This is a genomic window from Corynebacterium hiratae, assembly GCF_009708045.1.
GTDB classification, from domain to species: Bacteria; Actinomycetota; Actinomycetes; order Mycobacteriales; family Mycobacteriaceae; genus Corynebacterium; species Corynebacterium hiratae.
The window spans coordinates 113106-167650 of sequence record NZ_VIOG01000004.1 but is presented as its reverse complement, the minus strand read 5'-3'; the positions used below and the strand labels follow the sequence as shown (position 1 = coordinate 167650).

Below are 54545 nucleotides of genomic sequence, written 5' to 3'. Positions count from 1 at the left end.
AACCTCAACGAGTTGGTCTCGGTGGCCCGCGAGTTCAGCTCTGAGGCTGCTAATGAGATGGCTTTCTTGGGCGCAGACGCGGGGGAGGCTCCGGAGCTCTCGGAGGGCGAAGCCGCGCCGGGCTCGCTTCAGGCGTTCCTTGAGAAGGTCTCGCTCGTGGCGGATGCGGACCAGATTCCGGACCACGAATCCGGGGTGGTCACGCTGATGACGCTGCACACTGCGAAGGGCCTTGAATTCCCCGTCGTCTTCCTCACCGGCTGGGAGGATGGACAGTTCCCGCACATGCGCTCGCTGGGGGACCCGAAGGAGCTGAGCGAAGAACGCCGCCTAGCCTACGTGGGTATCACGCGTGCTAGGGAACAGCTCTACCTCACGCGCGCGATTCTTCGTTCGTCCTGGGGCAACCCGGTGACGAACCCGGCCAGTCGCTTCCTCGCCGAGGTCCCAGAGAACCTCATCGACTGGCGCCGTGAAGAACCAGACAGCTCGCTGTCTGGCGCGTGGGGCGGAGATGATTCCTACCAATACGGGCGAACCTTTGGCTCGGATAGCGGGTTCTTCCGTGGAGGCGGCTATGGCTCGCGGAGCGCTGCGTCTTCCCCTTCGCAGCGCTCGCGCAAGCCGGCCTCGGCAACGTCGATGCCGAAGAATAACCATCTCAATTTAGTTGTGGGGGACCGCGTCAACCACGCGAAATACGGGCTGGGCACGGTCATCGAGGCCTCCGGGACCGGCGCGCGGGCGACGGTCACCGTGGACTTCGGTTCAGCGGGCAAGGTTCGCCTCATGCTCATCGGCGGAGTGCCGATGGAAAAGCTCTGATGCTTTAGATGAGGATGCCGCGCTCGCTGAACCAGTCCACCGGATCGACGGCTGCGCCGCCGCCCGGGTGAACCTCGAAGTGCAGGTGCGGGCCGGTGGAGTGGCCCTCGTTGCCGATGACGGAGATTTGGTCGCCGGCCTCGACGCGATCGCCGACGTCGACCAGCAGCTGGTCGCTGGGCATGTGGCCGTAGACGGTGATGGTGCCATCGTCGTGCTGGATGCGGATCCAGTTGCCAAAGCCCTGGGCAGCGCCGGAGGAAATGACCTCGCCGTCCATGACGGCGTAGATGGGGGTACCAATGGGGTTTGCCACATCGATGCCGTTGTGGAAGGAACCCCACCGCGGGCCGAAGCCAGAGGTGAAAGTTCCGGAGGTCGGAAAGACCACGGTGTTACCGTCCGCGTCCTGGCCGCGAGTAGGGGTGAGGCCGGAGTGATCGCCCTGCGGGGCGAAGGCCTCGGCGAGACCAGGAATGCTGGAGGGATCGAGGACGATCTCGAAGCCGTCCTGCGTGGTGTTGACCTCTGGGACGGATGCCCCGTTGAGGGCACCGGCTGTCGAGATGAGCAGCCCCGAGACGGCTTTGAAGAGGTCGGCTTTGGATTCTTCCTTGACTTCGACGTCGGCAGCGGACGGGTCCTTGGAGGACCCGTCGGAGACGTCCACGCTTGCTGCCGGTTCGGCGGCGAACGCTGGGGTCGTCACGGTGGCGGTGCTAACCGCCACGGCGGCGAGTGCGCTGAGCGTGCGCTTCATAACTTCACGTCCTTAAGTCCTGCTGTGGCCCGCTGGGTATGCGGCGGAAGCCTGTGAGCAATAGGGGAGCGGCCGTATCAGCCGCAGTGCGCCTTGCAGCCCGCGACACGCCGGTGCGGTTGCAACCGAGTGCTGAGGCTGTGTGGCAACGAGATACAAACTATCCCGCGGGACCACCCTGCGCAACGCTTAAAAATGCAGGTAAATCCAGGAATTGTTCGAAAAACTATCGAACAGCCCAGCGTGTTGCGCGTGTGAAAGGAGTGAAAATTGTTACAGGGGTAAAGTAGAGGTTTAAAGAATGGGGGTGAGATTTGGGGGGTGAAAGTGCAGCGCTCCCGGCCAATCTTTCAGCCGAGAGCGCTGGGGTTGTGGGCGCTGCTACTTGGTCAGCGCTGTTAAGTCAGGGAACGTGATTCGCTGCGATCCCGCGCGGTGAGTGGGGCCGTCTTGTCGCTGCGGTTGATCGCAGCCGCGAGGGCGGCAGCCAACAGCGGCACGACGAGCACAGCGAGGAATTGCCACCAATCCGGGGTGAAGTAGTCCTGCGGGCGCAAGCCATGGAGCGGCGTCGAGAAAACGTATCCTGAGCTATCGGCAAAGAAGTACGTGCCGAGATGTCCGGCAACCACACCAAAGAGCATGCTTACGGTGGCCAGCATCCACGTCTGCCATGCTGCCACCTTGGACATCAGCGAAGGGTGGGCGCCGATGGATTGCAGCACGGTGCTTTCCTGGCGCATGCTGCTCGCTGCGTTGGCAATGATGAGCGCCAGCACGATAAGGCAGACGAACCCCATTCCGAGGCCCAGGTAGTAGCGGAAGCTCCCGGGAGTAGAGACTGCGAAGTTTAGCGAGTATTGCGACTGCGAGGCGCTCGCTGTCAGGTCTTGCAGCTCCTCGCGCTCGGACTCACTCGGTGCTTCGTCGAAAGCAAGGGCCTGGCCCACGTAGAAGGGCTCCATGTTCAGCTTTTCTGCTGCCTTCTGGCTGATCAAGACCACATCGCGGGCCGCAGTGGGCAGTGCCTCCACAACCGGCAGATCCGCGTCCTGTGTCCCGCTCGGTTCTTGGCTGTCAATGCGGTTATAGGATTTTACGGTCACCGTGCCATGAGTCTTATCGCCGACGTGGCTGCTGTGGGGAAGCACGATGCCGCCGGCATCCAGCGTTTGTGCCGCTGCGCGTCGATCTTCTTCTGAGTCGAACTGCCACAGCTCGAGCTGGGAAGAATCCGTTTGAACCATCCTGCTTTGATAGATCAGCGGGTTATAGGGGAACGATGTCATCAACTCGTGGGCGCACTCCTGGCGAGCCTCTTCGGACTCATCGGTGCGCCGCCCCTGATTATCCACGAACACTGCCCTCTCAACCGGCTTGCTGAGATCGACCTGCTCGCACTGGTAATCAAACTCGGTGGTGAGCTCGTAAAAAGTGCCATCCTCTGGAAGGCTGTAGGACGTCGTCCACGAGGGGAAAGCAGAGAAGGGATACGTACGGGCGGTGGTGGTCCGCAAGATGGCCTCTACCGCGGCGCGTTCTTCCGGTGTGGACACCTGCGTTGGTTGCTCAAACGTCGTCTCCTCAATCAGCGCAGAAGTAGGCGGCATGACGAGCTCTTCTTCGGCGGTGGTCTTTGCGCTATCCGTCATGATGCCCACGCCAAACAGGGAGGCTACGAAGGCAACTGAAACGAGAGCGATGGACGTCGGCAAGGCATGCATGCTGCGCCGGGTCAGGCCGCGTCCAGCCAGCCGCAACGCGAGTGGGCCGCGGCGAGATAACAGGGAGCACAGGAAGACCAAGGCCGGGGCAGACGCGGCAACCGCGATGACTCCGAAGAGAGCCAGCACCGTAGGGATGTACTTTCCCCAGGGGGTGAAGCTGAACAACACGAGCAGAAGCAGGAACGCTGGGCCGATGGCCATCCACCGCCGGAAGCGCAAAAGGCGGTCGGGAGCAGCGCCCTGGATTGCAGTGGAGAGGGCACCACGTTGCGCCAACCACGCGGGAACGATGGAGACAATGACACAGCCTGCCACCGCCACGATCCATGCAAGGCCAATAGCTAGGAAGGGCGGGTGGGCAGCAAAGTCCGGGTAGCGGGCTGCCCACCACACCCACGAAGCCGTGAGTCCAACAACCACGCCGATGGTGGCGCCGATAAGCCCCATCAGCAAGCCATAAGCCATCACCGCGAACATGATGTGGCGTGGTAGTGCGCCCTGGCTCGACATCAGTGCGTACAGGCGTGTATTGCGTCCGGTAGCCAGCGTGAAGACGGGCGCGAGAAGGAAAAGGATGAGCAATCCGGCGATGGCATAGAGGCCGACGAAGAAGAGTACGAAAAGAATGCTGCTCAGGGTTCCGCCAAAGGAATCCGGCTCAGAATCGGGGCGGTCCGTATCTCGCAGCTCCGCTGCCCAGATTTCCAGCCCAGCTTCACGGGCGCGGTCGGCATCCTCCTCGGTCAGCGGTGTATCACCCACGATGGCCCAGGTGGTGCGTGTTGTAAAAGAAGGGTCGCTGAGGGCCTCATCGAGGGTGGGGGAGGTGACAAAATCATAGTTTTCGGGAGCAATGGCCGCGACTGTGGCTTGGTGGTCACCGCTGAGGGCGTTGGTGCGCACGGTGATAACGTCCCCCACGGAGGCGTCGATCTTGCGCGCGGTCGAACGCGATAGAACTGCCTGGTTGGGGCCAAGATTGAACTTGTCGACGGCCTCCTGCGCCGGCTCTGGCGGATTCTCTGCGTCGAACTGATCTACCCAGGAGTTGGTTGACTTCCCATTATGGATTAGTGACGTGCTAGAAAAAGTGGCGACCGGGCTGACGCTGAGGCCCTCAGGAAGCACCTCGGCAGCCAAGCGTGGTACGTCTTCGTTGCTAATGTCCGAGCGCTCGGCGCTGATCTGCCGCTCGGGTGAGCTCAAGGCCGCGGAGAGCCGACCGGAGGAATTATCAAAGAGTGCCATTCCAATCACGAGTGCCACTGGCAGCGCGATGAGCAAAACGGCGGCTAGCGTGCGCCACGGGTGGCGCCACAGGTCGCGCCTCGTCGGGCGGGTGGCGGCATTAATGCCGGACATACTAACGCACCTCCTCGCCGGTTAGGCGCCCGTCGCGAACCATGACGACGCGGTCGGCCCAGCCCGCGAAACGCGGCTCGTGGGTGACCAGAATGCCGGAGGCGCCGGCGTCGATACGCGCACGCAGGACCTTCATGATCTCTTCGCCCGTCGAGGTATCCAAGGCGCCGGTAGGCTCATCCGCAAGCAGCACCTTGCGTGGCCCGATGAGCGCGCGGGCAATGGCCACGCGCTGGGCCTGGCCGCCGGAGATTTCTTCCGGGAAGCGGTCGATGGTGCCGTCGAGGCCGACCTCACTGAGAGCTTCCTCGGCGGCCTCGCGGCACTGCGCAGGCGAAAGTCCGTCCAGTTCGAGGGGCAGGGACACGTTCTCTCCCACGGTGAGGGAGGAGACCAAGTTGAAGTGCTGAAACACCAGTCCCAAGTGGCGGCGGCGGGCGATGGCCGCTTTAGCTTTGGAGAGCTGGGAGGCGTCGGCGCCGTCGAGAAGCACGCGCCCCGACGTCGGTGGCTGCAGCAGGCCCGCAACGTTGAGCAGCGTGGACTTGCCGGAACCGGAGGGGCCCATGACGGCTACCAGTTCGCCCGGCTGCAGCTGCAGGTTCACGGAATCCAAGGCGGTGACCTGGCGGGCACCGCTGCCGAAGACGCAGGTAATGTTTTCGAGCTCGAGAGGAAACGGCATGTGCTGGGTCGTGGGCGCGGAGTTGGGGGTCATCGCGGGTCCTCCTCGGTGGTGGTTGGGTTGGTTAGGGATTCCACGCGGTCGAGCCAGCGTGAGAGAGATTCCAGGTCGAAGATTTGGCGCTCAACGGCCAAACGCTGGGCGCTGCGCTCTGCGGGCAGTTCCGAGGCTTGGCGGTTGAGCTCACGCAGCTGGCGGACGGTGGCAAAGCGCTGGGCGTCGAGCACGGCAATGACGTCGACGTCGGAGCGTCGTGCAGCAAGCGACACTTTGAGCACGAGCTCATCGCGCTCTATGGCGTCGTTGTGCAAGGTGGACATCCACCACTGTGAGAGTTCTTCGCGGCCAGCGGGGGTGATGGCATAGCTGGTGGCGCGCCGCCCGGTCGGGCCGGTGAGCTCACCGTCGGTGGCGATGAGGCCATCGCGCTCCAAGCGGCTCAAAGTTTGGGCGACTTGGCCCATGTTGAGCGGCCAGAGGTTGTCGAAGGTCTCAGCAAAGCGGTTTTTGATGTGGCTGGCAGTAGCGGGCTCTTCACTCAGCAGTGCAAGCACGGAATGTTTGACGGACATGGTCACCTCCTTGGCGGAGGGCAAGGGAGGAAATCTTTCGGTACATACCCAGTAAGTTACTGGGTAACCTCATGTCCGGTCAACGGTTGTGATAGGCGGGGGTGGAAGGCGGGGGAATGCACTAAGGCGGTACAGGGCAACAGTGCCCTATACCGCCTTAGTACTGGAGGAAGGATTGAAACAGCGTGGCTTAGCCGATGTTGATGCCGCGCTCTGCGAGCCACGGAATCGGGTCCACGGCGCCCTCACCGGTGGGGTGAATTTCGAAGTGCAGGTGAGAACCGGTGGAAAAGCCCAGGGAGCCCATGCCGGCGATCTTCTGGCCAGCGTGGACGCGCTCGCCCACGGCGACGTCGAGAGTCTGCATGTGGCCGTAGACGCTCATGGAGCCGTCATCGTGCTTGATGCGGATCCACTGGCCGTAGCCGGATGCCGGGCCGGAGTCGATGACGGTGCCGCCCATAACGGCGAGGATGGGGGTGCCCACGGCATTTGCGATGTCAATGCCGGAGTGGAAGGAGCCCCAGCGGGGGCCGAAGCCGGAGGTGAAAGTGCCCTCTGCCGGGCGGGCGATGGTCGGCGCGCGGTTCGCTTCATCGGCGGCGGCGCGGGCATCGGCGGCCTGGATGGCCTTATCGAGCTGCGTAGCTAGGTCGGCGACCGGCTTGGACTCGGCGATGGCGAGGATCTGCGGGGCTGCGTCTTCGACAGCAGCCTGCGCGTTCTTCAGCGGATCGGTATCTGCCTGCAGGGTGTAGTCGACGGACTGTGCCTTGGTTTCCCCGGCGCCAGCGGATTGGATAGTACCTGCTGCTGCGCCGCCAACGCCTGCGGTGGATACAGCGCCTGCCGCAACAGTCATCACTGCCAGACGTCCCTTCGCGGTCTGTGCGGTGGTGATTTTGCGGTGGCGTCCTACGCTTCGCTGAGTCTTGCTTCGCATGAACTCTTCTTCCGTCCTCAATTCACTATCGCCCGCCCAGAGCAAACGTTACGTTTCAATCTGGGTGGTTATCCGATTGTGACCTTCCTGTTACCAACGAGATGTAACAGTAGCGTCTCGGCGAATGCAGAGCAACCCAGATTGCGGTTTTTCTTCTGGATATCTGGGAAGAGCCGCACATAATGAAACGACAGCTGATTCCTGTGAATGAAGTGAATCGATCTCCGTGGAGTCGCCGGGGCTTTCCGTGGTCGGCATGAGTAGTGCGCACTCGTGAAGTTTTCCTTCGGGGGTCTACCGCACCATTTAGCGCTTACCTCGCCGCGCCACCCCCGGTGGGGGAGGGGGCCGTGGCAAAGTGGACGCCGATGAATAAGAACACGAGTCCCCAGTCCAGGTCGTCAGCTCGCCCACGCGCGCACGTGCGTGGGCGCGGTGATAGTGCTGAGCACTCTGAGCGCGGGCACCGCAGAGATCGTCGAGATCCAGCGCAGCGCATCAAAGGGGTCGAGTCCGACAAGGCTCGCGCCCGCCGCGCGCAGGCCCCGACCACACTCCGCGGGCGTATTCGCCGCATGCTCATCGTCGTCGGCGTTCCGAACCTCGTCGTCGTGCTGGGCATTCTCGTGGTCGCTATCGCGGCACTGCTTCTGACAAGTTCCCCGTCGGCGTGGCTGCCCACCATCGTCGGGGAAGCATGGATGGTCTTTAACCTTGCGCCTATTCGCGCGGGCGGTATTGACGTGGGCTTTATCCCGGTTCTGCCTGCGCTGCTCCTAGCCTGGCTGGTGGGGCGGCGCGTGCGGGCGGCGGTTAAGGATAAGGCGAGCATTAACGACCTCATCGTTTTGAGCGTGTGCGTGTTGCTGGTTCCCTTAGCCCTTACTGTCATCGCATGGCTGATGCTGTGGGACGCTGGCAAGGTCTACGATGTTTCCCCTCCGGAGCTGTACCGTGTGCTTCCCCGTATGTTGTTATTGCATGCGGTCGCCCTCATTGGTGGAATGGGCCCACGCCTGTGGAAGGCCCTGGCCAAGCGCAGCGGGGTCCCCCGGGTGTTCGTCGATGCCGCCCAGATAGGCTTGAGCTACCTCGGATACCTTTTTGCCGCTGGTTTCATTCTCGTGGTGGTCTTGTGGGGAGTCGGCTGGTCGCGCCAATCAGAGATGCTCGCCGAGTATCCAGTCCTTAATGCACTGGGAACCGCCGGTCTTTTCCTGCTGAGCGTTCTCTATCTCCCGAACGCTGCCGTTGCTGCGGGAGCGGTGCTGAGCGGTTCGGAGCTGCACATCGGGGAAGGCACCAGCGTGAGCCTCTTTAGCGGCCACGTGGTTCCGCTTCCACCGCTGCCGTTGGCTGCCGCCGTTCCGCCCTCGATTAGTTCCTGGGCTGCTGTCCTGCTCATTGTTCCCGCCGTTGCGGCGGTGGTGGCGTTTTACCGTCGCCGCGCCCTGGTCTCCTTCCAGGTTGCGCTCGTGGCCACCGTTACTGCCGCGGTAGCCGCTCTCGTGGCTGTGTACGGCGTGTCCGGCACGCTGGGGGTGTACGGCTACACCGGTCCCGAGGTATGGACCGCGGTGGGCCTGAGCTGTCTGTGGTGCCTAGTCGTGGGGTGTGCATTCGCAACGGCACAGGCAGTGTCGTCGTGGCGTGGGCGCCGCGCGGCTGCCACGGAGGCTGCCCCTGAAGCGCCCACAGAGACTGAGGAGGCCGTGCACACACCCGTCAACGCGGCGAACGCTGTGCCGGTTTCTGCCTTGCTTGACGACGCCCCCGACGCCGCCGTTGCCGCAGAGCCCACGACCGAGACCGAGACTGAACCCGAGGCTGACGTGGACGAGGACAGCGAGCCGGAGCCCGAGCCCGAGCCTGAGGTCGGCAGCGATGCGGATGCTGAGGTGATTGACGCGGAGGTCGTCGAATCGGACGAGACCGAGGGGGACGACGAGCAGCCAGTCGAGGAGGCAATCGAGGAGACAGAACCAGAGGAAGAAGACGTGTCTGAGGAAGAGGACGAGGCCCCCTCTAAGGAGTAAAATTCCCCGGTTCAGGGCGGCAGCGGCTAGGCTGTAGCGCGTGACTACACCGCACCAGCCCGCTGCTTCTGCCCGCCTTAACGTCGTGGTTCTTGTTTCTGGAACCGGCTCCTTGCTCCAGGCCATCCTCGATGGCCAGGATGAGCGCTATGGCGTCGTGAAGGTCGTCGCGGACGTGCCCTGTCAGGGCATCGAGCGCGCGCAGGCGGCGGGAATCGCCACCGAGGTCGTAGAGATGGGTGCTGACCGCGCGGAATGGAATAAGCGTCTGGTTGCCGCAGTGGATTCTGCGCAACCAGACGTTGTTGTTTCTGCAGGTTTTATGAAGATCCTGGGGAAGGATTTTCTGGCTCGCTTCGAAGGTCGCACCATCAATACCCACCCCGCGCTCTTGCCCGCCTTCAAAGGCGCGCACGGCGTGCGCGATGCGCTGGCCTACGGCGCCAAGGTCACAGGCTCGACCGTCCACTTCGTAGATGCCGGCGTCGATACCGGCGCCATCATTGCCCAAGAGCCCGTGCGGGTCTTGCCGGGGGATGATGAGGCCAGCTTGCACGAGCGCATCAAAGTGGTCGAAAGAGAACTCATCGTTGCCGTCCTTCGCGCCACGCGCGTGAAGGGCGAGGAACTCAGTATTCAGCTCTAACTACCTCTCATTACCGCAAGGAAGGCTTAAGTCCCCGTACCATGAGCGAAGATCGTAAGAACATCAAGCGCGCACTCATCAGCGTGTACGACAAGACCGGTTTGGAGGACCTTGCCCGGTCCCTGGATAAGGCCGGCGTGGAGATCGTTTCCACCGGTTCCACCGCGAAGAAGATCGCGGACTTGGGCATTGAAGTCACGCCCGTCGAGAAGCTCACCGGCTTCCCGGAGTGCCTCGAGGGCCGAGTCAAGACCTTGCACCCGCGCGTGCACGCGGGGATCCTGGCGGATACCCGCAAGGAGGACCACCTGAAGCAGCTGGAGGAGCTGGAGGTGGATCCGTTCCAGCTCGTCGTGGTGAACCTGTACCCCTTCCGTGAGACGGTGGCTTCTGGCGCAGACTTTGATGGCTGCGTGGAACAGATCGATATCGGCGGCCCGTCCATGGTGCGCGCGGCTGCCAAGAACCACCCGTCTGTTGCTGTGGTCGTGGATCCGGCTCGCTACGGCGAGGTGGCTGACGCGGTGGCCAACGGCGGCTTTACCCTAGAGCAGCGCCGCGGTCTGGCCCGCGATGCCTTCCTGCACACCGCTGATTACGACGCCGCGGTGTCCGCATGGTTCGTCGATCAGCTCAGCGACGGTGACGTGACCACGCCGCTGCGCTACGGCGAGAACTCTCACCAGAAGGCAACCGTGACCCGCACCGGTACCACTGGTTTGGCCAACGCGAAGCAGTTCAACGGCAAAGAGATGAGCTACAACAACTACCAGGATGCCGACGCCGCCTGGCGCGCCGCCTGGGATCACGAGCGCCCGTGCGTGGCCATCATCAAGCACGCCAACCCGTGCGGCATCGCGGTGTCTGAGGAGTCCATCGCGGCTGCTCACCGCGCGGCTCACGCCTGCGACCCGATGTCTGCCTTTGGCGGAGTCATCGCTGTGAACCGCGAGGTCACCGTGGAGATGGCTGAGCAAGTCAAGGAGATTTTCACCGAGGTTATTGTGGCTCCGTCCTACGAGGAAGGCGCCATCGAGGTTCTCAAGGCCAAGAAGAACCTACGCGTACTGCAGGCGGAGCATGAAGCACCGGAGAAAGAAGTTAAGTTCATCTCCGGTGGCGTGCTCACCCAGGAGCCGGATACCTACCAGGCAGAGGGCGATAACCCGGCCAACTGGACCCTGGCTGCTGGTGAGGCTCTGAATGAGTCCGACCTGGCGCAGCTGGAGTTCGCCTGGCGTTCCGTTCGAGCGGTGAAGTCCAACGCCATCTTGCTGGCCAAGGACAACGCCACCGTGGGCGTGGGCATGGGCCAGGTCAACCGCGTCGATTCTGCAAAGCTGGCAGTCGAGCGCGCTAACACGCTGGCCGACGGCGCCAACCGCACCGAAGGCTCCTTCGCTGCTTCCGATGCCTTCTTCCCATTTGCCGATGGCCTCGAGGTTCTCCTCGAAGCCGGCGTGAAGGCCGTCGTGCAGCCGGGTGGTTCCATCCGTGATGAAGAGGTCATCGAGGCCGCCAAGAAGGCCGGGGTGACCATGTACTTCACCGGCACTCGCCACTTCTTCCACTAAGCCTGGCAAAGGCGCTGCCATGGGCAGCACACAGCCGCTTCCTTTATTCCTGCGCACCACTGCGCGGGAAGGGGAGGCGGCTTTCGCATGCACGGGAGATTTCCCCCGAGGACAACAACTGCCCTAAACGACGAAGTTATGCGCCGCCACCGCGGCGAGCCTATAACTTTGGCAACAAGGGCAGCTTCGGCGCCACGGCGTGATAGCCCGGCGGTGCGCGCTACTGCGCGTGGAGGGAAGCCACCGCGAAGCCAGTGTTGTCCGCGGGATTGCCGCTGGCGTCCTTATAGGTAAAAGTAAAGCGCAGTTCCTGGTGGTCTGCGATGTTGATGGGCATTTCGAGAGCTTCCTCTGCTGGAACCTCGAAGGAGGCCAGTTCAGCACCGTCAGCGCCGTTGACGGTAACGGTGGCACTGGCAACGTTCGTATTTGCGCGGTCATCGCTAAATCCAAAGACAGCGATAAGTTGGCTGTGTCCTTCGCTCAGCTGCACGTCAGCGATGTTGGTGCTGCCGGACTGCGAGACATAGGAATCCGGGAAGAACGTGCGGGCAATGACTACGCCGCCTGCTTCCAAGTCGGTGTCGATGCGCGCGGACGTGGCGATTGGTGTTCCCGAAAGCGTGGCTGTCGCTGTCGGTTCAGGGGAGGTACCGGTCTGCGCATCGTCGGAGGACTCGCGGCCCCAGATAAACCACGCGCCCACACCGAGGACTACGGCCAGCACTATGAATAGGGAAATCAGCGCCGCAATAGTGCCGCTGAAGCGCCCCTTGCCTTGTGGAGGAGCAGGCGCGGAGTACTGGGACGGCTGGGGTTGGGGCGGTGGCGTGGGCGCGCCACCACCGAAGGAGGCCGGCGCGGGGGCGTTTGTGGGCTGCCCACCAAACGGCGGTGTGTTGCCGAACCCACCGCCGAAGCCGCCCGGGCGAGCCTGTGGCTGGCCGGGTGGAACGGGAGAACCGCCGGGGCGGCCAAACCCGGGGGAACCGAAGCCGGAAGGGCCGGAGTTATGCGGCGGCGTGCCCGAAGGGCCGGTAGGAAAAGTCATGGCGGGAGAATAACAGCCTTTTCGTGCGCAGGAAGGTGGAGTATAAGAGGTACCTCTAACAATCTAAACTCTGTGACACCGTCTGTGTGGTGTGAGGGACACTCCCGTGGGAGTACTCCCCGCCACGTTCGAACGCCACCGTCACCAGTGCGGCTGTGTAAAGATAGTAAAGATAGAAACGTGCCCACAGGGCGCACTCGACATGTCTAGATCTACGGAGGCCTCGGTGACTGATTCAGATCGCAACCACGGATTCGGCTCCCAGCACCCGCAAGGAAATGGTGGCCAGCCACAGCCTTCCCGCAAGGAAACTCACCCGGACACTGTGGATTTTGAGGCCCCGCCCACCCAGGAACGCCCCGTGCACCCTCGGGCCTTCCCGCAGGAAGGTGAGCGCAACTACTCCAACCCCTTCGCCCAATCCGGAGCGCAAGGCAACTACGCCCAGCAGCAGTTTCCCACCCAGCAATTCCCGCCCCAGCCAGCACCGCAGGGCGGCGGCCAGTACGAACAACAGCCGTTTGTTTATTCCACTGCTTATTCGGAGAGCGCGCCGGCACACCGTGGTTCCGGCAACGGCGGAAAGTATGTGCTCATTGCCGTGCTGATCTTGGCGGTGCTGCTCGTCATTGCCGCGCTGGCCTACCTTATCTTCTTTAAAAATAGCGGCACGGGAACTCAGGCTGATGCACCCCTGACCACCGCGGCGCAGCTCACCGAGGACAACGCCGACACCCAGGAGACGGCTTCCGCGGCGGATGAGGCGGAAAAGACCACGGAGGAAACTACGACGAGCTCCGCCTCACAGAAACGCCCGGAGCACCCCGACTTGCCTGCGGGGGCGATACCGGCGAACGACGCCGCGCGGAAAAATGAGCCCGGCGGCAACTTCAACAGCGTCTACCGCGGCACTGAGGTGACGTCGGAGCCATTCGCCAACGCTGTGCGCGACGAGTACGTCAAGCACTGGGTGGATACCCATGAGTATGACGCCACGATTGAGGCCTACAGCCCAACCACCAAGCAGAACTACACAATGGATTGCTCCGATAACGGTGAATTTGTCACCTGCAAAGGTGGCAACAATGCGGTTGTGTACATCCTCTAATACGCAGGCGGTCAACGATGAAACAAGCAGCAGCACGAGTGGTGATCGCGGGGATTGCGGTGGCGTCGCTAAGCGCCTGCACCATCGGCGATGTCTCCGCGCCGGAGCAATCCACGGCAGCGAGCAGCCCCCAGCCCACCCTGCCTGAGTCCACCCCCGAAAAGGAGCCACCCGTGATTGAGGCCTCCGACATCCACGAAGCCCTCGAAGCCATCGCTGCCGACAACCCGGGGACCGGAATCGCGGTGGCCGGCGCAGATACCGTCGCCGCAGCAGGCATCACAGACCCGCAGTCCGCTTGGTCCACGGCGAAGGTGCCGCTGGCCATTGCCGCCGAGCGCGCCGGCGTGGCCGATCCGGAGACGGTGTCGCGGGCGATTACCTTTTCCGATAATGCCGCGGCCGATTCCCTCTGGGAGGCACTCGGCGGGGGAGAGCACGCCGCGCAGGCAACCCAGGAGATCATCGGCACGGCTACTGTCCCCGCCACGCCACCGCGCCCCGGCTTTAGTGCATTTGGCCAAACGCAGTGGCCGGTAGCCGAGCAAGCAGAGTTTGTCGCCGCCCTGGGATGTCAGCAGGGCACTGACCCCGTTCTGGCAGCCATGGGACAGCCCGATCCCGCACAGCAGTATGGGCTGGGCACCCTCGAAGGATCAGTCATGAAGGGCGGCTGGGGTCCAGCCGAGGACGGGGCCTATGAAGCCCGCCAGATGGGGCTTGTCTCACTGGGCGGGCACACGGTGGCGGTGGCCATCTATGCCAAGGCCGAATCCGGGGACTACGGAGAAGCCCAACAGATGCTCACGCGCCTAGTCAAGCAACTCGCCGCCGCCGAGGTGGAATGGCCCGATGCAGGCTGTCAGCAAGGCGCGGTCTAAGGACCCCTAGCGCGGCCAGTAATCCTCGAAGGCCCCGGCCTCGCCATCGATGTCATAGTCCGTGCCGCGGATGGTGAGTACGGAACCGGTGTCCTCACCGCTGGTGGGGTCGAGGATGGAGGCGGTATAGGAGCTGCCTTCACCCCGGGCCGGTCCGAAGGCGGCACCGCTAGACCACACGCCGCGGTAGAAGAGCGAGTCCTGCTTTTCGCAGATAACGATGTGCGAAACCGGATCGGAACCTGCGGCGGCGAAGACCATGTCCTCGCCCTGCTGGCAACGCGCCTCCGGGTAGTCGGACCAGCCGGCCGCGGTTAGGCCCTCTGGGACGTCAGCAGCTCCAGGGCTGGCTGAGGTCTCTGGTGCTTCCTCGCTCGGCGCGCCTTCCGCGTCCTCTTCTTGGTCGTCTTCTGGTGCGGTTTCTTCCACGGAGGCTGGCGTTTGCTCCGAGGATTCGGCGGTACTGGGGGTTTCCTGGCCGGTGGAGCGGACGTGATTCCAGATCACGGCACCGGAAATCAGGAGTGCGATAAGGATGGCGATCGCGCAGATGATCGGAACGAGGTTGCGCTGGTCGGGCTGGGTCTGCTGAGGCCCGCCGTGCACAGGGCTCGTGTGCTCGTAGGGGTTAGTGCCAAATCCTGGGGTGGTCATAGGGTCCTTGGAAAACTATAGAGAACAACAGGTAGCATAACTGGCTCCCGCATGCCTGACTGAACCACGGTGAAGTCCCCTCCATTTGGGGGCGATGGGACATGGCACCCTCATGCTTGGTTGTGCATATGGTGCAATGGGGCGGTGACTAATTCCTACTTCGTGCAATGGCTGACCCAGCAGAAGCGGTACACCAACGTGTACCTGCTGGGTGAAGGCGGCATGGGGCAGGTCTTCCATGCCACCGATCCGGATCTTTCTCGTGAGCTTGCCGTCAAGGTGCTGCTGGATGATGTCCGCGATGAAGCCTCCCGCGCCCGCTTCAACAACGAAATGAAGGCGCTGACCAAGATTGGCAGTCACCCGGGAGTGGTCCAGTTCTATTCCAAGGAGTCCACGCCGCGCGGTGACGACGTCATGATGATGGCGTTCATCGACGGCGGAACCCTGGCGCACGCCATCCGGGAACGCGCGCAGGAAGGCCGGGGGTTTAGCGTGGCTGAGGTGGTCTACTACCTCACGCCGATTGCCTCGGCGCTGGACTACATGCATCACGAGCTACACCCCGGGTGGGTACACCGCGATATCAAGCCCGCAAATATCCTGTTGCGCAAGAACCCGGGCAGTTTGCCGCCTGCCGTGCTCAGCGATTTCGGGATCAGCATCGAAGAGGGGCAATCCCGTCTGACGAAGGTTGGCCACATCGTGGGCACTGAAAAGTACCTGGCCCCGGAAAATAACGGTCATGCCTACGGCGATGACGATATGTCGGCGCGCGCGGATGACTACTCGCTAGCGCTTATTGCATTCGAGATGCTCACGCTGCATCACCTCAAGGACACGATGCCGCGCAGTGAGTGGGAAGGGCAGCGGCGCATCCCGGACTTGTCCAGTGATGCTTTCACGACGTTCCTGGCGAAAGACACCGCACGGGTGGTGGCACAGGTGCAGACTGTCCTGAACAAGGCGCTGGATAGCGTGCCCATGCAGCGTTATGCGCGCGCCCAGGATTTCATTGCCGCGCTTGACGACGTCTCCCGTTCCCAGCCCACCACCAACCAGGCGACGGAACCTGCGCAACCACGGCAGGCAAAGACCCCTGGGCAGCCGACGCAACACTGGCCGCGACCTGCCGGTTCCTTTGGGTCTGTCGAGCAGGCTATGCCGACCGGTTTTGTGGCTCCCGCTAACCCGGTCGCCTCACCCGGGACGGTGTCTCCCTCCACGCCGGTGACTCCTGCTGTACCGGGGGCTACCGTTCACAAGCGTGCCGCGGCAGAGCCTAGAGCTGCCAAGTCAGCCGCAAAGGATAATCAGAACGCTCTGATCATCACAGTCACCGTTGTTGTCATCATCCTCATTTTCGTGGTGACATGGGCCATCGTGTCATAGTCCCCAACAGGCTGGGGGCAAGCGGCTTGTCCCCGCAGTACTGTGGTGAGAGTCGCTACACTGTAGGGCATTGTTGAGGCATATCGCCGAGTCGAAAGGCGATGTGCGCGAATTGTCCAGCCGCCTACGGAGGTGTCCATGAGCCAGCAACAGCCACTCCCATCGCACGACGCGCCCGGGGGCCCAGGTTGCGCATCGATGACCTGATCGGCGGCGTGCTGGTCATGGCACCAGGCGAGGAAGTAGTCGTCGGTCGCGCTGGTGACTTCCGGATCGGCGAGGGGGACCTCACCCTGCACCGTCAGCTTTTCCAACTGTGGTACGGCGGTCAAGGCTGGATGATCTGCAACGTAGGCAGCCACATTCCGCTGCGCATCGAGCTGCGCGGGGTTAAGGGATTCTCCCGCATCGATCTCGGCCCGCGCTCGGTGGCGGCCGTGCCGCCGGGCCCGTCACGAATTACGTTTGAAACCCCGGAATGCCCCTACGAGCTCTACATCGATGTCGAAAACAAGAACTACTCGCGTCGGACTAAGCGCGAGCAGGACCTCGATGAGGAGCGCACCCGCACCCGCCATGTGCCCAACGATGAGCAGGAGGAGCTGCTTTGCCAGCTAGCCAGCTACCTCAAGAAGCCGGGTTCAACTGATGCCGATATTCCCTCGGTGCGCGAGATTGCTGAGGCTCTGGACTGGACCGAAAAGAAAACCAACCACAAGATGGATCGCCTCGTGGACAGTCTTCGGGCGGACGGCGAAAAGGCCTATAAACCGTATAAGACCTTCTTGGCTCATTACGCCATCCGGCACGGTCGCTAACGCGTCGTCTTCTTACGGTCGGCCGCGGCAGCGGCGGCTGCCGAGATGGAGTCGTTGCGGTTCTTCAGCAGCTCCAAGGTAGTGGCTTCGGCGTTGTCGGGAGGGGTGGTGCCGAGGACGGCTAGGGCGGCGTCGGCAAGCATGGCGGATTGCTCCGGCACGCGCTGCGAAGCGTCGAAAGGCGCGGTGCCATCGTTGGGGCGCATCTCAATGACGGAAAGCGCGATGTGGAAAGGAAGCTCCACGCGCGGGTCATCATCACCAACAATGCCAGCGGCGGCAGTACGGAAGTGATCCTTGAGGCGGTCACGCTGCTCGTGGTACTCGCCGAACTCCGGGGAGTTAGCCACCGGAAGCTGGTACAGACGGCCCACGTTCCACGCCGACGTCAAGAGCAGGCGGGACTCCGCGGCCACCAGGGACCACAGGCGCTGCGCCGGCGCTGCATCCGAGGCCGCGAGCTCCTCCGCCAGCTCGAGTGAAGGCTCGATGGTGGAATTCAGCAGCGTGAGGAAGATATCCGTCTTGGAAGGGAAGTGATAGTACAGCGATGCCTGCCGGATGCCGACGGCATCGGCGATCTGGTGCGTCGAGGTTGTCGCAAAGCCCTGGGTGGTAAAGAGCTCGGATGAGGCATCCAGGATTTCCTCGCGCGCGGTGTTTCCCCGGCGGCGTGGGCTATTCTTCCTTGGCCTGCCAACGCTACCTGCCATGAGGCGGACTCCCTTCGATAAAACTCATGTAATAACTGACAGCAAGTCAGTAATCGTACACCCCGCCGCGAACGGCGTTCGTCAAAGCGTAGCTTTGACTTCAGCTAACCACATTACCGTGCCGGATCATTATGGATTCGACGGCAGCGGAGACTGTGCGGCACGCCGAGCCGTAGGCGGTGCGGTCCAATGGCGGAAGGTCTTCGAGAATAACGCTGTGCTTGTCGACGCCCTCGTACCACCGCCCCAACTCCAGCGCGATGCCCGTGCCCCACGCCAGGCTCAGGCCTTCTGCCTCGGCTGCGGTGAGCAATTCGCGCTCCACGCCAATAGCAAGGCGGTCAGGGGTGGGCCGAGGTGCCGGCGCTGCCCAGCGGGCGATGGCCGAAACGGGGGCGAGTAGGGAACGGCGAATGGACACCTCGGCGGAGCGGTCCGGCAGCCCATCCACGAGTTTGAGGGGCGCTGGGCGCTGCGAAACAGCCTCGGCATAGAGTTCCTCCTCGCCGCCGGCGCCCAGCGGCAGGCCGGCATCAGCGCGGGTTGAGGCGCATTCCTCCACCGCGCCGCAGGGCAATCCGGCCTCGATGATGACTTGCTCCAGCTGCTCGTCGGCGCCCAGCCAGGTGATGGGAAGTGAGGGGAGAAGATCCCCGCGGGCGGCAGCGCCTGTCAGCCGCACAGGGCTAGCCAGACCCGGGGAGCGAACAATATCGGTGACCACGCGGGAAAACCACGCCGCAAGCTCGACCCCGTCGGTCCGGTGGGCGGTGGCATTGCGCAGAAGGTCCTGGGCTTCTTCCAATAGTCCACGCGCGTGGGCGGGGGAGTGGCAGTGGGCGGCCAGTTCGCTGAGATCGGTGAGGGATTCGTGCAGCGGCATTAGGTGTTAGTTGCCTTTCCGTCAGGGGCTTTCTAGCTCTTCAATGTAGCACTGGGAATTTGTGGGACGGCAGAGCAACCGCCCTAGCCGCGAAAACGACGACCGCCGCCTGCCTGCCCCGAGATGGGGAAGGAGGCGGCGGCCTGAAAGCTCTTTTGTCCTGTCCTAGTGAGTCACGAGTACAGCGGCAAAAGTGCGCTGTTGAAACCAGCTAGTGTTTAGCGGGACGTGAACGGCAGGAGAGCCATTTCGCGTGCGTTCTTGACGGCAGTAGCAACCTGACGCTGCTGCTGCGGGGTCAGACCGGTGACGCGACGGGAGCGGATCTTGCCGCGGTCGGAGATGAACAGACGCAGGGTCTTGATCTCCTTGTAGTCAACCTTCTCAATGCCCTCGGCCTTGAGCGGGTTCTTCTTCGGGCGGCGGGTCTGCTCCATACGGAACTTCTTGTGGTTATTACGCTTGACAGCCATTGTATGGGTACCCCTTTACCAGCTGGACTTGCGAACGCCCGGCAGCTCACCACGGTGAGCCATGCCGCGCATACGGACACGGGACAGACCGAACTTGCGGAGGTAACCGCGCGGACGTCCATCAGCGGAGTCGCGGTTACGGACGCGGACGCGGGCGGCGTCGCGCGGCTGACGGTTCAGCTCGAACTGCGCCTCGAGGCGCTCTTCGTCCGGGGTGTTCGGGTTCTTGATGATTGCCTTGAGCTCAGCGCGACGCTCCGCGTAGCGGGCGACGATTTCCTTGCGCTGCTCGTTCTTGGCGATCTTTGACTTCTTAGCCATAAATTATCGCTCCTCGCGGAATTCGACGTGCTTGCGGACGATCGGATCGAACTTCTTCAAGGTGATGCGATCCGGGTTGTTGCGCTTGTTCTTACGGGTCACGTAGGTGTAACCGGTGCCCGCAGTGGACTTCAGTTTGATGATTGGACGGATGTCATTACGTGCCATCTTTAGATCTTCTCCCCACGTGCGCGAATCTTAGCCACGACGGACTCGATGCCATCGCGGTCGATGATCTTCATGCCCTTGGTGGAAACGGTCAGGGTGATGGTACGGCCCTCAGAGGGCAGGTAGTACCGACGACGCTGCACGTTGGGGTTCCAACGGCGCGAGGTGCGGCGGTGCGAGTGCGAGACCTGCTTGCCGAATTCCGGCTTGCGGCCCGTTACCTGGCAAATAGCCGACATGGGTCTTCTTTCTCCTAGCCGCCCACATCGAAAGCGACTAACGGAGTGCCTATTTCCGCGGTGAGGCGCGGCGCTCGAAAAAGTGAGGTTGAGCAGGAGGCTTAATCCGTTGAACACCAGTTGATGAGGGCGTAAAACGATTACTTTGACAACAGCAAGGGGAAATCTTACATGCCACAGCCTGCAGAACCTAATCACCGCCGGCATGCGGGCCGGTGTGGATACCTCTGATCTATACATGATCTATGGCGTGTTCCTGCCGAAGGGGCAGGTGAGGGGTGTGGTTGTGGATTTTGTCCGGCGGAGCGCGGCGGTGGCGGCCGGAGCGATTTCGGTTTTAATGCTGGTGGCCTGTAGGATATGTCAAGTTGTCGGCACGAGCCGCACAGTTTGTAAGTAATAGAGACCCAACTCGGGCACGATCCTTTCACACTTCCTTCCACGCCGGAGAAGTGTTGCGGAAGGAACCGACCCGTAGTTCAACCCTGAGGGAATCGACATATGAAGAAAGATATCCACCCGGATTACCACCCGGTGGTCTTCAAGGATGCCGGTACCGGCCACTCCTTCCTGACCAAGTCCACCGCTACCTCCGATCGCACCGTTGAGTGGGAAGACGGCAACGAGTACCCGCTCATCGTCGTTGACGTCACCGCTGAGTCCCACCCGTTCTGGACCGGTGCCCAGCGCGTTATGGATACCGCTGGCCGCGTTGAGAAGTTCAATCAGCGCTTCGGTGCAATGGCTCGCCGCAAGAAGAAGAACGCGTAAGGAGGATAGGAAAAGATGGCAACTCCTAAGTTTAAGAAGTCCCGCGCGAACACCCACTCTCGCCGTTCCCAGTGGAAGGCTGACAACGTAGCCCTCCAGGAAGTCACCATCGACGGCCAGACCGTGCGCATCCCGCGCCGTCTGGTGAAGGCCGCCAAGCTCGGCCTGGTCGACGTGGAGCAGTTCTAAGGCTTTCTAAGCCTCAAGGCTGCGAATTCTGCCCCGAGGGATTCACCCTTTCTGAGTGAATCCCTCGGGGCATTTGTGTTGGCCTAGTTGCCCGCTGCAGTGACTCATTCTCGAGGCTGCAGTGCTTGGCTGCGGTGCCTTTCTTGTCTGGGCGTTCGCTGATGCCACGGGTAGTGGGGTGAATAAAATCTTAAGGGGTGATTTAAGGGGGCGAAAGAACTAGGCCCACTTCGTGAATGCGCCTTAGATAGGACATAATTGGAAACATGAAGATTCTTGTCGTGGATGACGAGCAGGCCGTACGCGAATCGCTTCGCCGCTCTTTGAAGTTTAATGGCTACGACGTAATGTTGGCCGCCGATGGCGTAGAGGCCGTCGAGATGGTCCACAGGGAGAACCCAGGACTGCTCATCCTCGATGTGATGATGCCGAATATGGACGGCTTGGAAGTCTGCCGAACCTTGCGCAGTGAGGGGTGGGACCGTCCAATCCTCGTGCTCACGGCTCGTGATGGCGTGTCCGACCGCGTTGCAGGCCTCGATGCGGGTGCCGACGATTACCTACCCAAGCCTTTCGCTCTTGAAGAGCTTTTGGCTCGTGTTCGTTCCCTAGTCCGTCGTGCTGCTGCGGAGTCGATCAGCAAGCAGCAGCCCGTTGAAACCCAGCTGAGCTTTGAGGACCTCAAGCTCGATGCCGATACGCGCGAAGTCACCCGTGGTGACCGTCAGATTTCCCTGACACGCACCGAATTCGCCTTGTTGCGCCTGCTCATGGAGAACCCGCGCAAGGTGCTCTCCCGCAACACCATCCTGGAAGAAGTATGGGGCTATGATTTCCCTACCTCAGGCAACGCTCTCGAGGTGTACATCGGCTACCTGCGTAAGAAGACCGAAGAAGATGGCGAGCCGCGTCTTATCCACACCGTGCGTGGCGTCGGCTATGTCATGAGGGAGGCTATCGCGTGATTTTGCGGAGGCCCGCGCCCGACGCGGTGCCTTCTGAAGACCTAGATTCCACGGCGTGGTTGGGCCTGTCAGGTCGTCGCGGCTGGGCTTCGCGGGCGCCGCTTCGGTGGCGCCTTTCTTTGGTTACTGGTGTCGTTGTCGCTGTCTCGGTGGCAGTGATGACGTTGGTGACCTACTGGTTGGTTGCGGCGTCGATGACGGCGAGCGTCGACAAGCAAATCATGCAGCAAGCGGACGTGCTGATGGAGCAGGCACAGGATCCGCGCTTCGTGGAGAATATCGATCAGGAGATCGCTTCTTTTAAGCTCTACAACCCCTCGACTAGGGTCTCTATCTCTCCGCCAGCAGCCACCTTTTCCTATGGTGATGCTTTGCCGGTGGGTGGGGACTTTAAACCAGACGGGGACACCATGGAAAGCTCCATCCGCACCCTGGGTGGTGAGCGCGTGCTGGCCAAGTCCCAGGAGGGTGGCGCCACGGTAGTCCTGGCCAAGGACCTTGGTCCCACCGAGGAGATTGTGTCCGCGGTGGGCTCCGCGCTGCTGATCATCGTGGCCTTTGGCGTGCTGCTTTCCGTCTTCGCGGGAATGGTGGTGTCCAAGACCGGCATGGAGCCGATCGCTCGCCTCAAGCGGGCTGCTGATTACGTGACGCAAACCAATGACCTGCGGCCAATTGCCGTGGAGAGCAACGATGAAATGGCACAACTTACTGTGTCCTTTAACCGAATGCTTTCCGCCCTGCAGCACGCGCGCGTGCAGCAATCACAGTTTGTGGCTGATGCCGGCCACGAGCTTAAGACCCCGCTGACGTCCATGCGGACGAACATTGAGCTTCTCATGATGCTCAATAAGTCCGGTGGCGGGTTTGGCATCAGTGAGGAAGACCGGCGCGACCTCGAAGATGACGTAATGGCGCAGATGTCGGAATTGGCCACCCTGATCGGTGACTTGGTTGACCTAGCGCGCGAGGACGCCACTGAGAAGGAGCCGGAGCCCGTTGAGCTGCACGAAGTGTTGGAGAATTCGCTCAACCGCGCCAAACGCCGCCGTCCTGACGTGGACTTCCGCGTGCGGTTTATCCCGTGGATGATCGACGGCGATCCTTTTGCGCTGGGCCGTGCCACCCTCAACCTTATGGACAATGCTGCGAAGTGGTCCCCGCCGACGGGGACCGTGCGCGTGTCCATGCGGCAAATCGCCCCTGACAAGGTGCGCCTGCGCGTTGACGATTCTGGCCCCGGCATCGCTCCGGAGGAACGGGACAAAGTATTTGAGCGCTTCTACCGTTCTGCTGAAGCCCGTGCCATGCCGGGATCCGGATTGGGCCTAGCAATCGTGAAATCCGTGGTGGAGAGGCACAATGGAGAGATCACCATTAAGGATTCCGCGGACGGCGGAACGCGCATGGAGGTCATTCTGCCCGGGCACCCCACCGAAGGTGATGCCTTGGTGGACGGGCTGGAAGACTTGCCCTACGATTTCCAGCCCGAACTCTCCGCTGAGCAGCAGTCAGCGGGGCAGCTACACGACCCCGCGGTGAGCCAACCGAAAGAGCGCAACGACCGCGGCCATATCTTTGCGGAGCGGTGGTTCAATCAGGGCTAGTGTGTCAGGGATCACCCCAGCTCAAGGCGCACAGGAAACGTCCAGCTTCTCGTAGCACACTGGCAGATTAGTATCAGATACGCGCCAGCGCGATGGTGCACACTACCTGACATGAATATGAGGAATTCGAACATGGATAACCCCATGGATAGCCCGCAGAACTCTGACGGACGGGGACAATCACAGCAGCGAGGCGAGGTACCTTCTGTGGGAAGTGAATCGAATGGCTGGAATCAGCCGCGGTTGGATACATCGAGGCAAGGCGGACAGTCGCCCTACGGAAGCCAGGCGGGGCAGGGAGCCCGGCCTACTTCTTTTGGCAACCAGCCTTCCCAGGCACCTTACGGGGCGCAGGCGCCGTATGGCGGTTCGAATTATGGATTCGGTCAACAAGGTCAGCAGCGTTTGGCAGCACAGCAGCCTTCGGCAGGGCAGCACTCGCAGGAGGGAACACAGCCTTATGCCGGTCAGCGCTACACTGCGGCGCATGCTGGTAATCAGAACCAGTTCTTCGCGGGCCAAGAGGGGGCAGGCGTACGGGTCGTGGAACCGAGCGATGAGCCTAAGGCCAAGCGCAAGGTCGGCCTGGGCACCGCGCTGTCCATGATGCTCGTAGCCTTCATCGCTGCCGGCGGTGTTACCGGCGTGGTGGTCGGAACGGTGGGCAAGGACAAGTCCTCCACCTCGACGGTCAATGAGGTCTTGGAGCGCCAGCCGGTGGCCAACAGCACCGGTAAAGAGCCTGCCGACGGCTCCGTCGAGGACGTGGCATCGAAGGTACTTCCAGCAGTGGTATCCATTTACTCCATTACCCGCTCCGGCGGTGCCGAGGGCTCGGGCTCGATTATTTCCCCGGACGGCTACGTGTTGACCAATCACCACGTCGTCGCCGGCGCGGATCAAGGCGGGCGCTTGGAAGTGACCATGAATGATGGTTCCCGCCATAGCGCCACGTTTGTGGCCTCGGATGCGACCACGGACGTTGCTGTCATCAAGATTGATGACGTTAACGAGCTTCCCTTCCTGCAGTTCGGTGATTCGGACGCTGCCGCGGTGGGGCAAGAGGTCGTTGCCGTCGGTTCCCCGCTGGGACTCAACGCTACGGTGACTTCCGGAATTGTCTCGGCCAAGAACCGTCCCGTCCGTGCTTCGCAGGAAGGTGGGGAGTCCTCGCTGATCGACGCCATCCAGACCGACGCCGCCGTCAACCCAGGCAACTCCGGTGGTCCCTTGGTGGACATGGAAGGCAACATCATTGGAATGAACTCGATGATTGCCTCGCTATCGGGTAGCTCGAATTCCGAGGGCGGTTCCATCGGTCTGGGATTCGCTATTCCCTCCAACTTTGCCAAGCGGATGGCCGATGAGCTCATCAACAATGGCAAGGTCAAGCACCCAACCTTGGGCGTTAAGGTCCGCGCGCAAAGCGACACCCTTGGTGCGGAGATCGTCGATGTAGAACGCGATAGCCCAGCCGATAAGGCAGGGCTCAAGTCTGGTGACGTGGTCACCCGCGTCAACGATCGGCTTATTGAAAGCTCTGATGCCCTCATCGCGGCAACCCGTTCCCAGGAGTTCGGCGCGACCGTGACCCTGGAGGTACGGAGCCGAGACAGCGAAGATGTGAGAAAGGTAGAGGTAACTCTGGCAAGCGAGTAAGTTAACAAATACTTGGGCGGTGCGTGAGCGCCGCACGAACACCGCACCCTGAGACCTTGTGAAGAAACCACTACCGGAAGATTCCGCCCCTATCTTTAAGGAGAACCTCCGTGGCAGAAAACACCGACGCAACTGAGTTGCTGGGGCGCGATGCCTCACGCGAACTCGATGATGTCACCGAACCAGATGACGCCTTCCTCATCGCGAGCGAACAAGAACAAAGTGTGCAAGCACCGCGCCGCGCGCTCGTCGTCATCGTTACCGACCACCCAGATGATGCAGCGCAGGACACGTCGCGCTTGGCGGGCGAACTGTTGGCTGAAGCTGATTTCACCGTCGACGGCGCAGTAATCGTTCGTTCCAAGAAGTCCAAGATCCGGCAGGCGATTGAAACCGGCGTGGTCGGGGGCGTTGACTTGGTCCTCACGATTGGCGGCACGGGCGTTGGCCCGCGCGATAAGACCCCAGAGGCGACTCGCGCGGTGCTGGACCAAATGGTCCCTGGCGTGGCCCAGGCCCTGCGCTCCTCCGGCCAAGCATGCGGTGCGGTGGATGCGTGCACATCCCGCGGCATTTCGGGAGTGTCTGGTTCAACGGTGATCGTCAACGTCGCGTCTTCCCGCGCGGCGGTACGTGATGGCATGGCTACGCTGACCCCCTTGGTGCACCACCTCGTCGATCAGCTGCAGAAGTCCAGCGTCTAATGGCTGATTCCACACCGCGTACCCCGCGGGCGCGCCGTCGCGCGAAGCGTCCTTCGACGGCCGAGAATTACGATCGCAGCTTCGATGTTCCTCACCGGCCAATGTCTGGGGCCGCTGGCTCTTCTTCCGCCGCAGGGGCCGATGAGCTGCGCACCGTGAGCTTTGAGGCGGACGCAGGCGGCCCCGGTGGTGACAGCGAGGACGAGGCCACGGGAGAGGCCTTCTACCGCGAGAACATGCCGCCGCATTTTGGCACCACGCAGTAGTGCGTGAGCAGCGGGCGGAGGCATAAGAAAATCCCGCAGAACTTCGGCGAAATGCCGGCTCTGTGGGATTTTTAGGCGTGGGGCTGCTGGCTTAGATGCTGGAGTCAGGCTTGTTGGTGGTGGTGCCACCGTTTTCAGCAGCGAGCAGGTCGCGGATCTCGCCGAGCAGCTGCTCGGTGGTCGGAGCCGGCTCCTCCGGGTCAACGCCCTGGCGGCGCTTAGCGCGCTCGGTGACGGCGTTGATCGGAGCAACGATGACGAAGTAGATGACAGCGGCAACGATGAGGAAATTGATAAGGGCGGTGATGACTGCACCGAAGTCCAGGAAGGTCTCCGGGCTATCGGTAATTGCGAAGCCCAGGCCACCAAAGTCTGGGGAGCCGAGGGAGTTAATCAGCGGCTGGATGATGTGATCGGTGATGGAGGTGACGATCGCGGTGAAGGCGGCACCGATGATGACCGCTACGGCCAACTCGATGACGTTGCCGCGCAGGATGAAATCTTTAAAGCCCTTGAGCATGGTGGTGGTTGTCCTATCTACGGGGGTAGGTGCTTCCTGTGTCTTAAGCGTCTGCTTTGCGTAGTCCGCACTCTGCGCAGGCGCGCTGTTCAGAAAAGTCGGAGAAAAGCAGGCATAGAGCCATAATGCTCTCTAAGAGAGGCCCTAGATGCGCAGGGGCGCCAGCGTAAGACGAAGCATGTGGAAATACTGGAATAGCGAAAGCCACTTCTGTGCGCCATCCTGCAGGTGGTGCCGCGGGGTCGCGCGGCAGTCGCGAGACTGCAAGAGCATAAAGCGCCTGAGTGGATGTGCCTATAGTAGGCAGAGTTTGCGTGTCGTGGCAACATCTTATGGAGGCCTACCAGTGCAAACGCGATGATCTTCACAACATAGCTTAACTGTGGGCGCGGTCGCCCACAATGACTACCGTGAGCGGTTGTGCCAGTGACGCGGCTGCCACAGCTTCGGCTGCTTCGGCTGGTAGCGCAACGAGGAGTGTGTGCGTGCGGGCATCCTCTCCGCCGGCACCCACCGACACGACGCGTGCGCCACGGGCAATCGTTGAGCCGCGGGCGGGGAGGGAAGCGTCGTCACCACCGTCGAGGGCACCGACAATATTGACCGTATCGCCGTGATGGAGGTTGCGGGCAACGTCTGGCTCGGCGAGCGTGAGCGGGATAAGGTGGCCGTCTTCCATCCCGAAGTCTGCGATGAGGTCCGAACTGAGCAGCCGGGTGGTGGTAAGTATTTCGCCGGCGCTGGCCGCCGCCACCAGAACTCGCCCCACCGCATCTTCCGGGTTGCTCCCTAACGCCGTGGAGGGCAGAGCGGAGGAGGGGACGCGGGCCACGGAGACATCGCCAAGCGCCAGCGTCTCTCCGGCGGCGACGTCCCGGGCCATGACCACCACGCGCGGCTGCTCGCGGGTAGAAGCGAGCGCGCTGGCCGCCGCGGCCACGAGCAAGACCGCGGCCGTTACGCGGCGCAGAAGAACGCTGCGGCGATGCCCGGGGGTGCGCAGAACGTGAAGAAAGTCCATACCTTTTTAGACTGCACCCCGACCCGCGCGGTTCCCAGGCGGCGGCATGGAATCTGAGAAGGGGCCGATTAAAGCCAGCGCATCCCGCGCTCGGTGAGGATGCCATCGACGGGACGGTCGTGTTCCTCGAAGGGGACGTCCCGGACCTCGCTGGAGTGGACGAGAGCGACGACGGGCGGGTTCCCAGTGGGCAGCGGTGTCAGCGCGCGGTCATAGTAGCCGGCGCCTTTTCCGAGGCGCATGCCTGACTCGCTCACCGCCATCGCGGGCGCCAAGATGAGGTCGAGGTGCGCCAGGATTTCGCTGCTACGGCGCTGCCCGACGGGCTCTGCAATCCCTAATGCCCCTGGGCGCATGGCCTCCGGCCCGCCATACAGCGTCCACAAGAGCTCACCGTTTTTGCCTGAAATAGGAAGGTAGACCTCCTTGCAGAGTGCGGACACGGCCTCCACGAAGTCGGGGCCACCCGGCTCTGTGCCCAGGGGATGGTAGGCGGCAACACGCATCGCAGGAGTGAGTAATTCACCCACACCGGCGCACCACGCGGCGTTGTCATCAGCGCGCTGCTCGGCGCTGCGCTCGCGCCGAGCATTCAGGAGTGAGGATCTTAAGGCGTCCTTGGGGGAGGTCGTCATGGTTGTCAATCATAGCGGGACGGCGTAGCGCAGCACGGGAGCGGGAAGGGCGCATTGTAAAGTGGAACTTATGGCTATTGCACACGAGGATTCCCACACCGGGATCGCTACGGTCGTTGTCCCCGCTGCTGGCATGGGCACCCGCTTCTTGCCCGCCACCAAGACCGTACCGAAGGAGCTGCTCCCCGTCGTTGATACGCCGGGCATTGAACTTATCGCGGAAGAGGCCGCGTCCGTGGGCGCTCAGCGCCTCGCGGTGATTACCGCGCCGAACAAGCAGGAAGTGATGCGGCACTTCGATGAGTTCCCCGATCTCGTCGAGACCCTCGATGCCCGCGGCAAAGATGAGCAGGTAGCCAAGGTCAAGCGTGCCGCTCAGTTGATCCACCCGATTTCCGTGGAGCAGGAAAAGCCGCTGGGCCTGGGCCACGCGGTGGGCTTGGCGGAATCCGTGCTGGAGGATGACGAGGAATTCTTCGCCGTTATGCTGCCGGATGACATTGTTCTGCCCGCCACCGTCATGGGGGAGATGGCCCGTGTTCGCGCCGCCCTGGGTGGCAGCGTGCTGTGCGCCTTCGAGGTATCGCGCGAGGAGACCTACAACTACGGCGTCTTCGACGTCGAGGACACCAATGCACCGGGCGTGAAGAAGGTTGTGGGCATGGTGGAGAAGCCGGATCCGGACGATGCGCCTTCAAACCTCGTGGCCACTGGGCGCTACTTGCTCGACAGGAAGATTTTTGATGCCCTTCGCCGTATTAAGCCAGGAAAGGGCGGGGAGCTGCAGCTGACCGATGCCATCGAGCTCCTTATCAAGGAAGGCCACCCCGTTCACGTCGTAGTCCACCAGGGTAAGCGCCATGACCTGGGCAACCCGGGTGGGTACATCCCGGCCAACGTTGACTTTGGTCTGCGTGATGAGAAGTACGGTCCTGCACTCTACAAGGCGATCAAGAAGATTGTGGAGGACTACGAAGAAGAAAAGGGGCTGAAGGGCTAAGCCTTCGCACGCCTAGCGCGCTAAGCTCTACTCCAGTAACTTCCATCCCTTTAGGCCCCACATACCCCAGAGTAAAGGCAGGCGGTACATGCGTTCGGTCGATGACCAGATGGCGTTCATTCTTGATGCAGCGATGACTCCCGAGCCGGTACGCATCGCCATCGCGAATGCCCTAGGTCTCAAGTGCGCGGAGGAGGTGCAGGCAAACCAGCCGCTCCCGGGGTTTCCGCAAGCAGCCATTGATGGCTATGCCGTGCGCGCCGTGGACGTCGGGGGAGAAAAAGCCCTCAAGGCACGCTCCCGCCACGACGTTGAGGATGCGGATGCTCCCGCCACGGAGACGGAGATTGAGCGTTCCCTGCCTGTAGTGGGGGAGGTTCCCGCAGGGTCGCGCCAGCCTTTGCGTTTGCAGCCCAAGCAAGCGGTGCGCGTGTACACGGGCGCGCCTCTGCCGACGCTTGCCGACGCCGTCCTTCCCCTCGAGTGGACCGACCGCGGCCGCAAGCGCGTGACCTCGCATCGCCCGGTGCGATCGGGGGACTTCGTGCGCCGCGTGGGCGATGATATTCAGCCCGGGGATGTAGCCGTGTCCTCCGGTACCATCTTGGGCCCAGCGCAGATTGGCCTGCTCGCGGCAGTGGGGCGTTCGAAGGTGCTGGCGTACCCCCGCCCGCGCGTGACCATCGTGTCCTTTGGCAAGGAGCTTGTCGACGTCGACCGCGAGCCCGGCCTGGGGCAAGTCTTCGACGTGAACTCTTATTCGCTTGCAGCGGCCGCGAAGGAGGCCGGCGCGGACGTGCACCGCGTCGGCATCGCCGCCGGCGAGCCGCGTCGCGTGCGCGAGGCTTTGGAAACCTACTTGGCGCGCAGCGAGGTGCTGGTGATCTCCGGTGCCGTGGGTGGCGCGGGTTCGGAAGAAATCCGCGAGGTCCTTGATGAGTTGGGAGATGTGGATACCTCACGCGTAGCAATGCACCCAGGATCGGTCCAGGGCTTCGGTCTGTTGGGGGAGGAGCGCATCCCGACCTTCCTGCTGCCCTCGAACCCGGTGTCCGCGCTGGTTATCTTTGAGGTCTTTGTGCGCCCGCTGATCCGTCTCTCCCTGGGCAAGCGCAGCGGCCAACGTCGCGTGGTGCGCGCACGTGTGCTCAACCACATGGAATCCCGCCCGGGGCGCCGCGGCTACATCCGCGCCCGGCTCATGCGGGATGCCGAAACCTCCGACTATCTGGTGGAAGGACTGGGCGGTGCGGCGGGCGCGCCGGCGCACCTGCTCGCAGGGCTCTCGGAAGCGAACGCGATGATCCGCATTCCGGAGGAAGTGACAGAGATCCGTCCCGGGGACGTGGTGGACGTCCTGTTCCTGACCCAGCGCAGCTAGCCGCCGGCACACACGTCATGCTTGATCCTTTTGGTACCGCCGCGGGGCGCTTTTCCACCCCCGCCACCGGTGGGGTCAACCCCGATCATCCGGGCTGGCCAGAAGCTACACCCGCGGTACGGCTGCGGGAGTCTCGTGTCTTCCCGCGCGGGGCGACGCTACGTTTGCGCCCGCTGTTGCGGAGGGACGGTGCGGCGTGGCGACGGCAGCGCATCGAGGATAGGGATTTCCTCAAACCGGTGGAGCCGACGCTGCCGACGGAGTGGGATGCGGCGCACTCTCAGTCGGCTTGGTGGAATCACCTGATGTTTCTGCGTGACTCGGCCCGGGCTGGGACAGTGGTGCCGCTGGTCATTGAGGTTGATGGCCAATTCTGTGGACAATTGACCTTAGGCAATATCCAGCATGGAGGGGTCAGCGAATGCTGGATTGGCTATTGGGTGCATTCCGCGGTGCACGGTGCGGGCGTGGCTACTGCTGCCTGTGCTCTTGGCGTGGACCATGCCTTTTATCGTGTGGGGCTACATCGTGTGACGGCCACCTATCTGCCGGAGAACCCCGCTTCAGGCAAGGTGCTGCACAGCAACGGGTTCCGCGATGAAGGGTTCCTGCGCCGCAACCTGCATATCGACGGCGCGTGGCGGGACCATCACTTTTTGGCTCTTAATCGCGAGGATTTTGCCTCTGGGGCGGTGGAGCGCCTCCGTGCGGCGGGACGAATCGCGGGGGCCTAGCAGGGGGCTTAGCAGTCGCTAAGCCTGTGTTAGACCGGAGATTGTTTAGGTCAACTACCTCTGCTTTCACTTGAGTAACAACCTTGTAATTTAGGGGTTCGTTGGTGCCCACGGGGCGGGGTTGGGCAGCTAGAGTAGGGGCCTAGTTATATTCCCTTTTTCGTCGACCCCTGAAAGTGGGACTCAGCCACATGATGACTGCCGTGCCGATCATTCTCGTAATCGTGCTGTGGCTCTTCATCCTCGCTCCGTTGCTTTTGCGCTCGCAGCGTCCGATGAGCCACACAGGTGAGGCCTTTGAAGAGACCCGCGTGCTCTTCGAAGGAGATTCCGGCTCCGTGCCGGGCCGCCGTAAACCGCGCCTGGGCAAGGAGGATATCCGCCCGCACACCCCGGCAGCAGCGGAGGCCAGCGATGAGGAGGCCGAGTATGAGCTGGTTGAGGCCGAGGGGGTTGCTGATACCGCGGAGTCGCTCCAGGGCGATGCCGAAGGAAAGAGCGCTGCCGAATCCGTAGTGGCGGACACGATTGATGGCGAAGTCGTAGAAGCTGAAGACGCCGAGGCGGACTTTGAGCTCGAGGATGATTCCGACGACGCTGCCGAGGATGATCATGGGTCGGAGCAGGAGGTTGAGAACGTTGAGGCGGATGCCGCCGAGGTATTCACGGCTCCTGCCAACGCCGGCGTGGCCGAGGATGCCTATGACTTCGATGAGACCTATACCTCGCCGGTTGATCTGATGTATCCGGGTGCCATCGACGCGGTGGAGGAAGCACCGGCTGCGTCTGATGTGAGCAACTCCGACGAAGCAGAGGTTGAAGCGGAGAGCACTGACGCCGAAGGCGCAGAGGAAGGTTCGGCCGCCGTCCCGCAGGGCGGAGACCTTGTTGCTACTGAGACTGAGGACGAGGAAACGAGCGGAAGCGATACCGAGCTGTCCGCCGAGGAACTGGCCTTCGCCCAGCGCCGCCTGGGCCGCGGTGGCTGGGATCCGGTGAAGGAAAAGGAAGCCTCCGCCACGCGTTATCAGCGCCGCCAGCGCACGCTCATCGGCTTGGCGGTAGCAGTGGTAGCTACGGTTTGCCTGGGTATTGTTGTGGGGAGCTGGACGTGGTGGCTGGCAGGTATTGCCGGCGTTATGACCATGGTCTACCTGGTGGCCCTGCGCGCCCAGGTGCGCCGCGAGCGGGAGCTGCTGCGCCGACGCGTCTACCACCTGCGCCGCGCCCGTTTGGGTGTGCGTAATGCGGAGAACCCCGCCGAGTCGCTGCCACCCAACCTGCGCCGTCCAGGCGCGCTCATCCTGGAAATCGATGATGAAAGCCCGGACTTTGACTACCTGCCCGTCTACTCGGAGGGCGATAGCGACGATGGCTTCGACGGTCCCCATCCCTCTTCGCGCCAGCGCCGCGATGACCTAGCAGCCCGCCGAGTTGGTTAATCCACCCGGCCCCTAGGCCGGCCAGATACCGGATGTGCCGCGCCGATGGGAGCCTACGAGGTGGGCGTCAACCATCCCGATGGCCGTCATCAGGGAGAAACACGTCACTGGGCCGACGAACTTGAAGCCGGCCTTCTTCAAAGCCTTGGACATGTCCAAGGCTTCTTCTGTGTATTTTGGAATATCTTCTTCGCGTTCCGGCGCAATCGTGTCAGCAGGCAGGAAGCTCCAGATGAATTCATCGAGCCCGCCTGTCTCCCGCAAGGCCACCGTGGCCTTCGCGTTGTTAAGCACCGCGTTGATTTTCAGACGGTTGCGGATGATCCCCGCATTGTTCATGAGGCGCTCGACTTCTTCCTCCCCGAAGCTGGCCAGAAGGTCTGCATCAAAACCCACAAAGGCAGCGCGGAAGGCTTCGCGCTTGCGTAGCACTAGTTCCCAGCTCAACCCGGCCTGGAAACCTTCCAGGCAGAGGCGTTCCAGCAGGGCGGATTCCTCATGGACGGGCATGCCCCATTCGGTGTCGTAATATTCTTGGAGAAGCGGGGAGGTCATTGCCCAGGCGGGGCGGCCAAGCCCCGCGGAGTCATAAACAAGTCTCGTATCGTTTGCCATCTGTGTACTAGTCATGCCTTTTTAGACTGCAGAATCGGTTCATCGGTTCCCCACGGCTCTCACGGCCTCGTGCCGCAGAGCGTGGCCTCGTGCTCCAACAGCATCTGCTTCGCGGCTGTGCCCCCACGATAGGAACCGAGGCCGCCGCTTGCCGGAACGACGCGGTGGCACGGCACCACGATGGGAAGCGGGTTCGTAGCACAGGCGCTTCCAGCAGCGCGGGCGGCCTGTGCACTACCGGCGGCAGCAGCGAGGCGCGAATAGGTCCAGCGCTCGCCGAATGGGATATCGCGCAGCGCACGTTGCGCGCGGTCGCGGAAGGTGTGCGGGGATGCGGGGACGTCGAGAAGCAGCTCAAAATCCCTGCGCGTGCCCGCAAAGTATTCGGTGATTTGCTGGGCAGCGGCGACGAGGGCGTCGGACCCCGCAACACCAGCGCCCGCAACACCAGCATTCGCAGTACTGGGGTGTCGGGCGCTGGTAGGGCCATCGGGGAGGCGCTGCAGACCGCTGAGATCCGGAGATTCACCGGGGAAATACACCCGTGACAAACCCCGCTTAGAGGAGACAAGGAGAAGACGGCCGAGCGGAGTGTCCAGCGAGGTCCACATGTGCATGGTAGGAGGGGAGTCCTTTCGGAGGGAGGTGGTCATCCAGGGTAGTCTATGAACCATGAATAGACCCGCCGTACGCGATGCCGCGCTGCTCATCTTCCGCGCGGTGCTGGGAGTTATCTTCGTCGCGCACGGTGTGGACAAGATGTTCTTTAGCGGTATGGACGAGGTGACCGGTCAATTCTCCGCATGGGGAGTTCCGCAACCGCAGACCTCGGCGTACTTGGCTGCCTTCGCAGAGATGCTGGGCGGGGCGGCCCTCGTGGTCGGCCTGCTCACCACCTTTGTGGCAGGGGCATTGGCGCTGCTTATGGCATGTGCATTGTACTTCGTGCATATGGGCAATGGCCTCTTCGCCGCCGATGGTGGCATCGAGTACCCGCTGGTTCTCATCGTGTCGCTGCTCATGATCGTTGTCTTCGGCTCCGGCCGGGCGAGTGTGGATGGGGTGTTGAGCCGTGCTGACGCATGAGCAGGTGCAAGCGGCGATCTCCGCGCAGCTCGATGGGGAAGCCCCGCAGCTGGCGCCCGATGTCATTGACGCGCATGTCTCCGGCTGCCCGGAGTGTGCCGCCTTCCGGGAGAAGGCGGCGGCCTTGTCTCGCTCACTGAGCCTCGTGGAACCTGAGGGCCTCCCGCCGCAGGACTTGTCGGAAGTCATCCTGGCTGGCGTGGAGCCGGAGTGGCAGCGGGCCTCCAGCGCGCGGCAGGCATCGCTCACGCTGGCTCGAGTAGCTCTCGGAGTGTTGTCCGTGGCGTTTCTGATCTGGGCGATCGTGGTCGTCGTCAGTGCTTCCGGCTTGACCACCCTGGGCAGTGAAGGAACCCTCGCGGAAGGGGCCGACCCGGAGCGCGCACACCTTCTGATGGAGGCTGCGGCGCTGCGCTTCGGTCTGGCGAGCGGTTTAGTTTTTGCTGCCTGGCGCCCAGCCTCAGCGCCTGGATTGCTGCCGGTGGTCTGCACGATATTCGCGTTCTTGTGCGGCTTTACCATGCGCGACTTTGCCTTGGGCAGCGTTGTCGCGGAGCAGGTTTATATCCTCATCGGCACCGGTCTCGCAACGGCCAGCCTGGGGTGGGCGTGGGCGGCCGACCGGGGCTTCTTGCTCCGGGACGTGTATAGGACGTTGTCCGCTAACCCGCGCTAAGCCTCAAAAGGCCACGTCTAAGAGGCTACGTCTAAGTGGCCGAGCCTAAGGGCCCAAGCCAAAGCAGCTTGGGCCAGGGGGTAGGGCCAGGGGCTTAGGTCCAGGACGGTAGCCACATCATGGAGTGGTACCAAGAATCCGGGATGAGGTAGCCGTAGAGAATCGGGGAGAAGTAGGCAAACATTGCCACGACGAGCGCGGCGTAGCACACGGTAAGGAAGGTGCCCAGCGGCATCGCGGCCCCAAAAAGCTCCGTGAGCCAGCGCCATTGCAGAACCCGTCCACGTCCAATCATTTGCCCCAAAGCCAGGGAGATCAGCACGATGACGAACGGGATGAACGCCGTGGCGTAGAAGAAGTACATCTGTCGGTCGAAGACCATGAGCCAGGGCAGGAAACCCGCCGCGGCACCCACAAGCGGGATGAGGAAGGCGCGGTTGCGTCGCACGAGCAAGGACCACAGTCCCCACAGCACCGCCGGGATAACCAGCCACCAAATGACCGGGGTACCAAAGAGGTACAGCATCCTGCGGCAGGATCCGCCGTCCCCGCAAGAGATGTCCGTGGAGGAGTAGTAGAGGATGGGGCGTGCGGCCACCAGCCAAGCCCATGGCTTGGAGTCCCAGGGGTGGCTGTGGCCACCTGAGGAGGTCAAGGAGGCGTGGAACTCCAGCACAGAGGAGTGGTAGTAGAACCAACCGGCAAGAGGCTCGGGGAGGTGGAGCAGCCAAGAGCCATCCTCGATCGTGCCGTCAACCTTGGCGTGGCGGTAGACAGCGGTCTCATCGGCGAACCAGGCGCGCCAAGACCACGCATACAGGGCTACGGGGACCGCAACGAGTGAGGCCAGGGCTGCTGGGGTATCGCGTACCAGCGTGCCCACGATGTAGCGGCGTACGCCATACAAGCGGCGCAGAGCGAGATCCGAGAAAACGCTCATGAGGCCGAAGAACATGATGTAGTACAGGCCTGACCACTTCACGGCCAGCGTTAGACCCAGGAAAACGCCGGCAGTAAAACGCCACCACCGGAATCCAAATCGGGGGCCGAAGTCGGAGTCCCCCATCGTGCCTGACAGGAAGGCGGCGTGCAGGCGCTCGCGCATCTGCTGGTGATCCCGCGCGAGGGCCCAAGCAGCGGCGACGATGAAGAAGACCTGAAAGATATCAAGCATTCCGAACTTGGAGGCCACGAGCAGCACGCCGTCGCACACGGCGAGCAGGCCGGCGAGGAAGCCCACCTGCCAGGAACCGGACAAGCGGCGTGCCAGCGCCATGGTGAGTAGCACGGTGCCCACGCCAAAGAGCGCGGCCATGGCCCGCCAGCCCAGTGGGGTGTAGCCGAAGATGGCCTCCGATATCGCGACGATCTGCTTGGCCAGCGGTGGGTGCACAACTAGGCCGTAGCCCGGGTTGGACTCGATGCCGCCGAGGAAGAGGTTGTGCCAGCTGGTGACCATGTCCCATGCCTGCGGCACGTAATGCTTCTCGTCGAAGACGGGAGTTCCCTCGGAGACCGGTGCGGTGAGACCTGCAAACCGCGTGATGAATGCCAGCACAGCGATGATGGCGGTGCTGATCGTGTCGGCCTTGGTCCAGGTGTAGTGCCGGGGAGCAGGGGGAGCTGGCCGGGTATGGATGCCGCGGGCGGCGGGGACGCGCGCGCGGCTGGTGCGGCCAGATCGATCAGTAGGGATTGCGATACTCACGCGGAAGAGTCTAGCGTGCGTGTGCCATGCTGGGGGTATGAGTCTTCAGCTTGAACCCCTGCCGCGTGGAGTCATCCTGGCCGCCACGCCGCTGGGAAATCCCGGTGATGCTTCTGCCCGATTGATGCAGGCGTTGGGCCACGCGGATGTGATCGCTGCGGAAGACACCCGCCGCGTTCGTAACCTGGCCCAGGCGCTGGGGGTAGAGATCCGCGGCAAGGTGGTTTCCAATTTCGACCACAACGAAGAAGAGCGCTCGCGCGCGCTCGTCAACGCTGCCCGGACGGGCACGGTTCTCGTGGTGTCGGATGCTGGCATGCCGCTGGTCTCCGATCCTGGGCACTCCATCGTCACCGCTGCGGTGGAAGCGGATGTGCCTGTGACCTGTTTTCCGGGGCCCTCGGCGGTGCCGACTGCGCTTGCACTTTCCGGACTGGGGGTGGGGCATTTCCTCTTCGATGCCTTCCCGCCGCGCAAACCCGGACCGCGTAAAGCCTGGCTGGAGTCCCTCGTGGGGGAGCGCCGCGCCATTGCTTTCTTTGAATCCCCGCACCGGCTAGCGCAGACGCTTGGCGACGCCTCAGCGATCCTCGGCGCGGAGCGCCGCGCTGCGGTCTGCCGTGAGCTGACGAAGACCTATGAGGAAATCAAGCGTGGCACCTTGGGTGAGCTTGCCGAGTGGGCGCAGGAGAATGCGCGGGGTGAAATCACCGTCGTCATCGAGGGCGGGGATGCCGCACCGGTGTCGTTGGAGACCCTTGTGGAGCAGGTCCGCGCGGAGGTTGAGCGGGGCGTGCGGGCCAAGGATGCCTGCAAGCAGGCAGCAGCGGGAACCGAGTGGTCCAACCGTGAACTTTATGATGCATACCTCGCCGCGCGCGGCTGAGCTTTAACAATAAATTCTGGTGATGCCCGTCTCTTTTGGGCCAATCGTTATGGCATCGTTATGTCACCCGGCGTGGCCGCGGCATGCGCGGTAGGGATGCCATACCTCGGAAGTGCCTCCGAACAAGCTGGCAAGCTGCACAGTTGCGTCACAGAATCGGCAGCTGCGGTGGAATAGCGGTCGTGCAAAGAAGCTCGTGACAGACGCTTTAGGAACGCTATATGTCCGAAGTGCATGTGGCGAATGGTCTTTTTGTTTCCGTTTTAGTTTGACTAGTTGATGAGACAGCACCAAGGTCGGGAGGTATGACAGACTCGACGAATGCAGACAATGTAAAGGACACGGGGGTGTCTTCGGCTGTGCCCCAAGGCGAGAGCTCGCCGGCCGCGGTAGAGGAATACCGCACCGTCGACGAGCGCCTCGAGGAGGCCTCGGCCACAAGCCAGCTCCAGGATATGCTCACCAACAAGGCGTTCAATCCTGAGGCGGCTCCCGCGCCGGTGGAGGAGGAAGAGGACGAGAAGTTTGGCCCAGGCGGCATTGATTCACCGATCGACTGGACCATTGTGGGAATCGCCGGCCTGCTCGTTGCCGCCTTTGTGGCATGGGGCTTGGCTGCTCCAGAGAGCTTTGCCTCCTTCTCCAGCAATGCTCTGAGCTTCGTGGTGAATAACTTTGGCTGGGCCTATGTGCTCTTCGGGACCATTTTTGTGGTTTTCGTTATCTGCGTTGCGGCCTCGAAGTTCGGCACCATTCGTTTGGGCAAGATTAACGAGGAACCGGAATTCTCCACGGTCTCTTGGATTGCGATGATGTTCGCTGCCGGCATGGGCATCGGCTTGATGTTCTATGGTGCTTCCGAGCCACTGAACTACTTTAAGAACGGCGTTCCCGGTCATGGTGAAAACGAGGTAGGAACCTCAATGGCCACGGCGATGTTCCACTGGACCTTGCATCCGTGGGCTGTGTACGCCATCGTCGGCCTCGCCATTGCTTATTCCACCTTCTGCATCGGCCGTAAGCAGCTGCTGAGCCAGGCCTTCGTGCCGCTCATTGGCCAGCGCGCCGCCGACGGATTCGCAGGCAAGATCATTGATATCTTGGCCATCTTTGCCACCGTCTTTGGCACCGCTTGTTCGCTGGGCCTCGGCGCGATGCAGATTCAGGCAGGCCTGCAGGCCTCCGGAATTATTGAGAACCCCACGCAGAACGTCGTCATCGGCATCGTTCTCGTGCTGACCTTGGCCTTTATTCTGTCGGCCATGTCGGGTGTGGGCAAAGGTATTCAGTACCTCTCTAACACCAATATGGTCTTGGCGGCTCTGCTGGCCATCTTCGTGTTCGTCTTCGGCCCAACCGTGTCGATTTTGAACCAGATCCCAGGCTCCATTGGTAACTACCTGGCGAACTTCACCGAGATGATCGCTCGTACCGCTGAGTCCGATAACGGAAACGCTGGCGAGTGGCTATCTACCTGGACCATTTTCTACTGGGCTTGGTGGGTTTCCTGGTCGCCGTTCGTGGGCATGTTCCTCGCCCGCATTTCGCGCGGCCGTTCCGTCCGCGAGTTCTGCGTTGGTGTGCTTCTCGTCCCGGCTGGTGTCTCCACGGTGTGGTTTGCCATCTTCGGCGGTACCGCCATCCACATGGAGCAGAACGGCAACTCCATCTCCGGTGAGTCTGCCGAGCAGGAGCTGTTCAACCTGCTGCAGAACCTCCCCGGTGGTTTCATCGCGGGCATCGTCGCCGCCCTGCTCCTTGCCACGTTCTTCATTACGTCGGCCGACTCGGCGTCGACAGTCATGGGCTCGATGTCCCAGTCTGGCGCTACCACCGCCAAGCCGTGGCTGTCCGCGGCATGGGGTGTGCTCACTGCGGCTGTCGGCCTGACCTTGCTGCTGTCGAGCGAGGATGCCCTGTCAAACCTGCAGAACGTCACCATCGTGGCGGCGCTGCCATTCCTCTTCATCCTCGTCGGCCTCATGTTCGCTATTTACAAGGACTTGAGCAACGACGTAATTTACCGCGAGTACCGCGAGTCCCAGGCCTTCCAGCGCAAGATGGCGCGTGAGCGTCGCCTGCACCGCGAGTTCCAGCGCGAACAGGCCTACAAGGCCCGCCGCCGCCAGCACAGCCAGAAGCACTAGCTTTCACCTAGTTCTGGTGCGCAAGCATTTCTTCCTTACACCCCCTCACTGCATTGCCGGTGAGGGGGTGTTCGATAGAGTAGGGGCCATGACTGAGACAGTTGTCGTTAATGTTGCTTGGCCCTATGCCAACGGACCCCGCCACATCGGACACGTGGCGGGTTTCGGTGTTCCTTCCGACGTGTTCGCCCGTTTCCAGCGAATGCGTGGCAACGACGTCCTCATGGTTTCCGGTACTGACGAGCATGGCACCCCGTTGCTCGTGCAGGCGGATAAGGAAGGCGTGACGGTTCGTGAATTGGCGGATCGCTACAACCGCCAGATTGTCACCGACCTGGCTGGGCTCGGCCTGTCTTATGACCTCTTTACCCGCACCACCACTCGCAACCACTACGCGGTGGTGCAGGAGCTATTCAAGGGCTTGTACGAGAACGGCTACATGATTAAGGAGACCACCCAGGGCGCCATTTCGCCGTCCACGGGCCGTACCTTGCCTGACCGCTATATCGAGGGAACCTGTCCGCTGTGTGGTGCCGATGGCGCGCGCGGGGACCAGTGCGATAACTGCGGTAACCAGCTCGATCCGGTAGATCTCATCAACCCGGTGTCCAAGATCAACGGTGAAACCCCGGAGTTCATCGATACCGAGCACTTCCTGCTGGACCTGCCTGCGGTCAAGGACGTCCTCGAGGAGTGGCTGAAGACCCGCGAGGATTGGCGCCCGAACGTCCTCAAGTTCTCCCTCAACCTGTTGGAGGATATGCGCCCGCGCACCATGACCCGTGACATCGACTGGGGCATTCCCATTCCGGTCGAAGGCTGGGAGGATAACGGCGCGAAGAAGCTCTACGTGTGGTTCGATGCGGTGATTGGTTACCTTTCTTCCTCCATCGAGTGGGCCCACCGCACCGGCAACCCGGAGGCTTGGAAGGACTACTGGCAGAACCCGCAGGCACGCCACTACTACTTCCAAGGCAAGGACAACATCACCTTCCACTCCCAGATCTGGCCAGCAGAGCTCTTGGGCTACGCGGGCAAGGGCTCCAAGGGCGGTGAGCTGCACACCTACGGTGAGCTCAACCTGCCCACGGAGATTGTGTCTTCGGAATACCTGACCATGTCCGGCTCCAAGTTCTCCTCGTCCAAGGGCGTCGTTATCTACGTCAAGGACTTCCTTAAGGAGTTTGGCCCAGACGCACTGCGCTACTTCATCGCCGTGGCCGGTCCGGAGAACAACGACACCGACTTCACCTGGGACGAGTTCGTGCGCCGCATCAACAACGAGCTTGCCAACGGCTGGGGCAACCTGGTCAACCGCACCGTGTCGATGGCACACAAGAACTTCGGCGAGGTCCCAGCCCCGGCCGCGCTGGAGCAGGCAGACAAGGACATCCTGGCACTGGCGGAGGAGACCTTCACCACCGCCGCGAATTTCCTCGAGCAGTCCAAGTTCAAGCAGGCCATGACCGCCATCATGCACGTCGTCGGCGAGGCCAATGCCTATGTCGCGGCGATGGAGCCGTGGAAGCTGGCCAAGGATGAAACCCAGCGCGAGCGTCTGGCCACCGTGCTGTGGACCGCACTGCAGGTGGTCTCCGACTGCAACGTAATGCTGACTCCGTTCCTGCCCTTCACCGCACAGAAGGTGCACGAGACCCTGGGACGTGAGGGCGTCTGGGCCGCACAGCCGCGCATTGAAGACGTGGTGGATGATATGCCGGTCGAACTCGTTGGCGTAGACCTCCCGCCGGAGAACCACCCGTACCCGATCATCACCGGTGACTACGCGGCGCAGCAGGCTGCGTGGAAGCGTGTCGACATTACGCCGGGGACGACGCTGCAGAAGCCCAAGCCGCTGGTGGCTAAGCTCGACCCGGAGCTTGGTGAGACCGGCCCGGAGTGGGCCCCGGTTCAGAAGTAAAGGCGTGGGCTCGGCGTTTCGGCGCTCCCTGGCGCCCGTCCTACTCTTTGTTGTTGTCTGCCTGACCGCGCTGAACCTACGGACGGGCATTGCCTCCGTGGCACCTGTGCTGGGCCAAATCCAAAATTTCTTTGAAATCAGCTCCGGCCAGGCGGGTTTGCTTACCGCACTTCCGGGGCTGTGCTTCGCGGCCATGGGTTTGGCCGCCGTGCCCATTGCTCGGCGGGGCGGGCTCAGCCGTACCTTGGCCGGCGGCACGCTGGCCCTAGCGGTGGGCCTGGCGCTACGTCCGTGGGTGAGCAGCTTCCCACTGTTTATTGCATTGACCCTGTGCGTTGTCGGCGGCATCGCTCTAGCCAACGTTCTGCTTCCCGCGTGGATCAAGCAGCATGGTTCGGGCCGCACGCTGGTGGCGTTGATGACCACCTACACCACGATGCTGGGCGTATCCAGCGCCCTTGGCCCGCTGTCCGCGGTGACGCAAAGCACGTGGCAAGGTGCGCTGTGGATCTGGTGCCTGCCGGCCATCGCACAGCTAGTGGCGTGGATAGTGGTCCTTCCGCAGGCAGGCAAGGACGTTGCCCACGGCGCGGTCGACGGTGCCGGCGCGCCAAAGCCCATGTACACCTCGCCCACGGCGGTGGCCATGCTCTTTTTCTTCGGGCTGCAGTCCTCCATGGCCTATGTCCAAATGGGTTGGCTGCCGCGCATGCTGGTAGAGAAGGGCGTGAGTGAGGATACCGCCAGTGTGGCACTTGCTGTCATCGGTGTCTTTAACATCGCCGGCGGCGTGATCATGCCCTGGCTCATTTCTCGCCTGGACCGCCTAACACCCGTACCGATTGTGCTGGCGCTGTGCACCTGTGCTGGGTGGGGTGGGGTCCTTGTGGCTGCCGACGCCGCCCCGCTCGCCTGGGCCTGCCTGATGGGGATCGGCGGTATGTGCTTCCCGCTGGCGCTGGCGCTGCTCACCGCCCGCACTCGGAGTGCGCTGACGACCGCACGACTCTCCGGTTTTGTGCAGCCGGGCGGCTACATCTTGGCGGGGCTGTTGCCGCTTTTCGTGGGCGTTGTGCGCGGCGCTACCGGTAACTGGACGGCCGTGCTGATTGCGCTGATGGTGCTCAGCCTCTGCATGTTGGTGGCGGGTTTGCGCGCGACTAGGCGGGTCTATATTGACGACGAGCTCGCTGCCTAGCGGGGTCCTCCTTAGTTGCGGTAACTTTTGTATTGCAGCGTTAGTTAGAGTTAACGCCTCGCGTTATTGACGTGTCGCGTTATGGGGGGTATGGTGCATTTATGATTCAGTCGTTCGCGGATAGGGATACAGAGCGCTTATGGAATCGAGAGAGGGTGTCCTCGATAGATTCACGTATTCACTCGGTAGCTCTTCGCAAACTGAGGCAATTGGGCTATGTGCAGAGGCTAGATGAGCTTCGGATTCCTCCGGGGAATAGGCTCGAAGCGTTGAAGGGCGATCGGCGGGGTCAATATAGTATTCGTATCAATGACCAATGGCGGATCTGCTTCCGGTGGACCGCTTTAGGGCCAGAGGAGGTTGAGATCGTTGACTACCACTAAAAAGCTCCCCCCAGTGCACCCAGGTGAAATCCTGATGGAAGATTTTCTTAAGGAAATGGGGATCACCCAGCACAAACTCGCGGTTTCGATAGGGGTCCCGCCTCGACGTATTAACGAAATCGTCCACGGAAAGCGGGCTATTACCGCCGATACGGCTCTTCGCCTTGCCAAGTTTTTTGGAATGTCCCCACAGTTCTGGCTGGGGTTGCAGACCCATTACGACTTGGATGTCGCAGAGGACAAAATTCTTGCCGAGCTGGACGATATTGTGCCGCTTCAGGCAGCGCCGGCTTAACGCGTTTGCCGTCTGTGACCGCGTAGCGCAGGGTGAGTTGCTCAAGCCGAAGTCGCCGTTGTTGCCAAAGTTTCTCGCCTCGCCGCGGGATCTGGCCAGATCTTTGGCAACAATGGCAGTGCCGTCACTGGTGGTGGGGCGGCTGGCACGCGCCTCCCTGAGTTAGTGGCCATCAAACCGCTTTAGGAGCGGTCGAAGTCGCGCTGCAGGTGCACCAGCCCGAGGCGCACGCCGTCCTTGGTGTGGATATTGGGCATGCGGCCGGTTTCCACGAACCCGAACTTCTTGTGCAGGGCAATGGAGGACTCGTTGGTGTCCACGATGTAGGTAATCATCGTCTTCACGTAGTCATTTTCCTTCGCGTGGTCCATGAGCGTGTCCATGAGCTCGCTGCCCACGCCCTTGCCCCGTGCGGACTCCGCAATATAGATGGAATCCTCCGCCGTGCCGTAGTAGATAGCTGGGGTGACAAACTGGAAGTAGGCGGCCCAGCCAATGATTTCGTCATCGTCCACCGCCACATAGACGGGAAAACCTTCCTCCTCCATCTGTGCGAGCCACTTTTCGCGGTCCTCTATGGACTCCTGCCACGTGACGAGGTTGGTGGCCGGCTTCGCGGCGGAGGCGGCATTATAGATGGCGGCGATTGCGGGGGCGTCGGCAAGCTCTGCGGGACGTACGTGCATGATGTTCCTTAAACCATGAGTTGCAAGTGGGTGAGGTCTATCCAGCGCCCAGCTTTGCGGCTGACTTCTTTTAACGTTCCTACAGTGGCAAAGCCGAACTTCTCATGCAACTTGATGGATGCGACGTTGTCCGCCACGATGAGTGCCAGCAGCGTATGGACCTGCTCCGCCTCGCGGGCATGCTGAACGACTGCATCGAGCAAGCGCGTGCCTACCCCGCGGCCGTGGCGGTGGGATCAACGTAGATCGTCGTCTCGTAGCAGCCCAGCCACACCTTAGGATCGCGGTAGGGGCGGTAGAGTGCCCAGCCTAAGTACGTGCCGTCATTATCGAAAGCCACGAAACAAGGACAGTTTTCGCGGCGCAGTTGGTGGAGATACTCGGTGCGCTCTTCCACCGTGGCGGGTTCGCTGCGAAAGATGAAGTGGGTCTCCCGGATGGCCCAGTTCAAGGTGGCGGTCATTGCGGGGACGTCGGTGTCCGTCGCTTCACGGATAATCATGCGCGCAAGACTACACTCGCAGCCATGTCTAAGAAGAAGCCACGCCCCACGCCCGTTCCCGCCGAAGGTTTGAGCCAGCTTATCGACGCCCACACGCACCTCGCCTCCTGCCGCGACGCTGACGCCGACCTCGTTGAGCGTGCCCGTGCCGCTGGTGTTGAGCGCATCGTCACCGTGGGCGATGGCCTAGCGGAGGCGGAGAAGGCTTTGGCCGCGGCGCAGGAATTCGACAACGTGTATGCGGCCTGCGCTATTCATCCCACCAAGGCGCATGAACTCGACGAGGCCGCCCGTGCGCGCCTGAGCGAAATGGCTGCGGACCCGCGCTGCGTGGCCATCGGGGAAACTGGGTTGGACACCTACTGGATACATCATGAGCCGGAGCGCACTGCGCCGCTTGACGTCCAGGAGGAAGCGCTTCACTGGCACGCCGAGTTGGCGGCGAAGGTGGGCAAGACGCTGATGATCCACAACCGCGAGGCCGATGAGGATCTCATGCGCGTGCTGGGGGAGTGCGCTGAGGCGCCGAAGGTCATGCTGCACTGTTTCTCCTCGCCACTTGATGTGGCCAAGGAGGCTCTGGAGCGTGGCTATGTTTTGTCCTTCGCCGGCAACGTGACGTTCAAGCGCAACGAGGAGATGCGCCAAGCCGCAGCGCTCGCGCCAGCCGGGCAGCTGCTCATTGAGACGGACGCGCCGTACATGACCCCGGAGCCCTTCCGTGGTGCGCGTAATGAACCTTCGTTGATTGGTCATACGTACCGCTGCGTGGCGCAGGCGCGCGGCCAAGAAGTGGAGGACTTGGCCGCAGAGGTGGCCGAAACCTTCGCCGAGGTCTTCGGAGTGTGATGATCTTCACTCAAAGCAAAGGTGCTGCTCAACGGTGGCGCGCGTGTTTGGTGTGACGAGTGTGTTGCCAGTGGTGGCGGCGTGTGAGAACGTCTCGATCGTTACGCTCTGTTACCGTATCGTTATCCAAAGTTAGTCCGGCCTTGATGTTGCCGGCTGGCGTGCATTCGCACGCCACGTCAGGTGCTGAGGAGAGTCCAAAGACCTCTCTGGGCACGAAGCAACGCAGAGACGAGTAAAGGTTTATGTCCCCGAAGAAGCAGATCAAGCGAATCAACAACTCCCGCTCCCTGCCACTGCGCATGGCCACCGGCGGTGTGCTCGGCACGTTGGCTGTGGGTGGTGTCGTTGCCGTCGGTTCTCAGAAGGACATCACGCTCGACATCAACGGTGAGACCACCCAGCTGGCTACCTTCGCCGGCGATGTTAACGCGGCTCTCGAGGCTGCAGGTGTGAGCGTTGGCGGGGAGGACGTTGTCTACCCGGCGCTTTCTGAGCAGGTCTCCGATGGTGACTCGATTACCGTTCGCACCGCCAAGCCGGTTGCGGTGACCATCGATGGCGTGGAGACGAAGATGTCCTCCACTGACCTCACTGTGTCTGACCTGCTGGGCGGACTCGACGGCATCGTCCCGGGCGCTGCTATCACCTCCGGTTCCAAGACCGTCGAGGATGATGAGGTTCTGACTGAGGGAATGAACCTTGAGGTGGTATCCCCGAAGATCATTAAGCTCTCTGACGGTGGCTCTGTGTCCTACGCCAGCGTTGCGGCTAAGACCGTGGAGGACGTACTGGAAGCCCGCGGTATCACCGTGGGTAAGGATGACCGTGTGTCGCCGGACCTTGACGCTCCCGTCAAGGCCGGCACGGCCATCACCGTGGACCGCGTGGACATCTCCGAAGAGGAGAAGACGGAGGACTTCGACGCACCAGCTACCTACGTTGATGACCCAGAGCTGGAAGAAGGCACTGAGGAAGTCCGCGAGGAAGGCACCCCAGGTTCGCGCACCGTGACCCGCAAGATTGTGAAGGTCAACGGTGCAGAAGAGTCCAACGACATCATCAAGGAAGACGTGCGCACCGAGGCCGTCGCCGCAGTCATCGCGCGCGGTACCAAGCCGAAGTCCACCGCACCGGCCGTTGCTGAGGGCTCGGTGTGGGATGCGCTCGCACAGTGTGAGGCGACCGGTAACTGGTCCATCAACACCGGCAATGGTTTCTCCGGCGGTCTGCAGTTCACCCCGTCGACCTGGGCTGCCTTCGGCGGCACCGAGTATGCCCCGCAGGCATGGCAGGCTTCCCGCGAGCAGCAGATCGCCGTGGCCCAGAAGGTTCAGGCCGCCCAGGGCTGGGGCGCATGGCCTGCGTGCACCTCGAAGCTCGGCCTGCGCTAAGGCTTCAGCGCCTCGCGTATTAGTCTGGATGACATGACACAACCCCACCTGTTGGGCCCGGTGGAGATCCGCGAGCTCGCCGCTGAGCTCGACGTGACGCCGACAAAGAAGCTGGGCCAGAACTTTTTGCATGATCCCAACACCATCCGGCGCATCGTGGCTGCCGCGGACCTGCAACCGCAGGACCGCGTGGTGGAGGTCGGCCCTGGTTTGGGTTCGCTGACCTTGGGACTACTGGGTGAGGTCGAGCACGTGACGGCCGTGGAGATTGACCCGCGGCTGGCAGGCAAGCTCCCAGATACCGTGGCGGCGCGGGCAGCCAACTTTGCGGATCGCCTCACCGTGGTGGAGAAGGACGCACTCACCGTTGAGGCAGGGGAGTTGGGGGAGCCGACCGCCCTGGTAGCCAACTTGCCCTACAACGTGGCGGTGCCGGTGCTGCTCCACCTGCTGGAGGTCTACCCGTCCATTCGCCGCGTCTTGGTCATGGTGCAGCTGGAAGTAGCTGAGCGCCTCGCCGCCGCGCCAGGCAGCAAGGTCTATGGCATCCCCAGCGTGAAAGCATCCTTCTATGGACCGGTTCGCCAGGCCGGCACGATTGGCAAGAACGTGTTTTGGCCGGCACCTAAGATTGAGTCAGGGTTGGTGCGCATCGACTGCACCCGCCCCTTCGACGAGACACTGCGCCCGCGTCTGTTCGCGCTGATCGACGCCGCCTTTGCCCAACGCCGCAAGACACTTCGCGCCGCCCTGGCAGGTTTCTATGGTTCCGCCGCAGCAGCCGAGGAAGCGCTGCGCGCGGCGGATATCGATCCGCGCCTGCGCGGTGAGAAGCTGGGCGTGGAGGACTTCGTCCGATTGGCGGAAGCCTCATGAGTAGGACAGGAGACGACTCCCCGCAGATCTGGCAGGCGCGCGCCCATGCCAAGGTCAACCTGCACCTGGGGGTGGGGGAGGCCCGCGCGGATGGCTTCCATGAGCTGGCCACCGTGTTTCAGTCCCTCGACGTACATGACCGCGTGAGCTACCGCTGGGGCGAGAAAACCGCAGTGGAGGTCACCGGCAACCATGCGACGGGCGTTCCGGCATCAACCGAGAACCTGGCATGGCGCGCGGTAGAGCTGGTGGCTCACAATCTCATGTTGCCAGCTGCCGGCACGCTCACGATGGAAAAGAACATCCCTGCAGCCGGGGGCATGGCCGGTGGCTCCGCTGATGCCGCGGCCGCCTTGCTTTTGGCCAATCAAGCTTTGAGCACCGAATTCGGCCGTGAAGCCCTCAGCATGGAGAAGCTCTACGAACTCGCCGCGGAACTGGGCTCCGACGTTCCTTTTACCCTCATGGGCGGCACGGCCTTGGGGCGCGGGCGCGGCGAACTCTTGACCCCGATGCTCTCGCGCGGGCGCTATATCTGGGCGATTATCACCAACGCCGAAGGCTTGTCCACACCCTCTGTCTTCCACAAACTGGATGAGCTGCGCGCTGCCGGCCGTGGAAGCACACCACATTCGGACACGGAAGCCGTGGGCCAAGCCCTCGTCGGCGGCAACCCCCACGAGCTTGCCGCGGTGATGCACAATGACCTCCAGCCGGCAGCACTCTCTCTGCGTCCGGACTTACGCAAGATTCTCGACACCGGTGAGGCCGCCGGCGCCCTCAAGGGCATCGTTTCCGGGTCTGGGCCGACCTGTGCTTTCCTCTGCGAGGACGAGGAGACCGCACAGGAAGTGGTGGCCCAGGTCTGCGCCGATAACCGCGGAACCCGTGGCCTGGTGACCACAGGCCCTGCAACCGGCGCAACGCTGGTCTAGCGTCAGCGTTGCACTAGGTGGTGTTCCTTAAAGAACGGCCATCTCCACGGGCTTGAAGTCGAGCTTGTAGCGCTGTGCTTCCTGGTCGCCGAGGAGGTCAAGGACCACCAGTTCTTGCTTGTTCGCATCGGTGACGTAGGCATAGCCGTTTGCCGCCTTGAGGATCGGACCCGGCTGCTGCCACTCCTCGTTTTCCTTCCACGGGGAGATAGCGTCAATCTTCTTTGTTACCTCGCCGGAATCCGGGTCGATGACGTTGAGCTTGCCGTCGGTCGTGAGGACTAAGGCCTCGCCCAGGGGACCGCGGGCCAACGAGCGGAACCAATAGGATTCGCCCAGCTCTACCTTCTTGGCAGAGTAGTCCTCCGTATTGATGAGGGTCACTGAGGTGGGACGCTCGAAGTCGGCATCCTTGTCGGTCTTGTTGTCCGCCAAGATGATGTTGGATTCCTCTGAACCCGCAGAATTGCCGGAGCGCTGGTATCCGTCCTTGCCCGCATAAGCGGAGACGTCGATCTTGTGGAATTCGGTGCCGTCGAAGACGACGGGCCCATCCTCGCAGCCGAAGAAAAGGGAACCGTTGCCGGCGGCAGCTTCGCCGTGGACGCCAGGACACTCAGTGGTTTCCGCAAGGACCTTGCCGGACTTGTCGAGGTGCTGGATGGTGTGGCGCTCGTCTTCCGTGCCCTTCGTGGTGACCACGGAGCCGTCTTTCAGCGGGACGGCCACGCCGTGGTGCGCAGCGCCTGTCTCGACGGTGTTGACGGGCTTGGCGTCTTCCTTGCCGATGTCCTCGGTCTTGTAAATCCGTGCCACACCATCGCCGTCGGAGAAGAGCGCGGTAAAGCCGTCGTGGTGAACCACGTGACCGGCGTGCGGTGCGTCGATGGCTGCGCTGAGAAGCTGCGGCTGCGCCGCGTAGTAGTGCTTGTGGTCGCCGTGGGGCTTGGTGATGCGCCCCGTGTCGAAGGTGAGGAAGCTATCGCCCTTGGTCACCATGATGTGGCGGTTATCGCCGGCATCGCTTAGACGGAGGAATGCTTTCAGATCTTCGCTCTCGATGACCTCACCGGTTTCGCCGTCGAGCGTGGTGAGGCCGTTCTTGTGCGAAAGAAGGATACGGTTTGGCAGCTCGGCTACCTCAGTCTCACCTTCAGCGGCTTCGAAGCGTCATGGCTGTGCTCCCCATCATGGTCATCGCCGTGCTCGGCATGCGCGTGGGAGGCTTCAGCGCTGGAGGGCGACGTGGATTCCTCGCTGTCAGGGGAGGAGCAAGCGGACATGGTGAGGATCGTGGCGGAAAGTGCGGCGCACAGGGCGAGACGTTCTTTTTTCATAGTGCGCCAGAGTATTGGAAGTGAAAATCAATAGCAATAAAGGTAATGGTGCGGGGGTAACCGCGCTGAGGCACTAAGATGAACTCTCGATATGGCGAACCTCATTAACCTTGAAAACGTAACCAAGTCCTTCGGTCTTAAGACCCTGCTGGACGGGGTCTCCCTCGGTGTGCAAACCGGTGATCGCATCGGCATCGTCGGCGTCAACGGCGGTGGTAAAACCACGCTGCTGGAAGTTCTCACCGGTATCGAATCCCCAGACTCGGGCCGCGTGTCCCACAACTCGGATTTGCGCATGGCGGTGGTAACCCAGCGATTCGAACTAGAGGAGTCGCTCACTATCGCCCAAGCCATCATCGAGCCGCTCGGGCTGGAAACCTTCGAGTGGGCTTCTAACGCCAAGGTGCGCGATGTCCTCGGCGGCCTCGGCATTGTTGACCTAGGGCTAGACACCCCTGTGGGCTCGCTCTCTGGTGGTGAGCGCCGCCGCGTCAACCTGGCTGCCGCACTCGTTCAAGACCTCGACATCGTGGTGCTCGATGAGCCGACCAACCACCTCGACGTCGAAGGCGTGCAGTGGCTGGCCAGCCACCTGCTTTCGCGCAAGCTAGCGGTCGTCGTCGTCACGCACGACCGCTGGTTCCTCGACACCGTGGCCACCACTACCTGGGAGGTGCACGACGGTGTCGTCGATGCCTACGAGGGTGGCTATAACGACTGGACCTTTGCCCGCGCCGAGCGCGCCCGCCAAGCCGATGCTATTGAGCAGCGTCGCCAGAACTTGGCCCGCAAGGAGCTGGCGTGGCTGCGTCGCGGAGCGCCGGCGCGTACCTCGAAGCCGCGCTACCGCATCGAGGCAGCCGAGGCGCTCATCGCCGACGTCCCCGCACCGCGCGACAAGGTCGAACTCATGGCCTTTTCCAAGCAGCGCCAGGGACGAGTCGTCATTGAGCTTGAGGACGCAAAGGTCACAACCCCGGACGGTCGCACGCTCGTGGATCACCTCACCTGGCGCTTGGCGCCGGGCGAGCGCATCGGCCTCGTTGGTGTTAACGGTTCGGGCAAGACCACGCTGCTGCGCGCCCTTGCTGGTGAAGTCGAGCTTGCCGCCGGCAAGCGCATCGAGGGCAAGACGGTGCGCCTGGGCTGGCTGCGCCAGGAGCTCGATGATCTGGATCCGGAGCGCCGGCTTCTCGACGCCGTCGAAGACGTCGCCACCTACATTCACCTGGGCAAGAAGGAACTGTCCGCGTCCCAGCTCGCGGAGCGCCTGGGTTTTTCCGCCAAGCGCCAACGCACGCCGGTCGGCGACCTCTCCGGCGGTGAGCGCCGCCGTCTGCAGCTGACCCGCGTGCTTATGGCGGAGCCAAACGTGCTGCTTCTCGACGAGCCCACGAACGATCTCGACATCGATACCCTTCAGGAGCTGGAGTCTCTTCTGGACTCTTGGCCGGGCACCTTGGTGGTCATCTCGCACGACCGCTACCTCATCGAGCGCATCGCGGATAACACCTATGCGCTGTTTGGGGATGGCAAGCTGACCAACCTGCCGGGCGGAATCGAGGAATACCTGCGCCGCCGTCAGGAGATGGAGGCCGCCACTGCGCGCGGCGTCCTTGATTTAGGAGAAGCCTCCAAGAACTCTGACGAGCAGAGCGCGGACGCCGCCCCGGCCAAGCGGTTGAGCTCCCAGGAGGAGCGCGAGCTGACCAAGAAGATGAATGCGCTGGAGCGCAAAATGAGCAAGCTCGACGATAAGACGGCGAAGCTGAACGAAAAGATGGCGGTGGCTGCAGAGAAGATGTCCTCCGGTGAGGGGGACAGCGGTGAGCTAGCGAAGCTCGACTCCGAGCTCAAGGCCATTGCCTCTGAGCGCGAAGAGCTAGAAATGGAATGGCTGGAGTTGGGGGAGAAGCTCGAGGGGTAGGCCCAGCCCTACCCGAAGAGAGCCGCGATGCCCAGCATCGCCGGCAGCGAGAGGAAGGTGGTGAGGAAGACCGTATCTCGCGCCACCGTTTCTCCCGACTGGTAAGTCGCGGCATAGTTGTAGACATTCTGTGCGGTGGGAAGCGCGGCCAAGATAAGCGCTGCGTAGAGCTCGGTGCCGCTCAGCCCCAACGCCCAGCCGGCCGCCAGCGCAATCGCCGGCATAGCAATGAGCTTGAGAACCGTGGCGGTAATCGTCGGCAGGCGGTCAACGGCCAACAGCCCGTCACCGGTGAGTGAGGCGCCAAAGCTCATCAGGATCATCGGGATGGAGGCACCACCAAGGATCTCGAGCGGAGCCATAATGACGTCGGGGACGTGCCAGCCTGCGGCGGACACGATGAAGCCGGCGATCGCCGCGATGACCACTGGGGCTGTCAACCCTGAGACCACGGAACTTAAAATCGAACGCAGGCTTGTTCCCTGGGCGTTGAGGCCGGCGATGATGAAGGGCGAGAGGACTGCCATTTGCAGCACCAGCGTTGGCACCACAAAGGTGGCATCACCGATGACATAGGTGGCGATGGGCAGGCCGATGTTGACTGAGTTGTAGTAGCTGGCTGCGGCTGCGCCGGCCATGGTTTCCGCTCCACTGCGCCGGAAGAATAACGCGCTCAGCACCCAATACAAGGCCATCGTGGCGACCGAAGCTATCGCGATGACGGCGACAACCGGCGAGGCAAAGGCCGCGGTATCAGAGGTGGCCACGCTGGAAAAGATCAGCGCTGGGGTCGCCGCCCAGAACGCCGTGCGATTGAATTGCAGGCGCGCCTCACCTTCGCCGATAACGCCGCGCCGAGCCATGATGAAGCCCACGCCGATAACCACAAAAATGATGGCGAAACCGGTTAAGACGTCCAGCAACAGTGATCACCTTTCGGATACTCGTTAAAAAATCCATACTAAAGCCAGCCTTGGCTATTCTTCCATGCCGGCATGCAGCCACCGGCAAGTGATAACAAAGTGGTATCGAAAATCCCACATGAGCGGGAAGTCTTTTTCCGCCGAAGCATTTTTGTGGCACGGTGGAAGGCATGAATTCTTTCCGTCGTGTTTCCCGCATGTCCGCCACCGCCGCCGTGGCAGCTACCCTCACCACTGCTCTGTCGGTGTCCGCTGCCCAGGCCGCCCCGGTTAACTCCTCTTCCGCACAGCTGCAGGACGTAAACCAGCTGTCTTCCCAGGCCGTTGAGCAGGTCAACTCTTTAGAGATCGAGCTGCCTGCGCAGGCCTATGACCTGGCGAAGCAGTTTAACGTCCAGTTGCCGGGCTTCATTAAGAAGCCGACCCCGGCCGTCGCCGGCGAACTCGTTGGTGCTACCCACGCCCACCTGCTCAAGCAGGGCCACCACGAGGATGCCAACGCCAAGAACATCGCGCAGGAGTGGGCAAACCAGGCAGCAGCTGGCAAGGTCACCTTCCACGACAATGCAGGCGATGGGCTGACCCACCTGGAGGAGGGCAGCGGCAACATTTACAAGCTCACCGAATCTGAGGCCAAGGAGCGCGTGGACTGGCTCAACCGCGACGTGCCCGTGACCAAGACGGATGGCACCGGCTTCGGCGTCGCCCAAGCTTTTGACGGAACCTACGTCTATGTGGCGGAGTACTTCTTCAACAAATAATCCTCCCGAGAGGCTCTTTTTAAGGCCCTGCTGGAATTGGGCTAGCTCAGTTCAGCCATTGGCGGGGCCTTCTGCACGTTTTCGTGGAGAAGGTTACAGTGGGGCCCATGATTTTGATCAACGTACAGTTCCACGTCAAGCCCGAGTATGCCGAGACCTTCCTCGACGAGATCGACTGGTACACCAAGGCCTGCCAGGCTGAGCCCGGCTGTATCGATTTCAAGTGGTTCCGCGATCCGGAAGACAAGCAGCGCTTCCTGCTCCTCGAGTCCTACAAGGACGGCACCGACGTTGACCACGTCAACACCGAGCACTTCAAGCGCTCCTGCGAGGAGCTCCCGAAGTACCTGGTGGAGACGCCGGACATCATCAACACTCACATCGATGGAAAGACCAATTGGGATAAGATGGCTGAATTCTCCGTATAGGAGAGTGAGCAGCTTGGCTTCCAGTAAGAAGGAAGCACACAAGTAACGGCGAAGCGAGAACGGCCGGGGAGGCACATCCCCGGCCGTTTTCTATGTGCTCAGACCTAGAGGCGAATCACGTCAACTGCCCGAGTTGCCAAAACATGTGCTCCCGCCGCAGGATCTGGCCAGAACTTTGTCAACTTTGGCAGTGCTGCTGGGACAATGCTGCTAGCGCACTGCCCTGATTGGAGAGCAGCTGACTCGAGAGCGGCCGAAGGCTAGAGCGAGCAGGCCGTGGTGCTGGA

Annotated in this window: 60 protein-coding genes (2 of these 60 cut by a window edge); 34 read left to right on the top strand and 26 right to left on the bottom strand. The window is 62.1% G+C overall.

Annotated elements, in window-relative coordinates; all coding sequences use genetic code 11:
- Positions 1–825, top strand: the 3' portion of a protein-coding gene (gene pcrA, locus FME68_RS04965; RefSeq protein WP_158396410.1) for a DNA helicase PcrA. It extends 1683 nt beyond the left edge of the window; the window shows 825 of its 2508 coding nt (coding positions 1684–2508); the start codon falls outside the window, past its left edge; its stop codon occupies positions 823–825.
- A 4-nt stretch (positions 826–829) separates the two neighbouring features.
- On the opposite strand, the gene FME68_RS04960 is transcribed toward pcrA, so the two are convergent.
- The 5 genes from FME68_RS04960 to FME68_RS04940 form a co-directional block, all read right to left on the bottom strand.
- Positions 830–1585, bottom strand: coding sequence for a M23 family metallopeptidase (locus FME68_RS04960; RefSeq protein ID WP_046646982.1), 756 nt, complete (start codon positions 1583–1585; stop codon positions 830–832).
- Between the two features lie 398 nt (positions 1586–1983).
- Positions 1984–4674 carry an FtsX-like permease family protein gene (locus FME68_RS04955; protein WP_158396408.1) on the bottom strand — a complete coding sequence of 897 codons (2691 nt, stop codon included), beginning with the start codon at positions 4672–4674 and terminating at the stop codon, positions 1984–1986.
- Between the two features lies 1 nt (position 4675).
- Positions 4676–5392, bottom strand: a complete 717-nt coding sequence (locus FME68_RS04950) for an ABC transporter ATP-binding protein (RefSeq protein WP_049154178.1) — start codon at positions 5390–5392, stop codon at positions 4676–4678.
- Complete coding sequence (locus FME68_RS04945) at positions 5389–5931, bottom strand: PadR family transcriptional regulator (RefSeq protein WP_070681943.1); 543 nt, start codon at positions 5929–5931, stop codon at positions 5389–5391. The genes FME68_RS04950 and FME68_RS04945 overlap by 4 nt, the downstream gene beginning before the upstream one ends.
- 190 nt (positions 5932–6121) lie before the next feature.
- Complete coding sequence (locus FME68_RS04940; protein WP_144013416.1) at positions 6122–6874, bottom strand: M23 family metallopeptidase; 753 nt, start codon at positions 6872–6874, stop codon at positions 6122–6124.
- A gap of 350 nt (positions 6875–7224) precedes the next feature.
- Here FME68_RS04940 and FME68_RS04935 point away from each other — a divergent pair, with 350 nt between their 5' ends.
- The 3 genes from FME68_RS04935 to purH are packed head-to-tail and all read left to right on the top strand — an operon-like array spanning position 7225 to position 11130.
- Entirely contained in the window at positions 7225–8910 is a 1686-nt protein-coding gene (locus FME68_RS04935) for a cell division protein PerM (protein ID WP_328287720.1), read from the top strand.
- Positions 8911–8950: 40 nt separating this feature from the next.
- Entirely contained in the window at positions 8951–9556 is a 606-nt protein-coding gene (gene purN, locus FME68_RS04930; protein ID WP_144013418.1) for a phosphoribosylglycinamide formyltransferase, read from the top strand.
- A gap of 41 nt (positions 9557–9597) precedes the next feature.
- Positions 9598–11130: a bifunctional phosphoribosylaminoimidazolecarboxamide formyltransferase/IMP cyclohydrolase gene (purH, locus tag FME68_RS04925; protein ID WP_158396406.1), complete on the top strand. Its 1533-nt coding sequence runs from the start codon at positions 9598–9600 to the stop codon at positions 11128–11130.
- A gap of 220 nt (positions 11131–11350) precedes the next feature.
- Here the strand turns inward: purH and FME68_RS04920 are convergent, their stop codons facing one another.
- Positions 11351–12181: a flagellar basal body-associated FliL family protein gene (locus FME68_RS04920; RefSeq protein WP_158396404.1), complete on the bottom strand. Its 831-nt coding sequence runs from the start codon at positions 12179–12181 to the stop codon at positions 11351–11353.
- 226 nt (positions 12182–12407) lie between these two features.
- Here FME68_RS04920 and FME68_RS13205 point away from each other — a divergent pair, with 226 nt between their 5' ends.
- Entirely contained in the window at positions 12408–13289 is an 882-nt protein-coding gene (locus FME68_RS13205; RefSeq protein ID WP_230308895.1) for a hypothetical protein, read from the top strand.
- A gap of 17 nt (positions 13290–13306) precedes the next feature.
- A complete protein-coding gene (locus tag FME68_RS04910; protein ID WP_158396400.1) occupies positions 13307–14170 on the top strand; it encodes a hypothetical protein in 864 nt (287 codons plus the stop codon).
- Positions 14171–14176: 6 nt separating this feature from the next.
- Here the strand turns inward: FME68_RS04910 and FME68_RS04905 are convergent, their stop codons facing one another.
- Entirely contained in the window at positions 14177–14824 is a 648-nt protein-coding gene (locus tag FME68_RS04905) for a hypothetical protein (protein WP_158396398.1), read from the bottom strand.
- A gap of 144 nt (positions 14825–14968) precedes the next feature.
- Here FME68_RS04905 and FME68_RS04900 point away from each other — a divergent pair, with 144 nt between their 5' ends.
- On the top strand, positions 14969–16216 hold the full coding sequence (locus FME68_RS04900; RefSeq protein ID WP_328287719.1) for a serine/threonine protein kinase: 1248 nt from the start codon (positions 14969–14971) through the stop codon (positions 16214–16216).
- Between the two features lie 188 nt (positions 16217–16404).
- Entirely contained in the window at positions 16405–17034 is a 630-nt protein-coding gene (locus FME68_RS04895) for a DNA-binding response regulator (protein ID WP_230308894.1), read from the top strand.
- Here the strand turns inward: FME68_RS04895 and FME68_RS04890 are convergent.
- The 6 genes from FME68_RS04890 to rpmB form a co-directional block, all read right to left on the bottom strand.
- On the bottom strand, positions 17031–17747 hold the full coding sequence (locus FME68_RS04890; protein WP_070545568.1) for a TetR/AcrR family transcriptional regulator: 717 nt from the start codon (positions 17745–17747) through the stop codon (positions 17031–17033). The genes FME68_RS04895 and FME68_RS04890 overlap by 4 nt on opposite strands.
- Before the next feature lie 100 nt (positions 17748–17847).
- Positions 17848–18630 (bottom strand): hypothetical protein, encoded by a 783-nt coding sequence (locus tag FME68_RS04885; RefSeq protein ID WP_102233751.1) that lies wholly within the window; start codon positions 18628–18630, stop codon positions 17848–17850.
- Positions 18631–18848: 218 nt separating this feature from the next.
- A complete protein-coding gene (rpsR, locus tag FME68_RS04880; RefSeq protein WP_010187626.1) occupies positions 18849–19103 on the bottom strand; it encodes a 30S ribosomal protein S18 in 255 nt (84 codons plus the stop codon).
- Positions 19104–19118: 15 nt separating this feature from the next.
- Positions 19119–19424 carry a 30S ribosomal protein S14 gene (gene rpsN / locus FME68_RS04875; protein ID WP_010187625.1) on the bottom strand — a complete coding sequence of 102 codons (306 nt, stop codon included), beginning with the start codon at positions 19422–19424 and terminating at the stop codon, positions 19119–19121.
- A 3-nt stretch (positions 19425–19427) separates the two neighbouring features.
- Positions 19428–19592, bottom strand: a complete 165-nt coding sequence (rpmG, locus tag FME68_RS04870) for a 50S ribosomal protein L33 (RefSeq protein ID WP_010187624.1) — start codon at positions 19590–19592, stop codon at positions 19428–19430.
- A 2-nt stretch (positions 19593–19594) separates the two neighbouring features.
- Positions 19595–19831, bottom strand: coding sequence for a 50S ribosomal protein L28 (gene rpmB / locus FME68_RS04865; RefSeq protein ID WP_010187623.1), 237 nt, complete (start codon positions 19829–19831; stop codon positions 19595–19597).
- A 501-nt stretch (positions 19832–20332) separates the two neighbouring features.
- Between rpmB and FME68_RS04860 the strand changes: the two genes are divergently transcribed.
- The 7 genes from FME68_RS04860 (at position 20333) to FME68_RS04830 (ending at position 25992) form a co-directional block, all read left to right on the top strand.
- Positions 20333–20602 (top strand): type B 50S ribosomal protein L31, encoded by a 270-nt coding sequence (locus FME68_RS04860; RefSeq protein WP_005530151.1) that lies wholly within the window; start codon positions 20333–20335, stop codon positions 20600–20602.
- 15 nt (positions 20603–20617) lie between these two features.
- Complete coding sequence (rpmF, locus tag FME68_RS04855) at positions 20618–20791, top strand: 50S ribosomal protein L32 (protein WP_010187615.1); 174 nt, start codon at positions 20618–20620, stop codon at positions 20789–20791.
- A gap of 266 nt (positions 20792–21057) precedes the next feature.
- Positions 21058–21756, top strand: a complete 699-nt coding sequence (locus FME68_RS04850) for a response regulator transcription factor (protein ID WP_049154197.1) — start codon at positions 21058–21060, stop codon at positions 21754–21756.
- A complete protein-coding gene (locus tag FME68_RS04845; protein ID WP_328287718.1) occupies positions 21753–23363 on the top strand; it encodes a HAMP domain-containing sensor histidine kinase in 1611 nt (536 codons plus the stop codon). Before FME68_RS04850 ends, FME68_RS04845 begins: the two co-directional genes overlap by 4 nt.
- 111 nt (positions 23364–23474) lie before the next feature.
- On the top strand, positions 23475–25022 hold the full coding sequence (locus FME68_RS04840; RefSeq protein WP_230308893.1) for a S1C family serine protease: 1548 nt from the start codon (positions 23475–23477) through the stop codon (positions 25020–25022).
- A 110-nt stretch (positions 25023–25132) separates the two neighbouring features.
- Entirely contained in the window at positions 25133–25726 is a 594-nt protein-coding gene (locus tag FME68_RS04835) for a MogA/MoaB family molybdenum cofactor biosynthesis protein (RefSeq protein ID WP_046646961.1), read from the top strand.
- Positions 25726–25992 (top strand): hypothetical protein, encoded by a 267-nt coding sequence (locus tag FME68_RS04830; protein WP_158396396.1) that lies wholly within the window; start codon positions 25726–25728, stop codon positions 25990–25992. The genes FME68_RS04835 and FME68_RS04830 overlap by 1 nt, the downstream gene beginning before the upstream one ends.
- 91 nt (positions 25993–26083) lie before the next feature.
- Here FME68_RS04830 and mscL read toward each other — a convergent pair whose 3' ends face one another.
- The 3 genes from mscL to FME68_RS04815 all read right to left on the bottom strand — a co-directional run bounded on the left by mscL (position 26084) and on the right by FME68_RS04815 (position 28168).
- Positions 26084–26512 carry a large conductance mechanosensitive channel protein MscL gene (mscL, locus tag FME68_RS04825; protein ID WP_071409386.1) on the bottom strand — a complete coding sequence of 143 codons (429 nt, stop codon included), beginning with the start codon at positions 26510–26512 and terminating at the stop codon, positions 26084–26086.
- Positions 26513–26888: 376 nt separating this feature from the next.
- The gene (locus FME68_RS04820) at positions 26889–27533 is read right to left on the bottom strand and encodes an SAF domain-containing protein (RefSeq protein ID WP_158396394.1); all 645 of its coding nucleotides are present in this window, start codon (positions 27531–27533) and stop codon (positions 26889–26891) included.
- Positions 27534–27601: 68 nt separating this feature from the next.
- Positions 27602–28168: a 5-formyltetrahydrofolate cyclo-ligase gene (locus FME68_RS04815; RefSeq protein ID WP_158396392.1), complete on the bottom strand. Its 567-nt coding sequence runs from the start codon at positions 28166–28168 to the stop codon at positions 27602–27604.
- Between the two features lie 70 nt (positions 28169–28238).
- On the opposite strand from FME68_RS04815, the gene FME68_RS04810 reads away from it, so the two are divergent.
- The 4 genes from FME68_RS04810 (at position 28239) to sepX (ending at position 32725) form a co-directional block, all read left to right on the top strand.
- Positions 28239–29168, top strand: a complete 930-nt coding sequence (locus FME68_RS04810) for a UTP--glucose-1-phosphate uridylyltransferase (protein ID WP_046646956.1) — start codon at positions 28239–28241, stop codon at positions 29166–29168.
- A gap of 88 nt (positions 29169–29256) precedes the next feature.
- Positions 29257–30549 (top strand): molybdotransferase-like divisome protein Glp, encoded by a 1293-nt coding sequence (gene glp / locus FME68_RS04805; RefSeq protein ID WP_070510397.1) that lies wholly within the window; start codon positions 29257–29259, stop codon positions 30547–30549.
- A gap of 17 nt (positions 30550–30566) precedes the next feature.
- A complete protein-coding gene (locus tag FME68_RS04800; RefSeq protein ID WP_080975043.1) occupies positions 30567–31283 on the top strand; it encodes a GNAT family N-acetyltransferase in 717 nt (238 codons plus the stop codon).
- Between the two features lie 191 nt (positions 31284–31474).
- Entirely contained in the window at positions 31475–32725 is a 1251-nt protein-coding gene (gene sepX, locus FME68_RS04795; RefSeq protein ID WP_158396390.1) for a divisome protein SepX/GlpR, read from the top strand.
- Between the two features lie 12 nt (positions 32726–32737).
- Here sepX and FME68_RS04790 read toward each other — a convergent pair whose 3' ends face one another.
- Positions 32738–33355, bottom strand: coding sequence for a DNA-3-methyladenine glycosylase I (locus tag FME68_RS04790; protein WP_158396388.1), 618 nt, complete (start codon positions 33353–33355; stop codon positions 32738–32740).
- Positions 33356–33399: 44 nt separating this feature from the next.
- Positions 33400–33993: a methylated-DNA--[protein]-cysteine S-methyltransferase gene (locus FME68_RS04785; RefSeq protein ID WP_328287717.1), complete on the bottom strand. Its 594-nt coding sequence runs from the start codon at positions 33991–33993 to the stop codon at positions 33400–33402.
- Positions 33994–34012: 19 nt separating this feature from the next.
- Between FME68_RS04785 and FME68_RS04780 the strand changes: the two genes are divergently transcribed.
- Both FME68_RS04780 and FME68_RS04775 read left to right on the top strand, forming a co-directional pair.
- On the top strand, positions 34013–34426 hold the full coding sequence (locus FME68_RS04780; protein WP_046646952.1) for a DoxX family protein: 414 nt from the start codon (positions 34013–34015) through the stop codon (positions 34424–34426).
- The gene (locus tag FME68_RS04775) at positions 34413–35102 is read left to right on the top strand and encodes a zf-HC2 domain-containing protein (RefSeq protein WP_328287716.1); all 690 of its coding nucleotides are present in this window, start codon (positions 34413–34415) and stop codon (positions 35100–35102) included. Before FME68_RS04780 ends, FME68_RS04775 begins: the two co-directional genes overlap by 14 nt.
- Positions 35103–35196: 94 nt before the next feature.
- Here FME68_RS04775 and pmt read toward each other — a convergent pair whose 3' ends face one another.
- Positions 35197–36810, bottom strand: a complete 1614-nt coding sequence (gene pmt / locus FME68_RS04770; RefSeq protein ID WP_439329285.1) for a protein O-mannosyltransferase — start codon at positions 36808–36810, stop codon at positions 35197–35199.
- Between the two features lie 37 nt (positions 36811–36847).
- On the opposite strand from pmt, the gene rsmI reads away from it, so the two are divergent.
- The 6 genes from rsmI to FME68_RS04740 all read left to right on the top strand — a co-directional run bounded on the left by rsmI (position 36848) and on the right by FME68_RS04740 (position 43640).
- Positions 36848–37696, top strand: a complete 849-nt coding sequence (gene rsmI / locus FME68_RS04765) for a 16S rRNA (cytidine(1402)-2'-O)-methyltransferase (protein ID WP_158396386.1) — start codon at positions 36848–36850, stop codon at positions 37694–37696.
- Positions 37697–38001: 305 nt separating this feature from the next.
- A complete protein-coding gene (locus FME68_RS04760) occupies positions 38002–39843 on the top strand; it encodes a BCCT family transporter (protein ID WP_158396384.1) in 1842 nt (613 codons plus the stop codon).
- 88 nt (positions 39844–39931) lie between these two features.
- Complete coding sequence (gene metG / locus FME68_RS04755; RefSeq protein ID WP_158396382.1) at positions 39932–41764, top strand: methionine--tRNA ligase; 1833 nt, start codon at positions 39932–39934, stop codon at positions 41762–41764.
- 4 nt (positions 41765–41768) lie between these two features.
- Entirely contained in the window at positions 41769–42962 is a 1194-nt protein-coding gene (locus FME68_RS04750) for an MFS transporter (RefSeq protein WP_328287715.1), read from the top strand.
- A 101-nt stretch (positions 42963–43063) separates the two neighbouring features.
- A complete protein-coding gene (locus FME68_RS04745; protein WP_046646946.1) occupies positions 43064–43345 on the top strand; it encodes a type II toxin-antitoxin system RelE/ParE family toxin in 282 nt (93 codons plus the stop codon).
- 34 nt (positions 43346–43379) lie between these two features.
- Positions 43380–43640, top strand: a complete 261-nt coding sequence (locus FME68_RS04740) for a HigA family addiction module antitoxin (protein ID WP_046646945.1) — start codon at positions 43380–43382, stop codon at positions 43638–43640.
- A gap of 182 nt (positions 43641–43822) precedes the next feature.
- Here FME68_RS04740 and FME68_RS04735 read toward each other — a convergent pair whose 3' ends face one another.
- The 3 genes from FME68_RS04735 to FME68_RS13195 are packed head-to-tail and all read right to left on the bottom strand — an operon-like array spanning position 43823 to position 44828.
- A complete protein-coding gene (locus FME68_RS04735) occupies positions 43823–44326 on the bottom strand; it encodes a GNAT family N-acetyltransferase (protein WP_158396378.1) in 504 nt (167 codons plus the stop codon).
- 8 nt (positions 44327–44334) lie between these two features.
- Entirely contained in the window at positions 44335–44529 is a 195-nt protein-coding gene (locus tag FME68_RS13200) for a GNAT family N-acetyltransferase (protein WP_230308892.1), read from the bottom strand.
- 8 nt (positions 44530–44537) lie between these two features.
- Positions 44538–44828: a GNAT family N-acetyltransferase gene (locus tag FME68_RS13195; RefSeq protein WP_230308891.1), complete on the bottom strand. Its 291-nt coding sequence runs from the start codon at positions 44826–44828 to the stop codon at positions 44538–44540.
- A 24-nt stretch (positions 44829–44852) separates the two neighbouring features.
- On the opposite strand from FME68_RS13195, the gene FME68_RS04725 reads away from it, so the two are divergent.
- From FME68_RS04725 to FME68_RS04710, 4 genes are all read left to right on the top strand, one after another.
- Positions 44853–45677: a TatD family hydrolase gene (locus FME68_RS04725; protein ID WP_158396376.1), complete on the top strand. Its 825-nt coding sequence runs from the start codon at positions 44853–44855 to the stop codon at positions 45675–45677.
- 245 nt (positions 45678–45922) lie between these two features.
- Positions 45923–47071 (top strand): resuscitation-promoting factor, encoded by a 1149-nt coding sequence (locus FME68_RS04720; protein ID WP_158396374.1) that lies wholly within the window; start codon positions 45923–45925, stop codon positions 47069–47071.
- 33 nt (positions 47072–47104) lie between these two features.
- Positions 47105–47947, top strand: a complete 843-nt coding sequence (gene rsmA / locus FME68_RS04715) for a 16S rRNA (adenine(1518)-N(6)/adenine(1519)-N(6))-dimethyltransferase RsmA (RefSeq protein ID WP_070515914.1) — start codon at positions 47105–47107, stop codon at positions 47945–47947.
- Entirely contained in the window at positions 47944–48882 is a 939-nt protein-coding gene (locus FME68_RS04710; protein ID WP_158396372.1) for a 4-(cytidine 5'-diphospho)-2-C-methyl-D-erythritol kinase, read from the top strand. Before rsmA ends, FME68_RS04710 begins: the two co-directional genes overlap by 4 nt.
- A gap of 27 nt (positions 48883–48909) precedes the next feature.
- On the opposite strand, the gene FME68_RS04705 is transcribed toward FME68_RS04710, so the two are convergent.
- The gene (locus FME68_RS04705; RefSeq protein WP_230308890.1) at positions 48910–49881 is read right to left on the bottom strand and encodes an NHL repeat-containing protein; all 972 of its coding nucleotides are present in this window, start codon (positions 49879–49881) and stop codon (positions 48910–48912) included.
- Between the two features lie 137 nt (positions 49882–50018).
- Positions 50019–50219: a hypothetical protein gene (locus tag FME68_RS13190; RefSeq protein ID WP_230308889.1), complete on the bottom strand. Its 201-nt coding sequence runs from the start codon at positions 50217–50219 to the stop codon at positions 50019–50021.
- A gap of 91 nt (positions 50220–50310) precedes the next feature.
- Here FME68_RS13190 and FME68_RS04700 point away from each other — a divergent pair, with 91 nt between their 5' ends.
- Positions 50311–52146, top strand: coding sequence for an ABC-F family ATP-binding cassette domain-containing protein (locus FME68_RS04700; protein WP_158396370.1), 1836 nt, complete (start codon positions 50311–50313; stop codon positions 52144–52146).
- Between the two features lie 8 nt (positions 52147–52154).
- On the opposite strand, the gene FME68_RS04695 is transcribed toward FME68_RS04700, so the two are convergent.
- The gene (locus FME68_RS04695) at positions 52155–53069 is read right to left on the bottom strand and encodes an AEC family transporter (protein WP_158396368.1); all 915 of its coding nucleotides are present in this window, start codon (positions 53067–53069) and stop codon (positions 52155–52157) included.
- Between the two features lie 170 nt (positions 53070–53239).
- Between FME68_RS04695 and FME68_RS04690 the strand changes: the two genes are divergently transcribed.
- Both FME68_RS04690 and FME68_RS04685 read left to right on the top strand, forming a co-directional pair.
- Positions 53240–53830 (top strand): hypothetical protein, encoded by a 591-nt coding sequence (locus FME68_RS04690; RefSeq protein ID WP_070510387.1) that lies wholly within the window; start codon positions 53240–53242, stop codon positions 53828–53830.
- Positions 53831–53937: 107 nt separating this feature from the next.
- A complete protein-coding gene (locus FME68_RS04685) occupies positions 53938–54258 on the top strand; it encodes a putative quinol monooxygenase (RefSeq protein WP_070510385.1) in 321 nt (106 codons plus the stop codon).
- 260 nt (positions 54259–54518) lie between these two features.
- On the opposite strand, the gene FME68_RS04680 is transcribed toward FME68_RS04685, so the two are convergent.
- Positions 54519–54545, bottom strand: partial view of an acyltransferase family protein gene (locus tag FME68_RS04680; RefSeq protein WP_328287725.1) — the 3' end only. Its footprint extends 1854 nt past the window's final position; the window shows 27 of its 1881 coding nt (coding positions 1855–1881); the start codon falls outside the window, past its right edge; it ends in the stop codon at positions 54519–54521.

Excerpts from the sequence above, each read along its gene's own strand:
- FME68_RS04960 (WP_046646982.1), bottom strand. The coding sequence starts at position 1,585 with ATGAAGCGCACGCTCAGCGCACTCGCCGCCGTGGCGGTTAGCACCGCC.
- FME68_RS04955 (WP_158396408.1), bottom strand. The coding sequence starts at position 4,674 with ATGTCCGGCATTAATGCCGCCACCCGCCCGACGAGGCGCGACCTGTGG.
- FME68_RS04950 (WP_049154178.1), bottom strand. The coding sequence starts at position 5,392 with ATGACCCCCAACTCCGCGCCCACGACCCAGCACATGCCGTTTCCTCTC.
- FME68_RS04945 (WP_070681943.1), bottom strand. The coding sequence starts at position 5,931 with ATGTCCGTCAAACATTCCGTGCTTGCACTGCTGAGTGAAGAGCCCGCT.
- FME68_RS04940 (WP_144013416.1), bottom strand. The coding sequence starts at position 6,874 with ATGCGAAGCAAGACTCAGCGAAGCGTAGGACGCCACCGCAAAATCACC.
- purH (WP_158396406.1), top strand. The coding sequence starts at position 9,598 with ATGAGCGAAGATCGTAAGAACATCAAGCGCGCACTCATCAGCGTGTAC.
- FME68_RS04920 (WP_158396404.1), bottom strand. The coding sequence starts at position 12,181 with ATGACTTTTCCTACCGGCCCTTCGGGCACGCCGCCGCATAACTCCGGC.
- FME68_RS04910 (WP_158396400.1), top strand. The coding sequence starts at position 13,307 with ATGAAACAAGCAGCAGCACGAGTGGTGATCGCGGGGATTGCGGTGGCG.
- FME68_RS04905 (WP_158396398.1), bottom strand. The coding sequence starts at position 14,824 with ATGACCACCCCAGGATTTGGCACTAACCCCTACGAGCACACGAGCCCT.
- FME68_RS04890 (WP_070545568.1), bottom strand. The coding sequence starts at position 17,747 with ATGGCAGGTAGCGTTGGCAGGCCAAGGAAGAATAGCCCACGCCGCCGG.
- FME68_RS04885 (WP_102233751.1), bottom strand. The coding sequence starts at position 18,630 with ATGCCGCTGCACGAATCCCTCACCGATCTCAGCGAACTGGCCGCCCAC.
- rpsR (WP_010187626.1), bottom strand. The coding sequence starts at position 19,103 with ATGGCTGTCAAGCGTAATAACCACAAGAAGTTCCGTATGGAGCAGACC.
- rpsN (WP_010187625.1), bottom strand. The coding sequence starts at position 19,424 with ATGGCTAAGAAGTCAAAGATCGCCAAGAACGAGCAGCGCAAGGAAATC.
- rpmG (WP_010187624.1), bottom strand. The coding sequence starts at position 19,592 with ATGGCACGTAATGACATCCGTCCAATCATCAAACTGAAGTCCACTGCG.
- rpmB (WP_010187623.1), bottom strand. The coding sequence starts at position 19,831 with ATGTCGGCTATTTGCCAGGTAACGGGCCGCAAGCCGGAATTCGGCAAG.
- FME68_RS04860 (WP_005530151.1), top strand. The coding sequence starts at position 20,333 with ATGAAGAAAGATATCCACCCGGATTACCACCCGGTGGTCTTCAAGGAT.
- rpmF (WP_010187615.1), top strand. The coding sequence starts at position 20,618 with ATGGCAACTCCTAAGTTTAAGAAGTCCCGCGCGAACACCCACTCTCGC.
- FME68_RS04850 (WP_049154197.1), top strand. The coding sequence starts at position 21,058 with ATGAAGATTCTTGTCGTGGATGACGAGCAGGCCGTACGCGAATCGCTT.
- FME68_RS04840 (WP_230308893.1), top strand. The coding sequence starts at position 23,475 with ATGAATATGAGGAATTCGAACATGGATAACCCCATGGATAGCCCGCAG.
- FME68_RS04830 (WP_158396396.1), top strand. The coding sequence starts at position 25,726 with ATGGCTGATTCCACACCGCGTACCCCGCGGGCGCGCCGTCGCGCGAAG.
- mscL (WP_071409386.1), bottom strand. The coding sequence starts at position 26,512 with ATGCTCAAGGGCTTTAAAGATTTCATCCTGCGCGGCAACGTCATCGAG.
- FME68_RS04820 (WP_158396394.1), bottom strand. The coding sequence starts at position 27,533 with ATGGACTTTCTTCACGTTCTGCGCACCCCCGGGCATCGCCGCAGCGTT.
- FME68_RS04815 (WP_158396392.1), bottom strand. The coding sequence starts at position 28,168 with ATGACGACCTCCCCCAAGGACGCCTTAAGATCCTCACTCCTGAATGCT.
- FME68_RS04810 (WP_046646956.1), top strand. The coding sequence starts at position 28,239 with ATGGCTATTGCACACGAGGATTCCCACACCGGGATCGCTACGGTCGTT.
- glp (WP_070510397.1), top strand. The coding sequence starts at position 29,257 with ATGCGTTCGGTCGATGACCAGATGGCGTTCATTCTTGATGCAGCGATG.
- FME68_RS04800 (WP_080975043.1), top strand. The coding sequence starts at position 30,567 with ATGCTTGATCCTTTTGGTACCGCCGCGGGGCGCTTTTCCACCCCCGCC.
- sepX (WP_158396390.1), top strand. The coding sequence starts at position 31,475 with ATGATGACTGCCGTGCCGATCATTCTCGTAATCGTGCTGTGGCTCTTC.
- FME68_RS04790 (WP_158396388.1), bottom strand. The coding sequence starts at position 33,355 with ATGACTAGTACACAGATGGCAAACGATACGAGACTTGTTTATGACTCC.
- FME68_RS04785 (WP_328287717.1), bottom strand. The coding sequence starts at position 33,993 with ATGACCACCTCCCTCCGAAAGGACTCCCCTCCTACCATGCACATGTGG.
- FME68_RS04780 (WP_046646952.1), top strand. The coding sequence starts at position 34,013 with ATGAATAGACCCGCCGTACGCGATGCCGCGCTGCTCATCTTCCGCGCG.
- rsmI (WP_158396386.1), top strand. The coding sequence starts at position 36,848 with ATGAGTCTTCAGCTTGAACCCCTGCCGCGTGGAGTCATCCTGGCCGCC.
- FME68_RS04760 (WP_158396384.1), top strand. The coding sequence starts at position 38,002 with ATGACAGACTCGACGAATGCAGACAATGTAAAGGACACGGGGGTGTCT.
- metG (WP_158396382.1), top strand. The coding sequence starts at position 39,932 with ATGACTGAGACAGTTGTCGTTAATGTTGCTTGGCCCTATGCCAACGGA.
- FME68_RS04745 (WP_046646946.1), top strand. The coding sequence starts at position 43,064 with ATGATTCAGTCGTTCGCGGATAGGGATACAGAGCGCTTATGGAATCGA.
- FME68_RS04740 (WP_046646945.1), top strand. The coding sequence starts at position 43,380 with ATGGAAGATTTTCTTAAGGAAATGGGGATCACCCAGCACAAACTCGCG.
- FME68_RS04735 (WP_158396378.1), bottom strand. The coding sequence starts at position 44,326 with ATGCACGTACGTCCCGCAGAGCTTGCCGACGCCCCCGCAATCGCCGCC.
- FME68_RS13195 (WP_230308891.1), bottom strand. The coding sequence starts at position 44,828 with ATGATTATCCGTGAAGCGACGGACACCGACGTCCCCGCAATGACCGCC.
- FME68_RS04725 (WP_158396376.1), top strand. The coding sequence starts at position 44,853 with ATGTCTAAGAAGAAGCCACGCCCCACGCCCGTTCCCGCCGAAGGTTTG.
- FME68_RS04720 (WP_158396374.1), top strand. The coding sequence starts at position 45,923 with ATGTCCCCGAAGAAGCAGATCAAGCGAATCAACAACTCCCGCTCCCTG.
- rsmA (WP_070515914.1), top strand. The coding sequence starts at position 47,105 with ATGACACAACCCCACCTGTTGGGCCCGGTGGAGATCCGCGAGCTCGCC.
- FME68_RS04710 (WP_158396372.1), top strand. The coding sequence starts at position 47,944 with ATGAGTAGGACAGGAGACGACTCCCCGCAGATCTGGCAGGCGCGCGCC.
- FME68_RS04705 (WP_230308890.1), bottom strand. The coding sequence starts at position 49,881 with ATGGTGACCAAGGGCGATAGCTTCCTCACCTTCGACACGGGGCGCATC.
- FME68_RS13190 (WP_230308889.1), bottom strand. The coding sequence starts at position 50,219 with ATGAAAAAAGAACGTCTCGCCCTGTGCGCCGCACTTTCCGCCACGATC.
- FME68_RS04700 (WP_158396370.1), top strand. The coding sequence starts at position 50,311 with ATGGCGAACCTCATTAACCTTGAAAACGTAACCAAGTCCTTCGGTCTT.
- FME68_RS04690 (WP_070510387.1), top strand. The coding sequence starts at position 53,240 with ATGAATTCTTTCCGTCGTGTTTCCCGCATGTCCGCCACCGCCGCCGTG.
- FME68_RS04685 (WP_070510385.1), top strand. The coding sequence starts at position 53,938 with ATGATTTTGATCAACGTACAGTTCCACGTCAAGCCCGAGTATGCCGAG.